The 55,998-nt window shown below is 59.0% G+C and carries 56 protein-coding genes (1 of these 56 only partly in view); 38 read left to right on the forward strand and 18 right to left on the reverse strand.

Translation table 11 applies throughout. The features are described 5' to 3' along the window. The 5 genes from AC13RM_RS24630 to AC13RM_RS24650 all read left to right on the forward strand — a co-directional run. Positions 1-793, forward strand: a 793-nt coding sequence (locus AC13RM_RS24630) for a polysaccharide deacetylase family protein (RefSeq protein ID WP_488555766.1), incomplete at its 5' end; no start/stop codon positions are given. Positions 794-838: 45 nt separating this feature from the next. Next, complete coding sequence (locus AC13RM_RS24635; RefSeq protein WP_374818630.1) at positions 839-1,171, forward strand: glycosyltransferase family protein; 333 nt, start codon at positions 839-841, stop codon at positions 1,169-1,171. Next, positions 1,161-2,210, forward strand: a complete 1,050-nt coding sequence (locus AC13RM_RS24640; RefSeq protein ID WP_374818627.1) for a CobW family GTP-binding protein — start codon at positions 1,161-1,163, stop codon at positions 2,208-2,210. The genes AC13RM_RS24635 and AC13RM_RS24640 overlap by 11 nt, the downstream gene beginning before the upstream one ends. Positions 2,211-2,225: 15 nt before the next feature. Beyond that, positions 2,226-3,443 (forward strand): ABC transporter substrate-binding protein, encoded by a 1,218-nt coding sequence (locus AC13RM_RS24645; RefSeq protein WP_374818624.1) that lies wholly within the window; start codon positions 2,226-2,228, stop codon positions 3,441-3,443. 17 nt (positions 3,444-3,460) lie between these two features. Further along, positions 3,461-4,825, forward strand: a complete 1,365-nt coding sequence (locus AC13RM_RS24650; protein WP_374818621.1) for an amidase — start codon at positions 3,461-3,463, stop codon at positions 4,823-4,825. A gap of 76 nt (positions 4,826-4,901) precedes the next feature. Here AC13RM_RS24650 and AC13RM_RS24655 read toward each other — a convergent pair whose 3' ends face one another. From AC13RM_RS24655 to AC13RM_RS24670, 4 genes are all read right to left on the reverse strand, one after another. Then, positions 4,902-6,227 (reverse strand): MFS transporter, encoded by a 1,326-nt coding sequence (locus AC13RM_RS24655; protein ID WP_374818618.1) that lies wholly within the window; start codon positions 6,225-6,227, stop codon positions 4,902-4,904. A gap of 334 nt (positions 6,228-6,561) precedes the next feature. Further along, positions 6,562-7,752 carry an aromatic amino acid transaminase gene (locus tag AC13RM_RS24660; RefSeq protein ID WP_488555767.1) on the reverse strand — a complete coding sequence of 397 codons (1,191 nt, stop codon included), beginning with the start codon at positions 7,750-7,752 and terminating at the stop codon, positions 6,562-6,564. Between the two features lie 16 nt (positions 7,753-7,768). Continuing rightward, positions 7,769-8,986, reverse strand: coding sequence for a dihydrolipoamide acetyltransferase family protein (locus AC13RM_RS24665; protein ID WP_374818612.1), 1,218 nt, complete (start codon positions 8,984-8,986; stop codon positions 7,769-7,771). 2 nt (positions 8,987-8,988) lie between these two features. Further along, the gene (locus AC13RM_RS24670) at positions 8,989-11,067 is read right to left on the reverse strand and encodes an alpha-ketoacid dehydrogenase subunit alpha/beta (RefSeq protein ID WP_440479175.1); all 2,079 of its coding nucleotides are present in this window, start codon (positions 11,065-11,067) and stop codon (positions 8,989-8,991) included. Between the two features lie 118 nt (positions 11,068-11,185). Between AC13RM_RS24670 and AC13RM_RS24675 the strand changes: the two genes are divergently transcribed. The 11 genes from AC13RM_RS24675 to AC13RM_RS24725 all read left to right on the forward strand — a co-directional run bounded on the left by AC13RM_RS24675 (position 11,186) and on the right by AC13RM_RS24725 (position 20,734). Next, positions 11,186-11,665: an Lrp/AsnC family transcriptional regulator gene (locus tag AC13RM_RS24675; RefSeq protein ID WP_285176551.1), complete on the forward strand. Its 480-nt coding sequence runs from the start codon at positions 11,186-11,188 to the stop codon at positions 11,663-11,665. Between the two features lie 95 nt (positions 11,666-11,760). Beyond that, complete coding sequence (gene paaX / locus AC13RM_RS24680) at positions 11,761-12,651, forward strand: phenylacetic acid degradation operon negative regulatory protein PaaX (protein ID WP_374818605.1); 891 nt, start codon at positions 11,761-11,763, stop codon at positions 12,649-12,651. A gap of 298 nt (positions 12,652-12,949) precedes the next feature. Then, positions 12,950-13,954: a 1,2-phenylacetyl-CoA epoxidase subunit PaaA gene (paaA, locus tag AC13RM_RS24685; protein WP_285176553.1), complete on the forward strand. Its 1,005-nt coding sequence runs from the start codon at positions 12,950-12,952 to the stop codon at positions 13,952-13,954. A 29-nt stretch (positions 13,955-13,983) separates the two neighbouring features. Beyond that, entirely contained in the window at positions 13,984-14,268 is a 285-nt protein-coding gene (gene paaB, locus AC13RM_RS24690; RefSeq protein WP_069061017.1) for a 1,2-phenylacetyl-CoA epoxidase subunit PaaB, read from the forward strand. Next, a complete protein-coding gene (gene paaC, locus AC13RM_RS24695; RefSeq protein ID WP_488555768.1) occupies positions 14,268-15,050 on the forward strand; it encodes a 1,2-phenylacetyl-CoA epoxidase subunit PaaC in 783 nt (260 codons plus the stop codon). The genes paaB and paaC overlap by 1 nt, the downstream gene beginning before the upstream one ends. A gap of 9 nt (positions 15,051-15,059) precedes the next feature. Next, a complete protein-coding gene (gene paaD / locus AC13RM_RS24700) occupies positions 15,060-15,584 on the forward strand; it encodes a 1,2-phenylacetyl-CoA epoxidase subunit PaaD (RefSeq protein WP_488555769.1) in 525 nt (174 codons plus the stop codon). A gap of 25 nt (positions 15,585-15,609) precedes the next feature. Further along, positions 15,610-16,686 carry a 1,2-phenylacetyl-CoA epoxidase subunit PaaE gene (gene paaE / locus AC13RM_RS24705; RefSeq protein ID WP_488555770.1) on the forward strand — a complete coding sequence of 359 codons (1,077 nt, stop codon included), beginning with the start codon at positions 15,610-15,612 and terminating at the stop codon, positions 16,684-16,686. A 28-nt stretch (positions 16,687-16,714) separates the two neighbouring features. Continuing rightward, positions 16,715-17,470, forward strand: a complete 756-nt coding sequence (locus AC13RM_RS24710) for a Phenylacetic acid catabolic protein (protein ID WP_488555771.1) — start codon at positions 16,715-16,717, stop codon at positions 17,468-17,470. A gap of 68 nt (positions 17,471-17,538) precedes the next feature. Next, positions 17,539-19,596 carry a phenylacetic acid degradation bifunctional protein PaaZ gene (paaZ, locus tag AC13RM_RS24715; protein WP_488555772.1) on the forward strand — a complete coding sequence of 686 codons (2,058 nt, stop codon included), beginning with the start codon at positions 17,539-17,541 and terminating at the stop codon, positions 19,594-19,596. A 4-nt stretch (positions 19,597-19,600) separates the two neighbouring features. Next, positions 19,601-20,119 (forward strand): acyl-CoA thioesterase, encoded by a 519-nt coding sequence (locus AC13RM_RS24720; RefSeq protein ID WP_488555773.1) that lies wholly within the window; start codon positions 19,601-19,603, stop codon positions 20,117-20,119. Beyond that, positions 20,120-20,734, forward strand: coding sequence for an acyltransferase (locus AC13RM_RS24725; protein ID WP_488555774.1), 615 nt, complete (start codon positions 20,120-20,122; stop codon positions 20,732-20,734). A gap of 9 nt (positions 20,735-20,743) precedes the next feature. On the opposite strand, the gene AC13RM_RS24730 is transcribed toward AC13RM_RS24725, so the two are convergent. The 4 genes from AC13RM_RS24730 to paaG form a co-directional block, all read right to left on the reverse strand. Then, positions 20,744-21,340 (reverse strand): TetR/AcrR family transcriptional regulator, encoded by a 597-nt coding sequence (locus tag AC13RM_RS24730; protein WP_488555775.1) that lies wholly within the window; start codon positions 21,338-21,340, stop codon positions 20,744-20,746. Positions 21,341-21,443: 103 nt separating this feature from the next. Next, the gene (gene paaK / locus AC13RM_RS24735; protein WP_113228556.1) at positions 21,444-22,754 is read right to left on the reverse strand and encodes a phenylacetate--CoA ligase PaaK; all 1,311 of its coding nucleotides are present in this window, start codon (positions 22,752-22,754) and stop codon (positions 21,444-21,446) included. A 105-nt stretch (positions 22,755-22,859) separates the two neighbouring features. Continuing rightward, positions 22,860-23,303 (reverse strand): hydroxyphenylacetyl-CoA thioesterase PaaI, encoded by a 444-nt coding sequence (gene paaI, locus AC13RM_RS24740; RefSeq protein WP_113228557.1) that lies wholly within the window; start codon positions 23,301-23,303, stop codon positions 22,860-22,862. Next, positions 23,300-24,088, reverse strand: coding sequence for a 2-(1,2-epoxy-1,2-dihydrophenyl)acetyl-CoA isomerase PaaG (gene paaG / locus AC13RM_RS24745; RefSeq protein ID WP_113228558.1), 789 nt, complete (start codon positions 24,086-24,088; stop codon positions 23,300-23,302). Before paaG ends, paaI begins: the two co-directional genes overlap by 4 nt. Positions 24,089-24,533: 445 nt before the next feature. Here paaG and AC13RM_RS24750 point away from each other — a divergent pair, with 445 nt between their 5' ends. Next, positions 24,534-25,193 carry an acyl-homoserine-lactone synthase gene (locus AC13RM_RS24750; protein ID WP_285176564.1) on the forward strand — a complete coding sequence of 220 codons (660 nt, stop codon included), beginning with the start codon at positions 24,534-24,536 and terminating at the stop codon, positions 25,191-25,193. On the opposite strand, the gene AC13RM_RS24755 is transcribed toward AC13RM_RS24750, so the two are convergent. Next, entirely contained in the window at positions 25,183-25,914 is a 732-nt protein-coding gene (locus AC13RM_RS24755; protein ID WP_285176565.1) for a helix-turn-helix transcriptional regulator, read from the reverse strand. The genes AC13RM_RS24750 and AC13RM_RS24755 overlap by 11 nt on opposite strands. A gap of 619 nt (positions 25,915-26,533) precedes the next feature. Here AC13RM_RS24755 and AC13RM_RS24760 point away from each other — a divergent pair. The 7 genes from AC13RM_RS24760 to AC13RM_RS24790 all read left to right on the forward strand — a co-directional run bounded on the left by AC13RM_RS24760 (position 26,534) and on the right by AC13RM_RS24790 (position 31,501). Beyond that, positions 26,534-26,977 (forward strand): hypothetical protein, encoded by a 444-nt coding sequence (locus AC13RM_RS24760; protein WP_113228560.1) that lies wholly within the window; start codon positions 26,534-26,536, stop codon positions 26,975-26,977. Further along, positions 26,974-27,402, forward strand: a complete 429-nt coding sequence (locus tag AC13RM_RS24765; protein ID WP_374818566.1) for a hypothetical protein — start codon at positions 26,974-26,976, stop codon at positions 27,400-27,402. Before AC13RM_RS24760 ends, AC13RM_RS24765 begins: the two co-directional genes overlap by 4 nt. Positions 27,403-27,418: 16 nt before the next feature. After that, positions 27,419-28,018 carry a TetR/AcrR family transcriptional regulator gene (locus AC13RM_RS24770; RefSeq protein ID WP_374818563.1) on the forward strand — a complete coding sequence of 200 codons (600 nt, stop codon included), beginning with the start codon at positions 27,419-27,421 and terminating at the stop codon, positions 28,016-28,018. 998 nt (positions 28,019-29,016) lie between these two features. Continuing rightward, positions 29,017-29,976 (forward strand): acyltransferase family protein, encoded by a 960-nt coding sequence (locus AC13RM_RS24775; RefSeq protein WP_374818560.1) that lies wholly within the window; start codon positions 29,017-29,019, stop codon positions 29,974-29,976. A gap of 90 nt (positions 29,977-30,066) precedes the next feature. Further along, positions 30,067-30,240 (forward strand): hypothetical protein, encoded by a 174-nt coding sequence (locus AC13RM_RS24780; protein ID WP_285176570.1) that lies wholly within the window; start codon positions 30,067-30,069, stop codon positions 30,238-30,240. Between the two features lie 429 nt (positions 30,241-30,669). Continuing rightward, positions 30,670-31,140: an MEKHLA domain-containing protein gene (locus AC13RM_RS24785; RefSeq protein ID WP_285176571.1), complete on the forward strand. Its 471-nt coding sequence runs from the start codon at positions 30,670-30,672 to the stop codon at positions 31,138-31,140. Positions 31,141-31,354: 214 nt separating this feature from the next. Further along, on the forward strand, positions 31,355-31,501 hold the full coding sequence (locus AC13RM_RS24790) for a DUF1127 domain-containing protein (protein ID WP_083258017.1): 147 nt from the start codon (positions 31,355-31,357) through the stop codon (positions 31,499-31,501). Between the two features lie 217 nt (positions 31,502-31,718). Here AC13RM_RS24790 and AC13RM_RS24795 read toward each other — a convergent pair whose 3' ends face one another. Continuing rightward, the gene (locus tag AC13RM_RS24795) at positions 31,719-32,111 is read right to left on the reverse strand and encodes a hypothetical protein (RefSeq protein WP_374818556.1); all 393 of its coding nucleotides are present in this window, start codon (positions 32,109-32,111) and stop codon (positions 31,719-31,721) included. Positions 32,112-32,457: 346 nt separating this feature from the next. Here AC13RM_RS24795 and AC13RM_RS24800 point away from each other — a divergent pair, with 346 nt between their 5' ends. Then, positions 32,458-32,970, forward strand: coding sequence for a hypothetical protein (locus AC13RM_RS24800; RefSeq protein ID WP_374818553.1), 513 nt, complete (start codon positions 32,458-32,460; stop codon positions 32,968-32,970). On the opposite strand, the gene AC13RM_RS24805 is transcribed toward AC13RM_RS24800, so the two are convergent. Next, the gene (locus tag AC13RM_RS24805) at positions 32,964-33,608 is read right to left on the reverse strand and encodes a response regulator (RefSeq protein ID WP_374818550.1); all 645 of its coding nucleotides are present in this window, start codon (positions 33,606-33,608) and stop codon (positions 32,964-32,966) included. The two genes, AC13RM_RS24800 and AC13RM_RS24805, sit on opposite strands and share 7 nt — an antisense overlap. Beyond that, complete coding sequence (locus AC13RM_RS24810; protein WP_374818961.1) at positions 33,605-35,038, reverse strand: sensor histidine kinase; 1,434 nt, start codon at positions 35,036-35,038, stop codon at positions 33,605-33,607. Before AC13RM_RS24810 ends, AC13RM_RS24805 begins: the two co-directional genes overlap by 4 nt. Positions 35,039-35,319: 281 nt before the next feature. Here AC13RM_RS24810 and AC13RM_RS24815 point away from each other — a divergent pair, with 281 nt between their 5' ends. Beyond that, entirely contained in the window at positions 35,320-35,979 is a 660-nt protein-coding gene (locus AC13RM_RS24815; RefSeq protein ID WP_488555776.1) for a hypothetical protein, read from the forward strand. Positions 35,980-36,377: 398 nt separating this feature from the next. Here AC13RM_RS24815 and AC13RM_RS24820 read toward each other — a convergent pair whose 3' ends face one another. The 4 genes from AC13RM_RS24820 to AC13RM_RS24835 form a co-directional block, all read right to left on the reverse strand. Continuing rightward, complete coding sequence (locus AC13RM_RS24820) at positions 36,378-36,776, reverse strand: DUF1236 domain-containing protein (RefSeq protein ID WP_113228568.1); 399 nt, start codon at positions 36,774-36,776, stop codon at positions 36,378-36,380. A 952-nt stretch (positions 36,777-37,728) separates the two neighbouring features. Then, positions 37,729-38,046, reverse strand: coding sequence for a chemotaxis protein CheW (locus tag AC13RM_RS24825; protein WP_440479185.1), 318 nt, complete (start codon positions 38,044-38,046; stop codon positions 37,729-37,731). 293 nt (positions 38,047-38,339) lie between these two features. Continuing rightward, entirely contained in the window at positions 38,340-39,161 is an 822-nt protein-coding gene (locus tag AC13RM_RS24830; protein ID WP_113228570.1) for a sterol desaturase family protein, read from the reverse strand. A gap of 156 nt (positions 39,162-39,317) precedes the next feature. After that, entirely contained in the window at positions 39,318-40,361 is a 1,044-nt protein-coding gene (locus AC13RM_RS24835) for a helix-turn-helix domain-containing protein (RefSeq protein ID WP_374818540.1), read from the reverse strand. Positions 40,362-41,158: 797 nt separating this feature from the next. Between AC13RM_RS24835 and AC13RM_RS24840 the strand changes: the two genes are divergently transcribed. Together AC13RM_RS24840 and AC13RM_RS24845 are read left to right on the forward strand one after the other, a co-directional pair. Beyond that, positions 41,159-41,929, forward strand: coding sequence for a hydratase (locus tag AC13RM_RS24840; RefSeq protein WP_374818537.1), 771 nt, complete (start codon positions 41,159-41,161; stop codon positions 41,927-41,929). Between the two features lie 186 nt (positions 41,930-42,115). Beyond that, positions 42,116-42,355, forward strand: a complete 240-nt coding sequence (locus AC13RM_RS24845; RefSeq protein WP_374818534.1) for a hypothetical protein — start codon at positions 42,116-42,118, stop codon at positions 42,353-42,355. A gap of 109 nt (positions 42,356-42,464) precedes the next feature. Here AC13RM_RS24845 and AC13RM_RS24850 read toward each other — a convergent pair whose 3' ends face one another. Continuing rightward, positions 42,465-43,190 (reverse strand): SDR family oxidoreductase, encoded by a 726-nt coding sequence (locus AC13RM_RS24850; RefSeq protein ID WP_374818531.1) that lies wholly within the window; start codon positions 43,188-43,190, stop codon positions 42,465-42,467. 406 nt (positions 43,191-43,596) lie between these two features. On the opposite strand from AC13RM_RS24850, the gene AC13RM_RS24855 reads away from it, so the two are divergent. From AC13RM_RS24855 to AC13RM_RS24870, 4 genes are all read left to right on the forward strand, one after another. After that, on the forward strand, positions 43,597-44,574 hold the full coding sequence (locus AC13RM_RS24855) for a tagatose kinase (RefSeq protein WP_374818528.1): 978 nt from the start codon (positions 43,597-43,599) through the stop codon (positions 44,572-44,574). Between the two features lie 183 nt (positions 44,575-44,757). After that, positions 44,758-45,483: an SDR family oxidoreductase gene (locus AC13RM_RS24860; RefSeq protein ID WP_374818525.1), complete on the forward strand. Its 726-nt coding sequence runs from the start codon at positions 44,758-44,760 to the stop codon at positions 45,481-45,483. A gap of 313 nt (positions 45,484-45,796) precedes the next feature. Further along, the gene (locus tag AC13RM_RS24865) at positions 45,797-47,137 is read left to right on the forward strand and encodes a class I SAM-dependent methyltransferase (RefSeq protein ID WP_374818522.1); all 1,341 of its coding nucleotides are present in this window, start codon (positions 45,797-45,799) and stop codon (positions 47,135-47,137) included. A 411-nt stretch (positions 47,138-47,548) separates the two neighbouring features. Next, positions 47,549-48,271: a L,D-transpeptidase gene (locus tag AC13RM_RS24870; protein WP_488555777.1), complete on the forward strand. Its 723-nt coding sequence runs from the start codon at positions 47,549-47,551 to the stop codon at positions 48,269-48,271. A 57-nt stretch (positions 48,272-48,328) separates the two neighbouring features. Here AC13RM_RS24870 and AC13RM_RS24875 read toward each other — a convergent pair whose 3' ends face one another. Beyond that, on the reverse strand, positions 48,329-49,225 hold the full coding sequence (locus tag AC13RM_RS24875) for a sugar phosphate isomerase/epimerase family protein (RefSeq protein WP_285173660.1): 897 nt from the start codon (positions 49,223-49,225) through the stop codon (positions 48,329-48,331). 177 nt (positions 49,226-49,402) lie between these two features. Here AC13RM_RS24875 and AC13RM_RS24880 point away from each other — a divergent pair, with 177 nt between their 5' ends. The 6 genes from AC13RM_RS24880 to AC13RM_RS24905 form a co-directional block, all read left to right on the forward strand. Beyond that, positions 49,403-50,473 (forward strand): LacI family DNA-binding transcriptional regulator, encoded by a 1,071-nt coding sequence (locus AC13RM_RS24880; protein ID WP_374818519.1) that lies wholly within the window; start codon positions 49,403-49,405, stop codon positions 50,471-50,473. Beyond that, complete coding sequence (locus tag AC13RM_RS24885; RefSeq protein ID WP_374818516.1) at positions 50,437-51,444, forward strand: substrate-binding domain-containing protein; 1,008 nt, start codon at positions 50,437-50,439, stop codon at positions 51,442-51,444. Before AC13RM_RS24880 ends, AC13RM_RS24885 begins: the two co-directional genes overlap by 37 nt. A 174-nt stretch (positions 51,445-51,618) precedes the next feature. Next, positions 51,619-53,112, forward strand: coding sequence for a sugar ABC transporter ATP-binding protein (locus AC13RM_RS24890; RefSeq protein ID WP_488555778.1), 1,494 nt, complete (start codon positions 51,619-51,621; stop codon positions 53,110-53,112). Further along, positions 53,105-54,139 (forward strand): ABC transporter permease, encoded by a 1,035-nt coding sequence (locus AC13RM_RS24895; protein ID WP_488555779.1) that lies wholly within the window; start codon positions 53,105-53,107, stop codon positions 54,137-54,139. Before AC13RM_RS24890 ends, AC13RM_RS24895 begins: the two co-directional genes overlap by 8 nt. Then, the gene (locus AC13RM_RS24900; RefSeq protein WP_488555780.1) at positions 54,132-55,190 is read left to right on the forward strand and encodes an ABC transporter permease; all 1,059 of its coding nucleotides are present in this window, start codon (positions 54,132-54,134) and stop codon (positions 55,188-55,190) included. Before AC13RM_RS24895 ends, AC13RM_RS24900 begins: the two co-directional genes overlap by 8 nt. Next, on the forward strand, positions 55,187-55,998 hold the 5' portion of the coding sequence (locus AC13RM_RS24905; RefSeq protein WP_488555781.1) for an FGGY-family carbohydrate kinase. Its footprint extends 568 nt past the window's final position; only the first 812 of its 1,380 coding nucleotides appear in the window; the start codon lies at positions 55,187-55,189; its stop codon lies off the right edge, out of view. The genes AC13RM_RS24900 and AC13RM_RS24905 overlap by 4 nt, the downstream gene beginning before the upstream one ends.

Below are 55,998 nucleotides of genomic sequence, written 5' to 3' on the forward strand. Positions count from 1 at the left end.
TGATATCTCGAGAGGCCTTTTTGCCGGCGAAGTCGGCAGCCCGCGACTGGTGAAGCTCTTCGAACGCTTCGGCATCAAGACGACATGGTTCATTCCCGGTCACTCGATCGAAACCTTTCCGGAGCAGATGCAGGCGGTGGCCGACGCCGGCCATGAAATCGGCATCCATGGCTACAGCCATGAAAATCCGATCGCCATGACGCGCGAGCAGGAGACGGAAATCCTCGACAAGTGCATCGAGCTGGTCACCAAGCTTTCCGGGAAGCGCCCGACCGGCTATGTCGCACCGTGGTGGGAATTCTCCAATGTGACGAACGAGCTGCTTCTGGAGCGCGGTATCAAGTACGATCACTCGCTGATGCACAACGACTTCACGCCCTATTATGTGCGTGTCGGCGATAGCTGGACGAAGATCGACTATTCGCGCAAGCCATCGGATTGGATGGTGCCGCTGAAGCGCGGGCAGGAGACCGATCTGATTGAAATCCCGGCATCCTGGTATCTCGACGATCTGCCGCCGATGATGTTCATCAAGAAATCTCCGAACAGCCACGGCTTCGTCAATCCGCATCACATCGAGCAGATGTGGCGCGATCAGTTCGATTGGGTCTATCGCGAGATGGACTACGCCGTCTTCCCGATTACCATCCATCCCGACGTCGCCGGCCGGCCGCAGGTGTTGATGATGCTGGAGCGGCTCTATGCGCATATGATCAAGCATCCGGGCGTCAAGTTCGTCACGATGAATGAGATCGCCGACGATTTCGCAGCCCGCTTTCCGCGCAAGAAATAGCCGGCGAGGCTGAATAACCGAGTGCATCTCAAGGAGGCGATTGTTATGTGTTCACTGTGCGGCGTGCTCGGTGGCAACGAGCACTGGACGGATGCCGTGGCACGGCCGGGCGTCTTCACCCGCAATCACTCAAGCTTCGACCGGCGGCGCGAGCGCGCTGAGCGCATGCGCGTCGCCAATGAGATGCTCTCGGGTTTCGGCCTTGTCCTCTCCGATTGGCAGGGCGCATCCTTCGTGCTGTCGACCAGAACGGGCAGGAGCGAGATCATCGAGGATCTCGGTCATCTCTGGCCGGCGGCCGAAAGGCTCGTCGGCCGGCCCTGCGATCCGCTCGACGATGCCTTCATCGCTAGGATGGAGGCACGGCATGGTGATTGAAACCAGCGGCTTTCTGCCGATCAATCTTTTGACGGGCTTTCTCGGCTCAGGCAAGACGACGCTGCTCAAACGCATCCTGGCGGATCCCGCCTTTGCCGATACCGCCGTGCTCATCAACGAATTCGGCGAGATCGGGTTGGACCACGATCTCGTCGAAAACGTCGAGGGCGAGATGGTACTACTGCGCTCCGGATGCGTCTGCTGCACGGTGCGCGGTGAACTTGCTACGGCACTCAAGGAGCTTTATTCCCGCCGCGAACGCGGGCTGCTGCCGCCGTTCCGGCGCGTCATTATTGAAAGCACGGGTCTTGCCGACCCATTCCCGGTCCTGTCGACGATCAAGGCCGATCCCGTGCTCCGGCATCATTTCTGTGCCGGCAATGTGATTGCGACGGTCGATGCGGTGAATGGGCTGCACCAGCTCGACACCTATATCGAATCCAACAGGCAGGCAGCGGTCGCGGACCGTTTGATCGTGACCAAGACCGATCTTGAAGCCGACGGCAAGGGAGATGCCCTTCAGGCTCGCCTTCGAGTGCTCAATCCTGATGCACCCATCCTGATCGGAACCGATCCGGATCTCGATCTCTCCTCGCTCGTCGCGGTCCAGAGTAATGTCTCGCCAAGCAGCCTGTCGCAGAGCGGCTTCTATTGCGAGGAGCCGGTGCAGCTTATCTCATCGGATGGCGCGCCGCATCAGGCCGCCATTTCCTCGATTTCGCTCATCATCGACAGGCCCGTCGATTGGACCGCTTTCGGGCTCTGGCTGACTATGCTGCTCAATCGGCATGGAGAACGCGTGTTGCGGGTAAAGGGCATCCTCAATCTCAGCGGCGAGGAGTGCCCCGTCGCCGTTCATGGGGTTCAGCATCTGGTTCATACGCCGGTGCACATGGATGGATGGCCCTCGGAAGATCGTAACTCTCGGCTGGTCTTCATTCTGGATGGGCTCGATGGCGCTCTATTGAAACGCTCCTTCGAAGCCTTCACACTGGCGCAGATGACTACAGAGTCTTACCCGATCGCAGCGGCTCGATGAGACACCGGTATCTCCATGAACAAGCATGAATCCGTCGCCAAAAGCATGTCCGCTCCCGCCTTACATCTGAAGGGCCGGCCGCGCCTGCGTGTTCTCGGTACCGCGATCTCGCTGCTGGAGGAATTGCGCCTGCGCGCGCAGGACGATCTCGGCATCGATGTCATCTTCGACAACAACGACTTCCTGACGACGCAATATAAGGCGGCCCGCGAGCCGGAAACCTACGATATCTACGACCAATGCTTCCACAATCTCGATATCGTCTGGCATTGGCGCGCGATCCAGCCTGTGGACACCCAGCGCATCGTCCTCTGGGATGAGGTCAACGATCTCACCAAGACCGGCCATATCGGCCCCAACCCGCGAATGGGGCTTGGCGATGTGCCGGCGAAAAAGCTCTTCGTGCAACCGAACCTCGCCTTGGGCGATACGCCGTCGCGCTTCATCTCGATGCTGCCGACGACTCATAATTTCGATAGTTTCGCCTACCGGACGGATCTGGCGCCGAATGGCGTGGGGATGCATTCCTGGGGCGCGCTGTTCGATGAGCGCTGGGCGGGCAGGGTGGCGTTGGTGGATGAGCCCGCGATCGGCATATTCGATGCGGCGCTCGCGGCTCAGGCGGCCGGGCTCATGTCGTTCGACGATATCGGCAACATGTCCATTCAGGAGATCGACCAGCTGATCGATCTCCTGGAGGAGCGCAAGAAGGCCGGCTTCTTCCGGGATTTCTGGAAAACCGCCGAGGATGCGGCACGGCTGATGATCGCCGGCGAGACCAGCGTCCAGAGCATGTGGTCGCCCGGCATCGGCATCCTGAATTCTAAGGGTTCCCCCGTCGAACAGGCCGTCCCGGCGGAGGGTTACCGCGCCTGGCACGGCGGCCTCTGTCTTTCGAAACATTTGAGCGGCCGCCTGCTCGATGTCGCCTATGACTATCTGAACTGGTGGATCTCGGGATGGCCGGGCGCCGTGGTCGCGCGGCAGGGCTATTACATTTCGACGCCGCAGCGCTCGCGGCAGTTCATGACCCAGGCCGAATGGGACTATTGGTATGAAGGGGCGGCCGCCATCGAGGATTTGCCCGGCCCGGATGGGCAGATGCGGATCAGGAAAGGATCGGGGCGTAGCGGCGGATCCTATTGGCAGCGTGCCAATTGCATTGCCGTCTGGAATACGACAATGGATGAGCACAATTATCTCGTGCGCCGCTGGATGCAGCTGGTCGGCTGAAGAGGAGAGCAGGGACTATGACACAGACACACCTCAGCAAATCGATCGCGCAGCTCTCGGTCCTGATCCAGTCCGGCAGTCTCGATCCGGTCGCGCTGGCCGAGGAGACCCTCGACGCGATCCGGACCTACAAGGATCAGGCGATCTTTACGCGGCTGTTGGAAATGCGCGCGAAAGAAGAGGCGGCCGCTTCGTCCAAGCGGCTGCGCGAAGGGCGTTCGCGCGGGCTGCTGGATGGTATTCCCATCGCATGGAAGGATCTCTTCACCATCGCCGGCCTGCCCACGACGGCCGGCTCGATTGTGCTTGCGGATGCGGCGCCCGCGCAGGACGATGCTGATGTCGTCAAGGCGTTGAAGGCTGCGGGCATGATCGCCGTCGGCAGGGTCAATATGAGCGAATTCGCCTTTTCCGGCCTTGGCCTCAATCCGCATTACGGCACGCCGCTCAATCCCCTGGCAACGGATGTCAGGCGCATTCCGGGCGGCTCGTCCTCGGGGTCTGCCGTCGCGGTCGCAGCAGGTCTCGTGCCGGTATCGATCGGCACGGATACGGGCGGCTCCGTGCGCATACCGTCTGCTTTCAACGGCCTTGTCGGCTATAAGGCGAGCCATGGCCGCTACGGCATGGGCGGTGTCTTTCCGCTGTCGACGAGCCTCGATTCGCTCGGGCCTTTGTGCCGCAGCGTCCAGGATGCGATCTGGGTCGATGCCGCGATGCGTGGGCGCTTTGTCCCCGAGATAGAGCGCGCCGAAGCCGCCGGGCTTTCCATCGTGGTGCCGACAAATATCGTCATGGATGATGCGCAGGATGGTGTTCTTGCAGCTTTCGAGGCGACGCTGGCAAGATTGAGTGCCGCTGGCGTTAGAATCCGGCGAGCTGCCTTTCCGGCTTTCGAAAGGCTCTTTGAGCTGATGGCGGAATATGGGCCGTTGGTTACTGCCGAGGCCTTCGTGCTGCATCACCGGCGTCTGGCAGGACCGGAAGCCGATTCCATGGACCGGCGTGTGGTGGCGCGGACGCGCCTCGGAGAGAAGACGACGCTGGTCGGTTACCTGGAAACGCTCAAAGTGCGTGAGCAACTGATCAAGGAAGTTGCCGGCACGCTTGGGCCGAACGAGTTCATCGCCTATCCGACGGTTGCCCATGTTGCGCCGGCGCTTGGCCCCCTGGAAGCGGATGACGAGCTGTTCGTAAAGATCAATGGCAGAACGCTGCGCAATACGGCAATCGGCAATTTCCTCGATTGGTGCGGCGTCTCCCTGCCTTGCGGCGCCGGTGAAGCAGGCATGCCGGTCGGCTTCTTGCTGTCGGCGCCGAAGAACCAGGACGAGCGGTTGCTGGGTGCGGCGCTGGCGCTTGAAGAGATCGTCAGTGGCTAACGTTGCGCGGTGGATTTGCCGCATCGTATCGATCCTCGCTCCGCGATAGTGGGCGAGGATCGAAAGTTCTCTTCCTTCAATGCGAACGGCTGCCACTGGCGGCCGGCTCGGCGTCGGCGATCCAGCGGCGGTGCGGGCCGAGTGCGATCAGCAGCACGACAGACAGGAAGCAGCAACCGGCGAGGATATAGAAGCCGATATCGCCATTGCCTGTGGCTGCGTCGACATAGGCCTTGATCTGCGGCGAGGCGAAGCTGCCGAGATTGCCGAGCGAGACAATGAAGGCAATGCCGCTGGCGGCACCGACGCCTCCGAGATAGCGGGTCGGCAGGCTCCAGAAGACCGGCTGCGAAGAGGCAAGGCCCGGAACCGCGATGCAGGCGGCAATGACCATCACCCACGGATTCATCGTCAGGCCGATCGTTCCTAGCGCGATGGTACCGGCCGTCAGCATGGCGATGCAGACGATGCGATGGTTGTCATGCTTGTCGGCATAGACGGTGAAGAAGCGGGTTGCGAAAAGCGCGCAAAGCCAGGGTAGGCCGAGCAGCACACCGACCCAGGTATTGACGCCGCCGCCGAGCGCCTGTGCCAGCCGCGCCGGCAGGTAAAAGGTGATCGGGCCGACACCGATCTGGATGAACAGATAGATGCCGACGAAGGCGAGGACGCGCCAGTCTTTCAGCACGCTGAAGACAGAGTGCTTCACTTCGGAAAGCTTGCTGCGCTCTTCCGCTTCAATGACGGCACTCAGCGCATTTTTCTCCTCTAACGTCAGCCATTTCGCTTCGGTTGGGCGGCTCGTCAGGAAGAAGAGGGCTAGGATGCCGACGACGGTCGCCGCAAGGCCTTCGACCGCGAACATCCATTGCCAGTTGGTAAGGCCAAGGACGTCGTGATGAGTGAGCAACCAGCCGGAAAGTGGTGCGCCGATCACCAGCGATAGGGGGACACCGAGATAGAAGAGGCCGGTAGCGCGCGCCCTATGCTTGGCCGGGAACCAGTAAGTCAGGTAAAGCAAGACGCCCGGATAGAAGCCGGCTTCGCAGACGCCGAGCAGGAAACGAACGATGTAGTAGCTCATCGGTGTATGGGCAAAGACCATGCAGGCCGAGACGATGCCCCACGTGATCATGATGCGGCTGAGCCACAGGCGGGCGCCGACGCGCTGCATGATGAGGTTGCTCGGCACTTCGAAGGTGGCATAGCCCAGATAGAGAATGCCGGCGCCGAAGGCATAGGCAGCATCTGAAATACCGGTATCGGCCTGATAAGCCACCTTGGCGAAGCCGACATTGGAGCGATCGAGAAAATTCAGGATCAGCATCAAGCCCAGGAAGGGCAGAAGACGAATCGTCGCCTTGCGCACGGCGCTTTGCAGCGCCGGATTGTCGTTTGTCATAGTCACTCCTCCCAAAGGCAGATGCCTCGCGGCGAGACCATCGCGGCCAAGACTGCCTTCATGCTCGAACCGGATCTCGATCTGGCTATTGACGTGACAGCCCAAGCTGGCCATCAGTTTGCATATACGCAGATTATATTTATGTATGAAAAGGTCAATAGGTGCGAAGCCGCACGCGCTTGATCCACTTGTGGGACCGCGCATGGCGTTCAGGCAGTAGTGGATCAGAGTGCTTTTGCCGCGTTGGATGCGCAGCAAAACCTACGGCCAGCGAGCCGATTAGCGCGTCCTGATGAGGCCCTTGCGTGAAACGCCGGACGAGTTGGGCGCATATTCAGGCAAGATATGGACCGATGCGCTCCGCGACGGATGCGACATCCGTGAGCCGCATCCCGGCCACGTTGATCCTGCCGGAATCCGGCATGTAGATGCCGTGTTCGGCCCGAAGCTGCCGGACATTTTCCGGAGAGATCGGCAGAAGGGAGAACATACCTTCCTGCGAAGCGATATTGGCGAGATCAGGATGGAATTGTGCAAAGGCTTTGGCGGCGGCTTGGCGGATTTCGACTATGCGGTTGCGCATCTTGCTGAGTTCATCGATCCAGGCCCGGCGCCGCGATGGGTCCTGCAGGATCGCGGCAACAATAGCAGCCCCATGCGCTGGCGGCATGGAATAGCTGGCGCGGGCATAGCTCGCCAGATTGCCGATGCCCTTGTTCAGCGGCGCCTGTTGATCGCCGAAGAGATAGACCGCGCCGGTGCGCTCCCGATAGAGCGAGAAGGATTTGGAGCAGGAGACGGCAACCATAGCCTCGCCGACCGCTTCGATCACATCAATCATGCCGGTTGCATCTTCGACCCGGCCGTGACCGAGGCCTTGATAGGCATTGTCGAAGAGCGGCAGTAATCCCTTGTCGGCGACGATCTCAGCGATGTCTCGCCAATTCTGCGATGACAATCCTGCGCCTGTCGGATTATGGCAGCTCGTTTGCAGCAGCACGGCATCGCCGGGTGCCGCGCTCCGTAGGGTCGTCAGCATCTCATCGATGAGAACGGTCTGCTTGCCGATATCGAAGAAACGATAGGTTGCGATCTGAAGGCCGACGCTGGCAAAGATTGCCTGGTGATTGACCCAAGTGGGCGTGCCGATCCAGATTTTCCGTCTCTTGTCGAGAGCAAGCAGTTCCGCGGCCAGGCGCAGAGCGCCGGTGCCGCCCGGTGTCTGAATTCCCGCCAGATACTTGCCACTATGGCGCTCGCCGAAGACTTCGGACGGTAATGCTCTAAGGAAAACAGGATCGCCTTCCGGACCGATATAGGATTTGGATTGCTGCGTTTCCCAGAGATGATGCTCGGCCGCCTTGACGGCTTTCATGACAGGGGTACGCCCAGTCTCGTCGCGATAGACACCGACGCCGAGGTCGATCTTTCCGGATCGCGGATCGGCCGCGAACTTGGCGATCAGTTCAAGCAGAGGATCGGGCTTCTGTTCCGTAAGGCTATCGAAAAACGCAGTCGTGTTCATTGCTCCTCCCTCGCTCTCATTGAGGCCAGTTCTGCAGAACCCGCACGAATTCCGTCAGCCAGGCATTCGTTTGATGCCCATCCAGGGAGCGATGGTCAATCGTCAGGGACACGTAGGCCATCGGGCGGATCTGGATCGTATCGACGCCGTCGATCTCCCGCACCACAACGCGCTTCTCGAGCTTGCCGATGCCGAGGATGGCGGATTGCGGCTGGTTGATGATGATGGGGGATGCGACCAGCGAGCCGGAAACGCCATGATTGGAGATCGTGAAGGTTCCGCCTTTCATATCGTCGGCCTTGAGCGCATTGGATCGCGCCCGGTCCGTCAGATTCTGGAGCCTTGCGGCGATCGCCTCAAGCTGGAGATCCTGCGCCTGCCGAACGATCGGCGCGACCAGGCCCTTGTCGCCCAATGCGATGCCGATCCCGATATTGATATCTTCGAAGATTTCGAGACTGTCATCATGCCATTGGCTGTTGACTTCGGGGACGAGTTTCATGGCCGCAACCGATGCCGCCACGAAATAGGCAGTATAGGATAGGTTCACGCCTTCGGCCTTCAGTCGGGCCTTGTTGTTTTCGCGATGGCGCATGATTGCCGTGAAATCCGCCTCGAAGATAGCCGTCACCTGCGGTGCCGCCGCCAATGATTGGGCCATGTGCCTCGCGATCGAAAGCCGCATGGCCGAATGGGGAACGATCCGAGATTTGCCGTCAGCCGCGACTGCCGGCGGGGTCTGTGCAACCTCAGCCCGTTGCGACACGGGAGCAGGCGAATGTGGCTTGGCGATTTCCCGCGCATGATCCATATCGGCGCGTGTGACTCGCCCATCCCTGCCGCTGCCTTTGAGACTGGCCGGGTCGATCCCATATTCCTCGGCGGCCTTGCGAACGGCGGGTGAATAATAAGCGGCGGCGGGGCCTGTGGCAGGTGAGGCCGGCTGTATCTGCAACGGGGCCTCCGTCGCTTGCGCTGCAACACCGTTCGCGTTTTCGATGCTCATACGTCCGAGGATCGCGCCGGGCGTAGCGTCATCGCCATCCTCCATCGCAATTTCGCTCAGAATGCCGTCGCATGGCGCCGCTATCTCCTGGGTGACCTTGTCGGTTTCCAGTTCGACAAGTGCGTCGCCTTCCTTAATGTGATCGCCGATCCGCTTCAGCCAGTTGCGGACGACGGCTTTCGTGCCCTCCTGCTCGATCGGAGCCGTGATCTCGATGATACCACTCATCCCTAAAACTCCAGGATTTCGGCAATGCGCTTGGCGATCCGCTCGGTCGAGGGTACGGCCCAATCGAGAAGAGCGGGATTATGCGGGCTCGGAATATCGGGCATGGTCAGACGCGAGATCGGCGCATCGAGATCCGTGAATGCCTTGTCTGCAATGACGGCGGCGATCTCAGCGCCGAAGCCTGCGGCTTCTAAGTCTTCGTGAACGATAAGGCAGCGATGCGTCTTGGCGACCGAAGCAAGGACGGCTTCCTGATCCCAGGGCATCAACGTGCGGAGATCGATAATATCGGCAGAGATGTCTTCGGCCGCCTCCTCGCAACGCTGCACCATGGCGCCCCAAGTGACGATGGTAATATCGCTGCCAGTCTGCGTCAGCTTTGCCTTACCGAAGGGCAGCGCGAAGTTGTCGCCGGGATAGGGACGCCGCGCCCAGGCATCATCGAGCATGGCCCGATGCTCGAAGAAGATGACCGGGTCGTTGCCGCGGATCGAGGTTCGCAGCAGGCCGACGGCATCCTCTGCATTCGATGGAACCGCGACCTTCCAGCCCGGCTGGTGGACGAAGGCCACTTCGTTGGTCTGGCTGTGCCAGGGGTCGCCGCATTTGAAAAAACCGCCGGGCATGCGGACCACGATGGGGGCAGCAAAACGGTTGTTGGTGCGCCAGCGGATGGTGCCGCAGTCGTTCAGCTGTTCGGTGGCCGGCTCGGCATATTTCCTGAACTGGATTTCGGGAATGGGGACGAGACCGGCGAGCGCCATGCCGACGGCGCGGCCGATGATGCCCTCTTCGGACAGCGACGTATCGAAAACCCGCTCGCTGCCGAATTTTTCCTGCATGCCGAGGGTGACGGCATGAACCCCGCCCTTGGGGCCGATATCCTCGCCGAACATGACGACGCGCTCGTTGATCGACATCTCGTGTTCCAGCGCTCTGCGGATGGCCGTGACCATGTTGATGCGTGGGCCGAATGTCTCTGGTTCGCTCGTCGTCGCCGGCGCCGCATAACCTATGGGATGCTGCCCGCCCATCGTCTGCATGTTGCCGTCGAAGAACACATGGCGGGTCACGGTGGAGGGATCTGCGACCGGTCGGTCCTCAGCAGTGGCGCGCGCGCTTTCGGCCGTCTCGCGCGCTTCGCTTTCGCAGGCATCCCATTCCTGCATCGTCATCACGGCGGGAACGAGGAAATCTTTCAGGCGCGGCAGGGGATCGCGCTCCCATTCGCGCTTCACGGTTTCCTCGCTCTTGTAGGTCTGCGTGTCCTGGAAGCTGTGACCCTCAAGGCGCGGCACCGTCAGCCGCAGGAGAGCGGGCTTGCGCTCCTCGCGAACGAAGGAGACGGCTTCCTGCACGAGCCGGGCTGCTTCCGCCGGGTCGCAGCCGTCGCCATCGAAGATTGCGAGATTTTTCCAGCTTGCCAGATTGGCTGCGATATTCCCTCCCGGCGTCTGCGCCGTCGAAGGCACCGAAATGCCAAAGCCGTTGTCCTCGATATAGAACAGCATTGGCAATTGTTGCGTCGTGGCAGCGGTCAAGGCAGACCAGAAGCCATTCGAGGCAATGGAGCCATCGCCTCCGAGCGCGACACCGATGTCCCGCGCATACTCCTGCCGACCCAACGTCGTCGTATAATATTTCATCGCCTGCGCCCAGCCGGCCGTGGGGGTATATTGCGCACCAACGCCGCCACACATGGGCAGGGCCGAGGCGCCGGAATGGTTCGGATAGTTGAAGACGACACCAATGTCGCGCCCGTCGGAATAGCCTCCGGCGCGGCCCATGGCCGAGCCGAGCGCATCGGCCGGATCGACGCCAAGCGAAAGCAGAAGTGGCCGCGAGCGATAATAGCCACACGTCGCGTCGTGGAGGCCTGTCAGCTGCATTCCAAGGAGGATCTGCGCCATGTCGTGGCCGCGTGCGGAAAACTGATAGAGAACCTTCTTTTCCGGAACGAGACGCTTTTCCTCCATCTCGTCGAGTGCCCGGGAGAGGTGAACGAGATAGGCAACCCGGCGCCAATCGATGTGATCGTCGGGCGAGTTCCGCTCGTGGTTTTTGAAGGCTAGCTGGGCCATATGATCCTCCTACAGATGGCTCAACCATTTTAATTCAAGCGTCAGCACTATTCCTTTCAATTTTGCAGCTTTTGACGTAAAATCTGAAAGAAATATTTCATGAATCACGGATTTATGAATGGAAGATTTCGATTTTGATCACGTCGACAGGGCGATTCTGCGCGTGCTGCAGGAAGAGGGCGATATCAGTCAGGCGGCACTGTCAGAAAAAGTGGGCGCATCGCCTGCGTCCTGCTGGCGAAGGATCAAGGCGCTGGAGAGCGCCGGCGTGCTGGGCCGGACAGTTCGCCTTGTCGATCCCGACAAGATCGGCAAGGGCCTCAATGTCTTCTGTCAGGTCAAGATGAAGACCCACGATCCCGCGACCCGCCGCGATTTCGAGCAGTTCATCGCCAGCTATCGCGAGGTGCTGGAATGCTACTCCATGTCGGGGGAGTGGGATTACCTCATCCGTGCCGTCGTCGCCGATGTCAGGGAATATGAAGGGCTTTTGATGCGGGGTATTCTCACCCATGAAGCTGTGCTGAGCTCATCGTCGCACTTCTCACTGAAATGCGTCAAATACACCACGGCGTTGCCGACGAACGTGTCGCGATAGGCGGCGAGCGCATCCGTGGCTCTGCCTGCGCTTGAATGCCGATAGTATCTCACGCTAATAGACCCTAACGATTGCAGATGCGGAGCAGGGTTGGAGTGTCGGCTGATAACGTCAAACTCGGCCACGATTTGAGCGAAGCGGTCGCGACGCTCCTTATTGACCTGCCGATAAAAGCGGCGAGTTTTATCGTGACGATCTACGGCGATGTCATCGAGCCGCGGGGCGGCGTCGTCTGGATCGGCAACCTCATCGAGACGTGCAAAAGCGTCGGGATCACCGAGACGCTGGTACGGACCGCAGTGTCGCGACTGGTGGCAGCCGGTCAGCTTATGGGCGAGCGCGAAGGGCGCCGCAGCTTCTATCGGCTGACCGATGCCGCACAAGCCGAATTCGTCGAGGCCGCCAGCCTGTTCTACGGACCGCAACCCGAGGTCCGCTGGCAATTTGTCCTCATCAACGGACCTGCGCCGGAAGAGATCATGCAGGGCCTTGAGCGGGAGGGTTTTGCCAGGCTGAACCCGCGTCTCGCAGTGGGAACGCATCCCGCACCGCCACTGCCGGGCCGCGTCGTCGTCTTCGACGCGCAGTTGGCGACTGAAAACGGCGCGTTGCGGGAGTTTGCCGAAGAGGCTTGGAACCTGCCACGCTTCGCGGAGGCCTATCGCGAATTCATTGCCCGGTTCGGTTCATTTTTCGAACGCGTCGGAAATTGTGCCGCGCTATCGCCGTTCGATTGCCTGATTGCGCGGCTTCTGCTCGTGCATCAATATCGCCTGATCATGCTGCGTGAGCCGCATCTTCCCAAGTCTGCGCTCCTGGATAATTGGCCGGGCGAGGAGGCACGGCGGTTGTTCGCCGATCTCTATCTGCTTTTGTCGAAAAAAGCCGATGCTTACGTTGGCCGCCATTTCATCAATGAGGCAGGCCAGCTTCCAGAGACGACGCCGGCAAGCCAGGCTCGGCTCGATCACCTCAAGGCCCGCTGAAGGATCAATCCGCTCAGGTACATAGTATGGAGGTTCGGCTCGCCACGTGCTTTCACGGCATTGAATGTCACAGAAAATTCTAAAAATTCATTTGTGTTGTGACATATCGCATGCTAATAAATGACCGATCGGTCGGTTAATGTGTTTGCCGGTGGATCGCTGTTTCGTGGAGGAGAGCGAGAAAGAGGCTTATACTAGCGGTGCCGTGAAGCTTCAGCTTGGCTGAAGTCTTCAGGGCGACTGCAGGCTTGCGATCATTCTCGATCGCGCGGGAGGCGCGAAGACGGAGGAAAGATCAATGTATGCACAGATAGTGAAAACCGACGGCGCCCGCATCCGCTCCCTCGACGAGATGGATCCTCAGGAGCGCGCCTTTCAAGAGCGCGTCGATGCTGGCCAAAAGATCGAGCCGAAGGAATGGATGCCGGAGGGTTATCGCAAGACGTTGATCCGCCAGATCAGCCAGCATGCCCATTCGGAAATCGTCGGTCAGCTTCCGGAGGGCAACTGGATTACCCGCGCGCCGACACTGGAGCGCAAGGCGATCCTGCTTGCCAAGGTGCAGGACGAAGCCGGCCACGGCCTCTATCTCTACTGTGCCGCCGAGACGCTCGGCATCAGCCGCGACGAGATGTATGAGCAGCTGCATTCCGGCAAGGCCAAATATTCGTCGATCTTCAACTATCCGACGCTGACCTGGGCCGATATCGGCGCGATCGGCTGGCTCGTCGATGGCGCCGCCATCATGAACCAGGTTCCCCTGCAGCGCTGTTCCTACGGCCCCTACGCGCGGGCGATGGTGCGCATCTGCAAGGAAGAGAGCTTCCATCAGCGCCAGGGCTTCGACATCCTGATGAAAATGGTGAAGGGCACACCGGCACAGAAGGCCATGGTGCAGGATGCGCTGAACCGCTGGTGGTGGCCGTCGCTGATGATGTTCGGCCCTTCGGACGATGCCTCCGTGCACTCCGCCCAGTCCATGGCCTGGAAGATCAAGCAGAATTCCAATGACGAGCTGCGGCAGAAATTCGTCGACCAGACCGTGCCGCAGGCCGAATATCTCGGCCTGACCGTTCCTGATCCCGATCTGAAGTGGAACGAGGAGAAGGGCGGCTACGATTTCGGCGAGCCGGACTGGAAGGAATTTTTCAACGTCATCGCCGGCAACGGCCCCTGCAATGCGGAGCGGCTGAATGCCCGCAAGCAGGCGTGGGACGATGGCGCGTGGTTCCGCGACGGCCTGACGGTGCATGCCGAGAAAGCGGCCGAGCGCCGCGCCGCCGCAAGGGTTGCCGCCGAATAGGCGTGCAGGATGATCAGGGAGTGAGAAACATGTCCAGTGAATGGCCGCTTTGGGAAGTTTTCATCCGTGGTCAGCATGGCCTCAACCATCGCCATGTCGGCAGCCTGCATGCGCCTGATGCGGAGATGGCGATCAACAATGCACGCGATGTCTATACGCGACGCAACGAAGGGGTGAGCATCTGGGTGGTACGGTCTTCCGAGATCACCGCCAGCGCGCCCTCGGAAAAGGGTCCGCTCTTCGATCCCTCTAATTCGAAGGTGTATCGTCACCCGACCTTCTTCGATATTCCCGATGAAGTGGGGCACATGTGATGGCGACCCCTACTCTTGAGCCGGCGGTCGATCAGGCCGCTCTTGTCGAATTCCTCCTGCGCATCGGTGATAACTCGCTGATCCTCGGCCACCGCGTTTCCGAATGGTGCGGCCGCGGACCGGCGCTGGAAGAGGATATCGCGCTTGCCAACACGGCGCTCGATCTCATCGGGCAGACACAGCTCTGGCTCGCTCTGGCGGGCGAGGTGGAAGGCAAGGGCCGCTCTGCGGATGATCTCGCCTATCTGCGCGATGGCTACGAGTTCCGCAATATCCTGCTGGTCGAACGCCCTAATGGCGACTTCGGCAAGACGCTGATGCGGCAATTCCTCTTCGACGCCTGGCACTATCTGCTGCTGAAATCGTTGAAAGGTTCGGCCGATCCGCGCATTGCCGAGATCGCGGAAAAGGCTTTCAAGGAAGTCTCCTATCATCTCGACCGCAGCCGTGATCTCGTCATCCGGCTTGGCGATGGCACGGCGGAAAGCCACCGTCGTATGCAGGAGGCGCTCGACGATCTCTGGGCCTTTACCGGTGAAATGTTTGTCGACGATGCAGTTGATGCGATGTTGACGCAAGCCGGAGTGACCCCGTCGCTGCAGAGCCTCAAGGTTGGCTGGGACGAGATCGTCTCCGATACACTTACCGAAGCGACGCTGAAACGTCCGGCAGATGGCTACATGCACAAGGGCGGCCGGCGCGGCGTTCACACCGAGCATCTCGGCTATCTTCTGGCCGAGATGCAGTTCCTGCAGCGCGCTTATCCGGGCGCGGCCTGGTAGGAGGCGCAAATGGCGACCGCACTGCATCCTTCGGTCGATGAAATCTGGCACTGGCTGTCGCAGGTGTCGGACCCCGAGATACCGGTGATCTCGCTGACCGATCTTGGCATCATCCGCGATGTCCGCTGGCGAGACGATACGCTTGTCGTCACGGTGACGCCGACCTATTCGGGCTGTCCCGCCACCACGGTAATCAATCTCGATATCGAGCGGGCATTGACCGAAAAGGGTATCGACCGGGTACGCCTCGAGCGCCAGCTGTCGCCCGCCTGGACGACCGACTGGATCAGTCCAGAAGGCCGTGAAAAGCTGCGCGCCTACGGCATCGCCCCGCCGATCGATGGCACGGCTGCAGACGGCATCTTGATGAAGCGGATCGAGCGGCTTACCGGCCGTTCCAATCTTGCTATCGCCTGTCCGCGCTGCGGATCGACAACTACGGAAAAGATCAGCCAGTTCGGCTCGACGCCGTGCAAGGCGAGCTATCGCTGCACCGAGTGTCTTGAACCCTTCGATTACTTCAAATGTATTTGACCACCAAAGGACGAGATCCGCATCCATGGCACGTTTTCATCCGCTGACTGTCACCGATGTGCGCCGCGAGACGCGCGATGCAGTCGTCGTCACGCTTGCGCCTGCGGAGGAGGATCGGGCCGTCTTTGATTTCACGCAGGGCCAGTATCTGACGTTTCGCCGCAAGTTCGACGACGAGGAATTGCGCCGCTCCTATTCGATCTGCACGGGCAAGGATGAGGGCGTGCTGAAGGTCGGCGTCAAGCGCGTCGATGGCGGCTGCTTCTCGACCTGGATCAACGAAAACCTGAAGGCCGGCGACACGTTGGAAGCCATGCCGCCGATGGGAGCCTTCTTCACCGCCATCGAGCCGGATATCGCCAAGCACTATCTCGGTTTTGCCGGTGGCAGCGGCATCACGCCGATTCTTTCGATCATCAAGACCGTGCTGGCGCGAGAGCCGCGCTCGGTCTTCACACTGGTCTATGGCAACAGGCATATCAGCTCGATCATGTTTCGCGAGGAGCTGGAGGATCTGAAGAACCTCTATCTCGGTCGTCTGTCGATATTGCATATTCTCGAAAGCGAAGCGCAGGAGATCGATCTTTTCACGGGGCGGATCGATGCGGAGAAGTGCAAAGCGCTCTTCAAGAGCTGGATCGATGTGAAATCGGTCGCGACAGCCTTCATCTGCGGTCCCGAGCCGATGATGCTGGCGATCGCGGCGGTTTTGCGCGAACACGGCATGGGCGACGACCAGATCAAGTTCGAGCTCTTCGCCTCCGCGCAGCCGGGCCGCGCGCGGCGCAAGGTGGAGAGTGGTGCCGCCGCCGATCATAAAACCAGCTGCGAGGCAACGGTCACGCTCGATGGCGCGACGCGCATCTTCAAGTTTCCTAAGCATGGCCAGTGCCTGCTCGATGCCGCGCTCGAAAATGCAATGGATGTGCCTTACGCCTGCAAGGCCGGCGTTTGCTCCACCTGCCGGGCCAAGGTTCTCGAAGGCGAGGTCGAGATGGAGGCCAATCACGCGCTCGAGGATTACGAGGTGCGCCAGGGCTATGTGCTGACCTGTCAGTGCTACCCGCTCACCGACCGTATCGTTGTCAGCTACGACCAGTAGGTGCGTCCGCATCGAAGGGAGGAACGAGATGTCCGAGACGATGCCGATCGAGCAATATCTGCAGGAGGGTGGGATGCTCTCCTCGCCGGACAACGCGCCTCCGCGCTATCGCGGCGAACTCTTGCGTCTGATGGCGAGCTTCGTCGATAGCGAATTGGCCGGCTCCGCCGGCTTTGCCGATATCATCAACGATGCTCCGGGCATTCAGGAGCGCATTTCCGCGGCGCGCATCGTGCTGGAAAAGACCGATCATGCCGGCCAGGTCCTGAAGATCATGGAGACCTTCGGCGTCGATGGCGGCCGCTATGCCGTCCACCATCCCTGGGCGGCGCGACTTTCCCGCGATGCCGATATCGGCGCTGTTAGGCAGGGCGGCGATATGCGTCTTTCCGTCTTTCACTATCCGCTTCAGGGCTGGGTGGATGCCGTCGTCATGAACATGCTGATGGGTGCTGCCAGCGTCGTGCAGCTGAAGGAGCTGGCGCACGTTTCCTATCAGCCGCTTGCCGAAACCTTTCGTGCCATCCTGCCGCGCGAGACGCGGCATGCCGAACTCGGCGCCGCCGGTCTTGCCCGCATCGTGGCCGATGATGAGGGGCGGGCCAAGGCGCGGGCTTCAGTTGCCTACTGGTATCCCCGCGTTGCCGCGAGCTTCGGTCACGCCGGCTCGACACGCTTCGAAACATTGTCGCGTTTCGGCCTGCGTCATCAGCCCAACGAAACTTTGCTTGCCGAATGGCGGGCTGATGTCGATGGGCAGCTCGCTGCGCTTGGATTGAATTGATCAGTTCCGGGAAGATGCATGACGGTTTTCCGCTCGGATCGCCGGAAAGACTAAGGAAGGAAATTCGGATGAACATCATGGCAAACCAGCCACGTCGGCTTGAAAGCTATGTCGGAGGCACCTGGGTCGCCGGCGCCAAGGAAGGCGTGCCGCTGCTCGATGCATCGACCGGCGTGCCTGTCGCGTCCATCGATTCCTCCGGTATCGATTTCAAGCAGATCTTGGCCTATGGCCGCGACAAGGGCGGCCCGGCGCTGCGGCGCATGTCCTTCCATGAGCGTGCCGCAATGCTGAAGGCGCTTGGGCAGGCGCTGCTCGAGAGGAAGGAAGAATTCTACGCGCGCTCGACGGCGACAGGTGCCACGCGGGCGGACAGCTGGGTCGATATCGAAGGTGGCATCGGAACCCTGCTGTCCTATGCCTCCAAGGGCCGGCGCGAATTGCCGAATGCGCGTGTGCTGCTCGATGGCGATGCGGAGCAGCTCTCTAAGGACCAGAGTTTTTCGGCACAACATATCCTAAGCCCGCTGCAGGGCGTCGCCGTTCACATCAATGCTTTCAACTTCCCCTGCTGGGGCATGCTGGAAAAAATCGCGCCGGCCTTGCTTGCCGGCGTTCCCGCCATCGTCAAGCCGGCAAGCCAGACGGCCTACCTCACCGAACTCATGGTTCGCCGCATCATCGAAACCGGCCTGCTGCCGGAAGGTGCGCTGCAGCTCGTCTGCGGCTCGGTCGGCGATCTCCTTGATCATGTTGAAGGTCAGGATGTGGTGACCTTCACCGGCTCCGCCGCAACCGGCCAGCGTCTCAAGACGCACAAGGCGATCATCGAAAATTCCGTGCGTTTCACCATGGAGGCCGATAGCCTCAATGCGGCGGTCCTCGGGCTCGATGCGGCACCCGGCACGGAAGAGTTCGACCTCTTCGTCAAGGAGGTCGCGCGCGAGATGACGGTCAAGGCCGGACAGAAATGCACCGCCATCCGCCGCGTCATTGCACCCCGCTCCTATAGCGAAGCGCTCATTGCGGCCTTGAACGATCGTCTCGGTAAGACGGCAATCGGCAATCCGGCCGATGAGACGGTTCGCATGGGGCCGCTTGCAAGCCTCGACCAGCGCGAGGAGGTGCGGGCGCGCATCCGGGATCTTGCTGCCGACGCCGAGATCGTCGGCGGCGATCCCGATAATCCGCACGTGATGTCCGGCGATGCGAGCGCCGGCGCCTTTCTCAATCCGGTCCTGCTCTATTGCGACAAGCCGGGCTCTGCGCGTGCCATTCACGATGTCGAGGCCTTCGGCCCGGTCAGCACCGTTATGCCCTTTGACACGGCGGAAGAGGCGGTCGATCTGGCACGCCGCGGCAAGGGCAGCCTCGTTGCCTCCGTCTTCACCAACGATCCGCATTTCGCTGAGGACGTCGTTCTCGGTCTCGCACCATTCCATGGTCGCGTGATGATCGGCAACCGCTTGAGTGCCAAGAGCTCCACGGGGCACGGCTCACCGCTGCCGGGCCTCGTTCACGGTGGTCCCGGCCGCGCCGGCGGCGGCGAGGAGCTCGGTGGCATTCGCGGCGTCAAGCATTACATGCAGCGCACTGCCGTGCAGGGCACTCCACGTCTGCTCTCGGCCGTGACGGGACGCTGGATGGATGGGGCGGACGCCCACGCCGACAGCGAGCATCCGTTCCGCAAATCGCTGGCCGAGCTCAAGATCGGTGATCAGCTCGTCACCGGCAAGCGCACGGTCACGCTGGAGGATATCGAGCACTTCGCCCATTTCACCGGCGATACCTTCTATGCCCATATGGATCAGGAGGCGGCCAAGGCCAATCCGTTCTTCGAGGGACGTGTGGCGCACGGCTATCTTATCGTCTCTTTCGCCGCCGGCCTCTTCGTCGATCCGGCTCCCGGCCCGGTTCTTGCAAATTATGGGGTCGACAATCTCCGCTTCCTGACACCGGTCAATCCGGGTGATACGCTCCAGGTGCAGTTGACCTGCAAGGAGATCAATCCCCGCATCAATGCCGAGCACGGCGAGGTGCGCTGGGATTGCAAGGTAACGAACCAGCTGGATGCCGTCGTCGCGCAATATGACGTTCTGACGATGGTGGCGAAAAGGAGAGAGTGAGCGCATGACGACGACCGAGCAAGATCCGCATCGCCTGGAAATGACTGTGCTGATGACGCCTGACATGGCGAATTTCAGCGGCAAGGTGCATGGCGGCGCCCTTTTGAACCTGCTCGATCGCGTCGCCTTCTCCTGTGCCTCGCGCTATTCCAAGCAATATGCCGTGACGCTGTCGGTCGATCAGGTGCTGTTCAAGGAGCCGATCAATGTCGGCGAACTCGTCACCTTTCGCGCCTCGATCAACGATACCGGCCGTACCTCCATGGAAGTCGGCATACGGGTCGAGGCGGAAAATATCCGCTCCGGCGTGCGCCGCCACACCAATTCCTGTTATTTCACCATGGTCGCCGTCGATGAAGCCGGCCGCCCGGTCCGCGTGCCGGAACTGGTGCCGGTCACGCCGGTTGATATCCGACGGCACAAGGCCGCCCAGCTTCGCCGCACCTTGCGTCGCGAGTTCGCGCAACGGATGGAGGCGGTGGCCGAAACCGGTCGCGATGTGGAAGGTTTGGGAGCCGACTGAATGGCGCAGATCTATTCCTATGACGGCGTGATCCCGGTCATCGATCCCTCAGCCTTCGTGCATCCGGCCGCAACCGTCATCGGCGACGTTATCATTGGCCCCGCCTGCTATGTCGGGCCGGGCGCCGTGCTGCGCGGCGATTTTGGGCGTATCGTGATCGAGCATGGCTCGAACGTGCAGGAGACCTGCGTCGTGCACAGCTTCCCGAACCTGGAGGTCGTGATCGGCGAGGCAGGGCATATCGGCCATGGCGCTGTGCTGCATGGCTGCCGCATCGGCGCCAATGCCATGGTCGGCATGAATGCCGTCATCATGGATGAAGCCGTTATCGGCGAGAATGCGATCGTCGCCGCCATGGCTTTCGTCAAGGCCGGTGCCGAAATCCCAGCAAACAGTCTTGCCGTGGGCGCGCCGGCTCGCGTGGTTCGCGAGTTGACGCCGGAAGAGATCGCCTGGAAGCGCCAGGGAACCGCCATCTATCAGCGCCTGGCACTGGAGGCGAAAGAGAAGCTGGTGGCCGTCGAGCCGCTGACGGCACCTGAGCCGGATCGCCGCCGCATCCGCGCGCCGGAATATGATCCGCTTATTCTCGAACGGATGAGGCGCGACGACTGACGCGTGACATCAACGGACGGCCTTGACCCCTTCAAGGATGAGGGTGGTGGCGATATCGGCATATTCGTCGCGGGTGATCGGGCCGTTGGGACGGAACCACATATAGACCCAGTTCATCATGCCGAAGAGCGACATGGTGACCGGCATCAGCAACGGCCTGTTCTTGTTGAGGTCCGGGTTGAGATCCTGGATCACACTGGAGAAGCGCTTGACGATGCGTCGCTCGATCGTTCTGATCTCCGAAAGCTGTTCCGGCGAGAGTGCATGCGTGCCGTTAAGTTGAACCTGATGTTCGTTGTCCGCGCCTTCATAGTTCTTTAGCACGGCTTTCACGAGCAAGCGCAGCCGTTCCTGTGGCGTTATATCGGTGCGATCGGCTGCTTCGATCGCGTCTTCCAGCTCCGTCAGATGCGTTTGCACGATGTCGAATATCAGCGCATCTTTGCCGGGATAGTAATGATAGAGCAGGGCCTTCGAGACATTGCTGTGCGAGGCGATCATCGACATGGAGGCTTTCTCCATGCCGACCTCGGCAAAGACCGCCGCAGCGCTTGCCAGGATGCCACGCTGCTTTTCCTCGAAATCAACTGCGCGCGTGCGTGCCATGTGATCCTGCTCTGCTCATTGCCGATTGACGTTACCCATGCCCGATGGTCGAAGCTTCCTATACACGATCAAATCCTTGTCAGGCTATCCGGTACGACAGCAATCACTCTCTCGGGCGATTGTCGACCACACGCTTTGCCTTGCCCTCCGAGCGGACAACGCCGCCCGGCGGATGCACGGTGATCTTCGTCGAGACACCGACCACGCTCTTGATGTGATGGGTGAGTTCCTTTGCCGAAAGACCGCGCGCGGCTTCGTCTGCCGCCTCCAGCGTGCATTCGACATGAACGGTCATGTCGTCCATGCGACCGGAGCGCGTGAGCTCGATCTGGAAGTGCGGCGCAAGCCCGCGGCATTTGAGGATCTGCTCCTCGATCTGTGTTGGGAAGACGTTGACCCCACGCAGGATCATCATGTCGTCACAGCGTCCCGTTACTTTTTCCATGCGGCGCATTGAGCGTGCCGTGCCTGGCAGCAGCCGCGTCAGGTCGCGGGTGCGGTAGCGGATGATCGGCAGCCCTTCCTTGGTCAGCGCCGTGAATACCAGCTCGCCGAGTTCGCCATCCGGCAAGATCGTACCGGTGACGGGATCGATGATCTCCGGATAGAAATGGTCTTCCCAAATATGCAGCCCATCCTTGCTCTCGATGCATTCGCTGGCAACGCCAGGACCTATGACCTCAGAGAGGCCATAGATGTCGACGGCGTGCATATCGAAGGCGTGCTCGATTTCGTCGCGCATGGCATTGGTCCATGGTTCGGCGCCGAAGATGCCGATCGCAAGCGAGCTTTCTCTGGGGTCGAGGCCCTGGCGGCGGAATTCGTCGAGGATCGACAGCATGTAGGAGGGGGTGACCATGATGACGCGCGGCTTGAAATCCTGGATCAGGGTGACCTGCCGTTCCGTCATGCCGCCGGAGACGGGGACTACCGTACAGCCGAGCCTTTCCGCGCCGTAATGTGCACCAAGGCCACCGGTGAAGAGACCATAGCCATAGGCAATATGCACTAGATCGCCGGCGCGGCCGCCAGCGGCGCGGATCGAACGGGCGACGACGCTCGCCCAGGTATCGACGTCCTTGGCGGTATAGCCGACGACGGTCGGCTTGCCCGTCGTGCCGGAGGAAGCGTGGATACGGGCAAGCTTTTCGCGCGGCACTGCGAACATGCCGAAAGGATAGGTGTCGCGAAGATCCTTCTTGGTGGTGAAGGGGAATTTGGCGAGGTCGGACAGCGTCTTCAGATCGGAGGGATGCACGCCGGCTTCATCGAAGCGTTTGTTATAGAAGGGCGAATTCTCATAGGCATGGATGAGCGACCACTTCATGCGCTCGAGCTGCAGCGCGGAAATCTCGTCGCGCGAGGCCATCTCGATCGCCTCCAGTTCGCCGGCTCGCGGGGAAAGGTTCTCCATGAATGTCTCCTCCAGAAATGCTTATCCTCTTGTTTCTTTTCGCATTCCGGACGGAAAATCGCTTCGCACTTTTCCTGGAAATGCTAGGCGCAGCCGGCATGAATCTTATTCCGGCAGAAGCGTGCCCTTGATCGTTCGCGAGTGGCCGCGGAATTCTGCAATCTGCTCGCCCTGCTGATTGGTGATCGCAATGTCGTAAATCCCGCCGCGGCCGCGGCGGGAGACCTCTCGCGCCGTCGCCGTCAGCAGGTCGCCCTTGAAGGCCGGCGCGATATAGGTCACCGAACAGTGCTGGGCGACGGTGCGTCGGTTATAGCTATTGCAAGCGAAGGCGAATGCCGAGTCGGCAAGCGTGAAGATGTACCCGCCATGACAGGTGCCATGACCATTCGTCATCGCTTCGGTGATCGCCATCGAGAGCGTAGCCTCACCCGGTGCCACTGCAAGCAGCTCCATGCCGAGATGGCGGCTGGCATTGTCTTCGTCCCACATGGCGCTTGCGCAGGCTTCGGCGCGCGCCTCTGGGGAAAGCGTGTCGGCCATGCTCATCTGCCCTTGAACTCCGGCTTACGCTTTTCGAGGAAAGCCGTGACGCCCTCGGCATAGTCGGCGCTGCGGCCTGCTTCGCGCTGAAGGTCGCGTTCAAGATCGAGCTGATCGTCGAGCGAATTTGTCGCTGCCGCCTGGATGGCGCGCTTCGTCAGGCCGAGGCCTTTTGTTGGGCCGGCGGCGAGCCTGATGGCAAGCGCCTTAGCCTCATCCATCAGCTTGTCATCGTCTACCACACGCCAGATCAAGCCCCAACTGGCTGCCGTTTCCGCATCCAAAGGCTCGGCCGTCAGCGCCAGTGCCTTGGCGCGGGCTTCGCCGATCAGCCGCGGCAGGTTCCAGGTGCCGCCGGAATCCGGCACGAGGCCGATTTTCGCGAAGGCCTGGATGAAGCGGGCGGAACGGGCGGCGAGAGTGATATCGCAGGCGAATGCGATATTGGCGCCGGCGCCGGCAGCAACGCCATTGACCGCGCAGATCACCGGCTTTTCCAGGCTGCGAATGAGGCGCAGCAGGGGATTGTAGAAAGTCTCGATCGTATGGCCGAGATCCGGAGTGCCTTTGCGCGGATCGCGGTCGCCGAGATCCTGGCCGGCCGAGAAGCCACGGCCGGCTCCTGTCAGGAGAACCGCACGGACATCCCCATCCTGATGTGCACGCTCGAAGCCGGCACGCAGCGCAAGATGCATTTCCTCGTTGAAGGAATTGAGTTTGTCGGGTCGATTGAGCGTGAGGCTCAAGACACCATCGGCAAGCGCCGACAGAATGGTGTCGGATTCGGACATGTTTCCTCCCCGCCGCCCTTCCGATGGCGACCACAAAACTCTCGCATAAACCGACCGGTCAGTCAATTATAATTGCAATGATTGAGAGGAGGAACATGGCCGTCACCGTCACACATGAGGGCGCAATCACTGTCATCGTCCTATCTTGATCCGGAAGAGATCAGCGAAGGATTTTTGCGGCCGGAGCGCCATGCGAGGCTCTGCGTTGGGCGGCAGAAGATGGCACTTCCGATTGCTTGAGAGGCGTTAGCGCGCCGAATGTCCGCAAGCCCCTACATGCCGACCCCTGCATGCCGACAAGAGAGGCCGCGGGAGGGGGTGAATCTTCTGCCTTACTCCGTGTTCTTCGATTTTAAGGAGTGCCCGCGGCCGCGCAATCTGGCGGAATCGATATATTGAAGCCTGGCTCCAAGGTGTTTTGTTAAGGCAAAATTTGGAGAGACTGATGCTACAGATACTGACACGACGAGACCGCAATACGGCGTCCTCGTATTTCACCCAGATGTTCCACGCCCGCGCGCTCGTTTTCCGTGATCGAATGGGTTGGGATGTCAACGTTGAAGGTGGTTTGGAGATCGACCGCTTCGACGACGAGCACGACCCCATCTACTTGGCCGTGAAGGAAGAGGACGATGAGCTTACGGGCTCGCTGCGGCTGTTGCCGACAACGAGCGAGACGATGCTTTCGAGCGAGTTCCAGCATTTTTTCAACGAGGATCTCGATATCTGCAGTCCTTCGATCTGGGAGTGCACCCGGTTTTGCGTGCATCCTCCGCTGCAGGCCGGACATCCGTCGTCGCAGACCGCCGCCGTCGAGCTACTTTCCGGTCTTTGCCGCCTGAGCTTGAAATCGGGCATAGAGCACATCATGGGCGTCTATGATGCATCGATGATCGGGGTTTACCGAAAGATCGGATGGTCGCCTACGCCGCTTGCCCGCTCGCGGCCGGAGATCGGCAACCTCTATGTCGGCCTCTGGGAGGTCAACGAGGAGTCCGATCAGCGGCTTGAGCAACGGCTGAGGACCATGCGAGGCAAGGATGACAGGACCCCTACCTTGCAATTTGCATCTTCGTCGCCGGGCAATATTCAGTTCAGCTTTTGATGAGCTCGAGCGAGATTGCTTTCGCAATGGCCTGATTTGTGGTGCTGACATGAAGTTTGCGGCGGCCGGAGCTGAGATACAGGCGCACGGCGCTTTCGGAAATTCCAAGGATGGATGTGATCTGCTTCGGAAGCAGGCCGTGCGCCAGCAGTTCGAGGCACTCGGTCTCCCGCTTAGAAAGCCTGCGTCCGATGCTTTGCTCTCGCAGGCCGGACACGATCAATGACTGCTCATGCAGATAATAGGCGATGACCTGGAGATCGCCTATTATGCTGTTTCGCAAATGCTCCCAGTCGCCGCTCTTCAGATTCGAGGTCACTGTAAAAAGCGATCGCTCGCCGTGAGGCCCTCGAACGACCAGCGTCAAGCCGTAGCGCCCGACATCAAAGGCTTCGGCTTCGCGGAAAAAGGAGATGCTTTGCGGCGACTTCAGATCGAGGGTCGACCAGTCGAAGGGCAGAAATCCGTTGCGTCCAGCTTGAACAACGGGGTCGATGGAGAAATAATCGTGCGCTATATATGTGTCTACCCATTCCGGCGGGTAGGTCAGCAGGAGAAGCGGGTTTTGCTGCGGCAGTGCGGCGATTTGCGTCACATGAAAGGCGGCGTTTGCCAGGCCATATAAAGAACAGAACTTGAATAAGAACTGGCGCAATTCATCGATATCATTTGCCTGAGCTATCTCGGACAAGCAATGAGATTGGCGTGATCCTGTCAACATAGTCTCACCATTGAAGCCGAAGTGAAAGCGGTGCTTGGGCCATGCGCAGCGCGTATGGGATGTCTTTCAAAGTTTGAAGGTCATCCTGGCGCTCCGGCCGCACCCTCAGCTATTCAGAAGCCAACTTTTCGAGGGCGTGATTGGACTCTTAAAATTGTCGAAAACATAGCCGCTGCCAATCATATGAGGGTTGTGTTGACGTATCTTTGGATACACGCGGAAGATACAGGCCCAACCTCCTCGCCATGTGTCCATACGCGCCATATAGCGTTCCGCTATGCGCCCGCTGCTTCCTTCGAGACCATGCCGATGCTGGCATGTCGGGCGAAATCCGCATCCAAATAGATGACCGATCCGGCGGGCAATCGAAACCTCCGCTACGTCTGGCGAATTCACATGTGGCGCGATCATGCCGGCTTTAAGGCCGGGCAGAGTGCAAGCTCCATATCAGGCTCCAAGAATATTCTTCCTTTACAAATGACCGACGGTCAGTCATATGTACGGACTGTAACTTTCGAGTTTTAAAGGGCATGCGAATGGCCGTCCGTATTGAGAATTTGGGAGGCTCCATGCTGAGCGACGTCTGCTTCCGACGTGTCACATCGAGGGGTGTCCAGTCATGATCCGTCACGATCTCAGCCAGTGGCCGCTCGTGCTTTCAGCCGCTCGCGGCGCGATGTCGCTCGATGAGCAGTTCGTCTTCTTTTCGGACTGGAACGCCTGGCTGGATCGCGGCGAATCCTTTTCGGCATTGCGTGTCTTCACCGATGCCGAGGCGCTCAGGCGGCCCGAGGGCGGTGCAAAGGATGCAAAGGTTTGGCTTCAGGCCAATGGCGAGAGGATCAGGCAGTTCGTCATTGGCATGGCGACCGTTGTACCGTCGGAGGCTCTCGAGGAGATGGGCCGCATAAATGCCGAAAAGCTGTTCGGAATTCCCATGCAGATGTTCGATGATGTCAATGAGGCGGCGATGTGGCTTGCCTCCCTTTCGGCAGCGCAAGGAAGACCGCTGGATGTCGGTGGAGCGCTGCGAGGCCTGGCAGCTTTGCGCCGGCTGTCATGAGCGAGCATATATCGATGTTGCCTGAGGGTGATGAGACTCATTGGCCGCTCGCGATACTGGTCGCGGAAACGCCGCTTGATGTCGACGGCGTGCGCGCAGGCCTCGATACGATCGAGTGCTGGCTGAGACGCGAACAGCCTTTTGCTCTCCTCCTGGTCGCCGCTTGCGGATTCGCGTTTCAAAGAGATGTGGCTGTGCTGCCCATGCTGGCGCAGCGGCTGGATCTTGTTCGCGAGACGCTTCGCCGGCTCCTTCTCGGGGTCGCGGTCGTCGCCCCCACATCGACGGTCGATGACGCTCGGCGAAGTCTTGCTCGTCTTCCGCTCGATATGCCGTTAGAAGTCTTTGAAAAGGGCTCGCTCGCGGTGAGATGGTTGTGCGCATCCACTCTCTCGCCAGCGGGTATCATCATCGACAGCCTATGAACAACGAGGAGAACTCGTGACCGTTACAGATCGTCCGCGTCCGCGCACCAAGCCGCCGGAAATTCGCCGCGAGGAATTGATGGATGCCGCGCAGCAACTGTTTCTGGAGAAGGGGTTTGCCGCGACCAGTGTTGCGGAGATCGTCGATGCCGCAGACGTCGCCAAGGGTACTTTCTACCTTTATTTTCAGACCAAGGACGATGTCCTTAAAGCCCTGCAAACGCGGTTCGTCGAGCTCTTTTGCGAAAGGATCGATGCCGTCGCGAGAGCGTCCGCCTCTGACAGTTGGGTGCGGCGGCTGGATGCTGTGATGGAAGCCTGCGTTCTCGGCTATCTCGACGAGGTCGCGCTTCACGATCTGGTATTTCATCAGTTTCAGCCGACGAAGCGGGACATGAAACGTGCCAATCCTCTTGTCAGTCGCCTCACATCCTTCCTTGTCCAAGGTCACGCCGCTGGCGCGTTCGCCTTCGTCGATGCCAGGCTCACGGCTGTCATGCTGTTCAATTCCATGCACAGCGCCGTCGATGACTGTCTGACCGATGGATCGGAGATCGATCGGCGGAGGCTGGTGGCAGCCGTTACCGATTTCTGCCGACGCGCCGTCAGCCCCTAAGCCAAAAGAAATGGTGAAGAGGGGACATCGGACGAATGGAAGCATAGCCCTTTGCGGAGGAAACACAGAGCGTATGATGTCTGCCTCGGTCAGTATCTGGAGAGAATAGGCGACGATGTATGCCGCTAATTAAGATCCACGCCAAATTTCCCTATCTAAAGTCTGATCGCCTGATGCGAGACAATGATCACCGAGGCGGTCAACCTGTCCCCCGGTATCCACAGGCTAAGAGGGAAACGGAGACGGAACCACACGGTCTGAGCGATGATTTCAATAGAGCATTGGTGACCTCGGGGCAGCGGATGACGATCGCGGCGGTCAGCAAGCGCTGCCTGAATCCTGCAGTTCAGCAGGCCGGAGACGAAGAGTATGGCAGCCGTCCCGCCTGCTGCTTTGTCAAGTTCAAACAACTCCCTGCCTCCGCAGCTCGCCGGATGAGAAAAAGCGGCTCCCCTGATTATTCGTGTACCAACATGAGATGGGCTTTCGTGAATTTAAGTAGAAGTCATTTATACAGGTAAGGAATCTCCAAATTGCGTAGCCGTCTATGGCTTCTCGTAAGGAGAGAAATAAATGTGCGACCTAACTAATAATTGAATAAATCGATTTTTTTGATCTATATTTAAATTTATCGGCGAATAAACCTAGTGCTGTGTACGAAAAGAAGCATTTAGATTAAAATCGTACTTATTATATTGGCAAAACATCGACGTTATATTATTCTCCCGCTCACTCGAAGGAGGCGGAGCGAGCGAGCGGAGGGCGCTTTAAACGATCTATTGCTCCTCTCGAGATCATTTTATGGTCGTGGCATCGTCAGCAACGATGCGCCATTAAACGCAATTTCATCCTCAATGAAGTCTGACTGTCTTGTACCGGAGTAGACGCGCGCGGGTTGGCTCGATTGAGCCAAACGCGGACTTTCTGGTTGCGTCTTATCGAAAGACGCTTGCCTCGTAAGAAAAATAGCTGCGGAAAATTTGGAGAGGTTTTCCAAAATGCGCTACTATTCGCTGGACGCGATACGCGGTCTTGCTGCGATCGCTGTTGTGCATTTTCATATGGGATTGATCTGGCACGTCGCACCGTTTGGTTATCTGGCGGTGGATTTCTTTTTCGCTTTGTCCGGCTTTGTCACCGAAACTGTCTATGGTCCAAGGTTCATAGCCGGCATGACAACGCCGGGTTTCTTTGCCGCTCGACTGAGGCGGCTCTATCCGGTTTTCCTCGTCGGCATTCTCCTCGGTGCGTTCGTGATAGCGGCCAAGGTGTTTGCGGGTATCGACAGCCCGCCAGCCTGGGTCGTTCCGCTCAATCTGGCGGTTCTGCCGGCACCCGTCGCCGGGGACTATTTCCCTGTAAATGTTCCGTGCTGGACGCTCTTTCTCGAATTCACCGCTTACTTTCTTTATGCTGCGTTTCGACGTTATCTGACGGCGCCGATATTGCTGATAGTGACGGTGGTTTCGGGCATCACGTTGCTGTCGTGGGGCGCCGATTTGAACGTCGGCAGCACGTGGGACACCATCCATATCGGCATCGCACGGCTTGGCTTTGCCTTTCCCTTCGGGGTGTTGCTAGCGCGACTTGGTGTGAGGCCCTGTTGGCGGACGTGGCTCGCTTTATTGCCGCCTCTCTGGCTTATGGTGATTTTCTATCACTCGCGAGTTGACACGGACGTTGCGCTGCTGACCCTGCCGATGTTGCTTGTCTGGTCCATCGCGCTCGAAGTGCCAGAGAAATTGCGCGCGTTATCGCGTTGGCTCGGTGACATCTCTTATCCACTCTACATCGTACACTATCCGTTGCTTTCTGTTTTTCAGTTCCTGTGTCGAGAGATAGGCGCCGCAGGGCCAGTTGCGCAGATGGTTGGTACGGTGGGTCTTCTCGCCGCCGCCCACATTGTGGCGTTTTGGAATGACCGCTACCGCACTTTCGCAGAGAGAAGTATGGGCTGATGAAGGCGAGATGAAGCCGGGATCGCTTGATAACCTGTGTTGCACAGCCAATCACGACGCGCGGATGCGCCAAAATAAATGGGGAGGGCAATGATTTGGAATTTCGAAGTCATTGTGGCCATTATCGGCAGCCTCGGAGCTGCCGGTATTGTCCTATGGCAATTGGCGGATGCAAGCCGCCGTAGAAAGGAGAGAGGGGAGCGCAACGATAGCACCGACCCGATCGTGGAAGAGGTGCGGCAAACCCGGAACAAAGACGACTAGGACATCGCCTCAAGCTTCCATCACAGCCTTCCAACCAAGCGAATGCGTGAAATTACCTCGCCGCATGCGGATATGATCCGAATTAAAAATTGATGTGCTCCGGGTCTTTGGGCGACGATGATCCTCGGGGCGCATTATATCATTGATACGGTTGCCGATCTTATTTCTGTCATCGACGAGATCGAACGTCGGTTGTCAATCGGTGAGGGGCCGTAATTTGGTCGGTGTTTGGAGCTGCCGGAGCTTAGTCGAGGTAATCTCGTCCTTGAACACGCCGTCAGTAACTTGCGCGCTTACCCCGAGACCTTGGCTTCGCGGTATGGTTGATGATGGATACTCGCGTCTTCGCGCTTGCCCTGCTTTTGATCTCCTGCGCAATTTGATAGGTATCGCTCGCGTCGATGCCCCAGAACGGTAGGAAGGGAAGAGATGACTGATAGGCCTGAAAGCAACGCCGTCGATTTATCGGTTGACCAAGCCTTTTTCGAACTTCTGACCGGCAGTTTTCAACGCATTGTCGGCTCGTCCTTGATCGTTGAGGGCGCGGGGCCGGATTGGCTCTATCGCGATGCGCCTTTCGTGGTCCTTGCCCATAATACGGATGCCGATCCGCGTTTCGTCTACGCCAACAAGGCTGCGCAGAATTGTTTCGAATATCCGTGGGACGAGTTCATAACGCTGCCCTCGCGGCTTTCGGCCGAGCTTCCCAATCGGGCAGAGCGCCAGCGGCTGCTGGACGCGGTGACGCGCAACGGTTTCATCTCCGACTATCGCGGCCTGAGGATTGCGAAATCCGGTCGGCGTTTCTGGATCGAGGCCGGCATCGTCTGGCAGCTCGTGGACCCAGACGGCAATTTGCGCGGACAGGCTGCAACGTTTTCCAAATGGCAGGATGCATAGACCGTACGATAGAGACGATGGTTCAGCAGCTAGGCGCACTTCATCGGGACCGTAACGGTCGCGGAAGGGCGATGGTAAGAACCAGTATGTGTTCATCCCGCCAATCTAACGGCATGAGCCGTGCAAAAGCGGCATGGCTATCGTGCAGGCATGTGCGTTTTATTTAGGCGGATAAATGCCTATCTCCTGTGCGTCAGCAAAGGAGACCGTAAAAATGAGAGTATTTGAGAAGATTAAGCGCTTTAGCGAACAGCGCAGAGCGATACGCGAACTTTCCGCCCTCGACGATCATGTTCTTCGTGATCTCGGCATCGCCCGCTCGCATATCCCTTACGCCGTCAGTGGCGCCCGCGGCAACTAAGCTTTCTTTTCGAGCGCATACCCCTGAGGCATGCGCCGCCGCAAGAGGCAGTGGCGAGCAGCCGATTTCCCGACCGGCTGGCACTTCCTCTTGACATGTCAATGGTAGATCATACCAGCCGGCAAGTTCGCGTAAGCGCTCGTCACAGGCGGCCCGGAACGCAACTGATGGCCAAGGTTTTTCGCTTTTATCATTCGCGAATGCTATGGCGAAGATTTCAGGCGGCTCGTTCGCATCTGCCTTTCATGTTCTGTTTTGCGCAATATTCGAGCTCGATCTCGAGCAGCCTTGTTGCCTTGGCAAGAGCATCTTCGGCCTCTGCGAATAGCTGTGGGTTGTGCCCCATTCTGGCCTCGCCGTAGTTTCTGGCACGCAGTAAAACAAGGTCAGCCAAATCGATGCATTCCGGCGTTGGTCGGACGAGGTTCAGGCAATATCGCAAATTGACCGCGACCTCGAGAGCGAACTCGGCTGCTGAGAAATCCAATATCGCCCCCGGCGGCGCGGAACGGGCTAGAAATATCCTCCAGTGTTGGGTCATCGCAGTGCCCCCTTTTCGGATCGATTGCGCGGGCATCGATATATTGAGTGCCAATTTTTTCAGAGACACTATTGGGTTCCCAATCATGGCATTTTGCATGGCCAAGGCGCCAGCGTGTCCGCAGTCATATCGACCAGACGAAGTCGTTTTCAATAACGCAATCATGCAATTGGGCTTCGGTCCAGCTCCTTCTTGGACGTTGGTCTGACGATATCTCGGCGGAAGGTCTTGGCTTCGATTGCTGAAGTCCAACCACAGGTCTCTTCGTTCGATAAGACTTGACCCTTCGCGGTGTTGCAGCGATTTGATACGGGATCAGAGATATTTGCCAGTCGGCGATAAATGGCGGCGCTTTCGGGCCAGGGAGCGACGACCATTCGTCGCCGAAGCCAACCGGAGCCTCAGGAGGCCGTAGGTGTCATTGCGTCGAAAGCTCATTGCTGCTTTGCCATGCCTGTTGTTGACCATGGTCAGCACAGCACTCCCCTACACCATCAAAATTCACGGCGCTTCCGCGATATTTGCGCAGCAAATAGTGGAGGCCAAAGGGGGTAATGGCAACGGCGGCGGAAACGGCAATGGGGGCGGAAACGGTAACGGGGGAGGTAATGGCAATGGAAACGGCGGTGGCAACAATGGCAATGGAGGCGGGAACGGCAACGGTAACAACGGGAACGGTAATGGTAACAACGGAAACGGCAATGCCAATGGCCGATCATCCGCAACCAAGAGCGCTACTCAAAGCCAGGTCGATTCCGACCAATCCTCCGATGATGGCGACGGATCGATTACCGTTCAACACAAGGATGGCATGAGCGAAAATATACAGAGCGGACGTTATGTGATGAAGGATTCAAAGGGCCGCACCATCGTCAATCGCAATGCGACGCTTGCCGACGAGCAGCGGCTCAAATCATTGCTTCACTGACGCCGCCTTTCGAGTTCATCCCGGAACGCCATAGCAGCTTCCGTTCTGTTGCTCACTTCCAGCTTGGCGAAGATCTGGGTCATGTGATGCTTGATGGTCTTTTCATGCAGATCAAGCTTCAGCCCGATATGTTTGTTGCTCAATCCGGCAGAAGCCAGCTCGAGGACCTCTCGCTCGCGATCCGTCAATGCACTGAAGGGATTGATCTGGGCAGCAGATCCGTTGTCCGAGATCAGACGCGCCGATAATGTCGGCGCGACGTAGCTGTCACCCGCAGCAATGCTGCGAAGGATATCGGCGAGCGTCCGTGATCCAACGCCTTTGAGAACATAGCCTTTCGCACCGCTCTTGAGCGCCGCCATAACATCGTCGCTTGCCTCGGAGACGGTCAGCATCACGATCTTCTGATCGGGTATCTGCTCGAGGATGAGAGAAATGGCATCCAGCCCTCCTCCCGGCATGGAAATGTCGAGAAGCAGGATGTCCGGGCGATGTTCCGCTGCTATGCGCAGGGCATCCTCCTTGCTGCTGCCCTCACCGACGATGCTGAACCCATCCATTTCGGTCAGGCTGCGGATAACGCCCTCCCTGAAGAGAGGGTGGTCGTCTACGACCGCCAAACTGATTGCAGCTGTCATGCCTGCTCCATTTCCTCGATGTTCAGGGACATGCGAACGATGGTTCCCTGGTTCGACGACAAAAGTTGAAAAATACCGCCGAGACTTTCGACCCTATCCCTGAGGCCGGCAAGGCCAAGCTTTTGCGGGCCGACTTCTTTCGGATCAAATCCCGGTCCCTCATCGGCAACCTCGATCACGATCTGGCCGTCTTTGAAGGTCTGCGCGACCTTTTGCCCGATTCCGCCGGCGTGGCGATAGCCGTTGTTCAAGGCTTCCTGCACAAAGCGATAGACACATATTTTTGCGGAGGTCGAAAGGTCTGTCGGTGTTGTCCCGACTCTCAGCGCGACGGTGACGCCGGTGCGCTGTTCGTGGGCTCGAATTGCCCGTTTCAAAAGATCGGTCAGATTGTCCGTCTCGATGTGAGGAAGCATCAGGCCACTGCAGACGCTCCTGATTTCGGTCATGGCGTCGTCAAGGCTGGATTTGATTGTCTGAAGTGATGCCTCGCGCTCCTTTACCGAGGCGGTGGGGCTGATGAGGGTCTGGCTGTCCAGTCGCAAGGAGGCATAAGCGACCAATTGGGCCGGGCCGTCATGCAGGTCGGCGCCGATCCGGCGCAAATAGCTCTCGTTTAGCGCGGCCGCACGCTGGGTCGCGCGTTGAACGCGGGCTCGCAACGCCTCATTCTGTTGAAGAAGCGTCGACAGTTCGCCGATGCGGCCGTTGAGCGCCTTGCGTTGATTGTCGATGGTTCGGCTGCCACGCAGGACGATGATCGACAGAAGAGCGAAGAATGTCAGAGTGAACAAGGCAACGACAAGCCAGCTCAGCAGGCGGGCCTGAGTAAGGCTCCATTCGAAATCGTTGGCTATCTCGTAGAATTCGGAGACGGCGACGACTTTGCCCGACCAGGGCTGCAGTACGGGATTGTAGATTTCCAGGAGCGGTTTGCCGCTATTGCGTTCGGCGACGCTTTCCACATCGTCGATCTGGTTGAATTTGGCAACCATTCGGCCTGAAAAAGCCGTCTTCAAACTATCTGACAGCGGAAACCGCTTTCCTGAAAGATCCTTGTTGTTGGAATAGAGGATCGTCCCGTCGTTACGCCACAATCGGAACGAAAACAGCCGTGTGCCAAGCGCGCCTTGCCCGAGTGTTTCGTCAAGAGCGCGGGTGACCGTATCATCGAGAACCTGGGTGGTTTGCATATCCGGCAGAAGCGGGGCGATGACGCTATCCACATAGAGGGCCGTCGTTGCCGCGGAATTGCGCGTCACTGCATTTTCGATGAGGCCGGCAACGAAAGAGCCGACAACAAGCATCGCACAGAGCGCGACGAGGCCGCCGGCAAGCAGGAACTGTCTGGCCAAAGATTGGGAATTCCAGCGTTCGATAAGACTTGCTGGAGAGAGTTTGTATTTATGGTTCGCTCGCGGCACTGGCATAATCGGCACGGATCTCCCAACCCTCTATAGCTATCCCAGCAGGATGGAGTGTCAACCGTTGGGGCGTCGACACCTGCCGCGTTGTCCCGAGCGGGGTATTGCCGTCTGGCGTGTGCAATTTAAGCGACCATAGAATTGGATCAATCAGACTATGGTCCTAACCCTCAAGGCATAGGTCGGACCGGGATAGAAAGCTGGGATTTCGGCAATATTCTAGTGCGCATGATTTGCTGGATATGGCCGCTGCCACAGGTGCCGGGCATGTTACGAAGGAAGTGCGCATGAAAGTCCATTCCATTATCGGTGCAACAAGCCTCGGCCTGGTGCTTGCCCTCGCTCCTATGGGAGGGGCAGCTATTGGCTTCACGCAGGCGGCATTCGCCAAGGGCGGAAACGGCGGCGGCAATGGCAATGGGAATAGCGGCGGTCATGGTGAAGGAAACTCCGGTCATGAAAAGTCCGGAAGCGACGATGCAAACAGCACTTCAACGAATGCGGCGACAGCACAGGGGACTTCATCTTCATTGCTGGGGCATCATGCGGACAAACACTCCAGAGCCCATAGTGCAAGCTCGAAGACGCACGTCTCGAAGCCCGGCGAGGGCAGGCTTAGCTCGCTCAGGAGAGACTATCACGCCTACTTGAACTCGAAAGATCCCAAGATGGCGGCGCTCTCTGCCTATGTGAAGGCATATGCGGAATTCGAAATGCAATATGGAACGACGGCCGTGCCGACGGATCCGGCCCTTAGCGACAACGCCCTGCGTTCGGCGCTGGCGCAGCTGTCGAACAAGCCGGTGACGGACCAGACGCTTACCGAAGCAAAGAGCATTCTTGGTGTTGGAACAAATACGGGAAAAATCGCCGAAGTCCGCGATGCTCTGGAAAAGAAATCCGAAATCGTAGCGCCATCCGAGAGCGATGCGGCGACTGTCAATTGAAGACACTGACTAGCATTGCCTTGAGGTGAACAAGCCGATTCCCGGGCGCTTATGCGATACGAGGTTTCTGCGATCATCGTTCACAAGTTTTGGGTTCACGAGTTTGGCGTCGATGCACGCCTTTCCCCAGCCGGTCCGCCCACCGGCTCTATCGCCGGGTCGGGCCTTCCGCCCCAGACGCTGCTCGATCCGGCGATAGGCAAGTTGCTGCGTAGGCGACCAAGCATAGAATATGATGCGCAATAGGGTACGACAACTGCCTGCGGAAGCCATTGCAAAAATCTCGAAGCTTTGGGGAGTGTTGCCGACCGACCGCCTTCTCGTTTCGAATGGAATGGATACGGCCATGGCGTACAGGGGATGGGTGGAGAGCGGCTTGCCGCTCCCCACGATGGTTGCTACTTCAGAATCTGGATAACCTTGCGTGAGGAAGGCTCAACGATCACGCGTTCGTGGTTAACGACCGCATAGGCATATCGCGGATTCTGCGGAACTGTGCGAACAACGACCGTATCCGGCAGCGGCTTGCCGACGATCACTCTCTCCTGCACAACCGTGCCCTCTTCAGGCAAGGGCTGTTCGCGGACATAGGTGACCACCTTCTGAGGCGGCGGATCGATGGCGGTACCGACAATGGCGCCAGCCACGCCGCCCACGGCGGCCCCGACCGGACCACCGACAACGGCTCCGGTAACCGCACCACCTGCAGCGCCGGTGACGGTCGACGATTGGGCAAAGGCACATCCGGCGGTCAGGCCAAGCGCGAGTGCCGCAACACTAAGTACTTTCGTTTTCATCAGAATCTCCTTTCACCTTCTCTTCGTCCGTCATTGACGGAGCTGTCGGTAAAACAGAGCTTCGGCGCAGTCGGTTCCTTTCCTTGGGCTTCAGTCGAGTGACATTTGGGCGAGGGTCGCACGATGCGTTGGACCAAAGCCTTACGCAAACGGCCCAGATCGAAAATATGGAGAATTCACCGCGCTCAGGGCTGATTCCGGTGATGAAACAAGGGGTTGGTTTGCCTTAATGCAGCTCTCGCGTTCGCAGCCGTCAAAACCGGCCACCGGATGCAGACGGATACAGGAAGCCAATCCAACGAAAGCTTCCCATTGCCTCGCCTCAACGGCGAAACGATCTCAAACCGTCAATGTTCGGCGCGGCTCGAAGAAGCCACCGATACGTTTCGCTCCGTGGTCCACGTGCTCGGCAGGTTTGCACATATGATCCCGACCAGCAGGATTACGGAGACCAGACCAACCAATGTCTCCCATGACTGCGGGCGAAACGGCAGCGGCCAGCGCGATCGGGACATGTTTGGATCATACAGCATTCATCAGCTCCATATCCAAAGGAGAGCCGTCTGCATCGACGTGGCAGTTCCGGTTGAGATCAAGGCTATGATCGCTTTGTTTTTCTGTCGCGCGTTCATCTATCAAGTTTATGTCCGTCGAATCCCGAAAGTCTAGTACCTTGATCGACAATATCTGGTAACGGTGCTCCCGGCGATTGCAGGTTTGCCAATTTAAGTGAAGTATGGAGAAAATATTTCCCGAGATTGGCTGTTATAGATGTTGCATGAGGGCGTGCATGCTTCGGTCGTGCGCCGTGCTGAAAATCCGTTCCGAAATTCGGGCGCAGCCGGTCATAACGTACAGAAAGCGAGGCAGGTAGCTGCTGCGAAGAGTGACTTTCTTCATGGCTTGTGGAAGCGCGTTCCCGACCGCCGTCTTCGGCACCAGAAAAGCGATGCTATATAGCTAAGCGCTCGCGGCAGAAAATGTCGAGCTCCGAAAGGCGGATGGTTTCGCTCACCGCCGACGTGCTGCCGACGAATTCGTCGATCAGGAACGCCACGTAACCGCCAGTCATCTTGATGATGGCGATTTCACAGCTTCTTGAGGGCTTGTTGCCCATCTTCGTCGCCAGATCGTAGACCGGCACCAATTCGCCACGATATGAGGTATGACCGAGCGCGCGGCGCGTATCGTCACTATTGCGAAGCGGGCGCCAATTATCTGCCCGAGCGACAATCGTGCCGTCGATGAACGTGCATAAGGTGTCGTGCACGCGGACCGCCGTCGCTGCACGGCGCCAAAGAAATGCTGATAGAGGCATTGAGCACTTTGTCCCCTCTAGGACTCCCCGTTCAAAAGTGCAATCGTCTGAGGCGAAACCCATTCTAGGATGCCTCGGCACTGTCATGGTGCCGCCGAACCTTGTTCAGCCAGACACGTCGATGATAGAGCCGTCGTCTTGATGACCGCTTTTAGGTTTGTCTAAAATTCTAACGAACGTATGTTTTTCGGCCGAGCATCGGGCTGAAAGGATGATGAAAATCCGGGAATTGAAACAACCGGCGTTTAGCTGTGCCTGCCGCGTCGAAAGGGCCGGACGAGAAATTCGGTCAAGTTTTGCGGTTCCCGGATATTGGGCAGGCCGACATCGGGCCATTCCGTGGCCTTCGGATAATAGGCGGTCCCGAACAGAATGTCCCAGATCGCCGAGCCGCTGCCGAAATTCTTGTTGAAGTGCTGTCGCTCGACCGAATGGTGAACGCGGTGAAAGCGGTTGTCGGGAAAGACGTAACGAACCCAGCCCAAGTTCAGCCGCGTCGAGCTATGCTCGAAATAGCCTTGCCAGCGTACGAAGAACACCCAGATCCAGGGAACATAGTCCTGTTTGAAATCGAAGAGCAGAGAGACGGGAATGATCAGGAACGGAATCCTGAAGATCTCCTCGCTGAAATGGTGGTTGCTATTGAAGGCACTCATTTCCTCGAGCGAATGATGCTCGGCATGGAAGCGCCAGAAGAAGCTGTTGCTATGCTGTAGCCTGTGGAACCAATAGTAGAAGAACTCGCTGACCTGCAGAACGAGAAAGGAAGCAGCTATGGCGCCCAGCAGATGCAGCGGCCACGCATTCGAAAGCTTCGAGAGGAACGTCAGGTCGATCGCAAACAGCGGCTTTATGCCGATGCCTTCCCAAAACCAGTAAAAGAGTGTCAGGCTTGTCTTGGTTATAAGAATGTTCGTCACGCAGAAGATGGCACCGCGAAGTCTCGATACATAAGTATAGCGAGACTTCGGAAAGGCGATCTCTGCGGCGAGCAACAGGAACGCGACCGGAAGAATGCGATCGGTATACTCCTCCATGAAATCAAGCAATTGAAGCAAATTTTCCATTGTCAATTTGCTGTCCACGGAACGAGGGAGGAGGCGGTACCCCTCCCTTATCCGGGAACGGCGGTTGCTTCAACGTGATGATTAAAAACTGGTTAAAGGCATGCCGATCGGGTTGGAGAGACGTTAAACCCGTTCCCGATCGTGCTCGATCGCGATTCAGTCAGCCTTGGGCGCGGCTGTGGACTTGTCGGACGTACGCGACCTCTCGCGCCATTCGAGCGGCGTCGTATCGGTGACGCGCCGGAACTCGCGATTGAAGTTCGACTTGGTCTGAAAGCCGACATCGAACATGATTTCCGTCACCGGCTTCCCGGTTTCGGCCAGCAGCGTGCAAGCCTCAGCGATCCGGTACTCGTTGACATATTGCGAGACGTTCTTGCCGGACGCGCGGTTGATGGCTGCGGAAATCTGCCGGGCGGGAATCGCAAGCTTGCGCGCCAGCCGGTCGAGATTGAGATCGACATCGCGATAGGCGTGCCTTTCCTTCATCAGTGTCTGTACGGCATCGAGCGTCTGGGTGTCCTGTAGGATTTCAGGCGGCTGGACAGCTCCTCCCGTGTCGATAGGCGCGTGGCTGCGGCTGGCTGCAGCGGCGGCGATGGCCAGGATGGCCAGTCCCACGAGATTTCCGAAGGTGATGACCTTCAATGCATATTCACCGCCGGCCCAGGCAAAGTCCAGCCAGATGAAGGTATCAACCATCGCCGATAAAAGAAGAGCGCCGGCGGCAAAGAGGACAGCCCGATAGGTCGGGCCGGCATTTTCGAATGGCGCGAGGCGAAGCGCGTCCGTGCCCGAGCGCATGAGAAGCAGGATCGCCGCGGCATAGCCGACGTCTGTCAGTACGATGGCGATATCGATCGGGTCGCGCCACATCGCGATCAGCACGATAATGAGCCCGGCCGGCAGCGCATGCAGACAGACCTGCTGAAGTGGGGAAAGCGAGCTTTTGCGCACCAGTCTGGAGACGCCGAGGTAGGCAAGGGGCGGCACCATCGCGGCTGCCACCGGCATGACATACATGGCGGGCTGAACGGCATAGCCCCACCGCAGACCGGAAAGCGTGGACTGAAACGCACTGAGAAGGATCAGTGCCTGGAAAGGCAAATTGGGTGGTGCCTCATCGTCGCGAGCTTTGACGGCTGCAAAGAGAGCGACGAGCAAAATGGCGACGACAAATGGAAATGGAATGAAGAGCATTGATCGGTTCGTGAAGGATTGGCAGCGCTTTTCCAGCCGATCATGCCGAAAGATAACCCGCACGGCGACCTCAATCATGTTTGAGGTCATCAAAATCCTGGGGAGGGGCGCCGGTCGGAACGAAGGCGGTCAATTTCGGTCGATCCCTTTACCCTATCCTGTTCGCTTCAAACCTCCGTGACTTCCTTTCGCAGATGCCGTGCGCAGAGGAGCGAAACAACATAGGTGCGTTCAAAAATGGACGCAGACAGGCGGATCGATTCTCCTTAGCGTTGGCATCAATCGTGCATTCGGCGCCTTGGTCGATAATGGCTGGTCCCCGTAGCACGATCCGGCAGAATCCGCCTGCGCATGCCCGGTCGCGGCGCAGATGGATTGCCCTTAAGGCCGCGCGCAAGAAATCCTGAGCGGACCCTGGCATCATAGCCAGCAGGATGATCTGAAACGCTGCGGCTGATGGGCCATCCAATGCGGCTATGTCGGCATTGAAGCCATAGCGACTGCAGCTCTATTTCCTCGGGCCGCGTACCCGTTATGCTGTTCGACTTTATGGCGTCGGAGTCCTTGCGTCAGTCTCTCGACCTATACGGGATTCCTCTTCGAGCGCAGCTTCGCCGCCTGACGATCTCAGCCAAAGCGGCGGCGGCAAGGTACGGACGACGAGCCCGCATATCATTCAACGAGAAAAAGCAATCACTATGAGATTTTAATTTCTTCGCGCATTGCGCCGAATGGAACGGCTATGCATGTCGAGCCATTTTTGCGTGACAGCCAGTTGTCGAGATTGGAGCGCGAAGATGTATTTCGAATTGAAGGATACCACGGCTGATCTTCTGGCCAAGTGTCGCCGTCACGAAGAGCTTTGCGATCTTCCGCTCGATTTGATCGCCTCGGAAGATGAGGCCTATGACATCCAGGCCGCGGCGCAGGATGCACTCGGCTTTGAGCGCAAGGGCTATGCGATTGTCGGCACGAACGATCTGTCGTGCCGGATGCTCGGTCTCAAGGGGCCGATCTATTCCGAAATCCCGTCCGCCGCCCTGCAAAAGAGGGCGCAAAACTTCCGTCTGCCGCCGGGAACCATTGGAATACAAAGTGAGTTCGTTTTCACGATGCTGAGGCCATTTCCGGACGAAGGCGAGCAAATCTCCGTCGATAGCGTGGTAGAGGCGATCATGAGCTGCCGTCCTGCAATCGGGGTCGTCGGCCGCTGGACGCGGCTAGCGTTTGCCGGCGCAAACGCTGCGATTGCGGATTTCGGCCTGCATGTCGCGACGCTCTGCGGCGACCATGCCGCAAATGTGGACATCGGCGCTCTTTCGAGAATCGAGGTTACGGCGTTTCTGTTTCGGCAGACCATGGTGTCCGGCAGCTCGTCGGCGGTCATGGGCAATCCGCTGAACGCGGTTGCGTGGCTTGCCGCGGCGCTTGCTGCAAAGGGCAGGCGGCTCGAGCCCAGCGATATCGTGGCGACCGGCTCCTGCACTGCGGTCCTCCAGGTCCGCGCCGGCCAACATCTGGCCGTCGACTTCGGGCCGCTCGGCCAGGTCGAATGCGTCTTCAATTAAAATGAATCAACAGCCGAAAGGACAGATAATGCGGCCGCAGCGAAAGCCATTCGTGGTCGAAATCAAGAAAAACAGGCGCACCCGCTCAAAATCCTCTCTTGAGCAAGCAAAGCGTGAGAGCATGAGCGCGCAGAAAGGTGCTGTGGCGAGCGCGGGCCTGATCCCTCAGCGTGGAGATCGGGGCTGATGGTCAGTCGGAACATTCCTCACGAATATTTCCTGCTATCCGCTACAAGGGAGGAAGGTCCTGTTGTCGGCTATGTCAATGGCAAACCGATTTCTGCTGCCGTCGTGGACAGAAACGGCAGCCGCTATCGGTTCGTCGGCGTTGCCATGCGGGATCGCCAGGGCAGGCTCGATGTCCTGGCGCTCAGGCAGGGAGAATGGATCGCCGCGCCAGACCTGATCTATGAGGCGGCAGCCTAGTGCCGAGCCCGGCAGGCATCCCATAGCATCAGCTGCTGGTCGAATATTTCAGCCCTTCGGCGACTTCCGTCTGGTGGTCGATCTCGATCAGAATGCGGTGGATACCATCTCAGGCGATCATGTAGCCGCCATCGATCGGCATGGAGATGCCGTTCACCATGGCCGCCGCGTCGGAAAGCAAGAACAGGATCACCTCCGCAACCTCTGCCGGTTCGACAAAGCGACCCGCCGGAATGCGATCGCGCATGGGTGCGGCCTTTTCGGGATCGCTCCATGCCTTGACCGCCATCGGTGTCAGCGTCACCGTCGGATGCACGCCGTTGACGCGAATGCCCTTGGGTGCCAGTTCCCTGGCCATCACGCGCGTCAGGCCGTCCAGGCCGCCCTTCGATGCACAATAGGACGCATGATCCGGTATGCCGATAAAGGCGGCAATGGAGGAGACATTGACGATTGCGCCGGGAAGGCCTTTGCCGATCAATGAGCGAGCGAATTCCTGGGCCACGATCATCGGCGCGCGGGTGTTGACCGCATGCAGGTGGTCGAAGGCTTCGACCGTGGTCTCAAGGAACGGCTGCAGCTCGGTCGTGCCTGCGCAGTTGACAAGATAATCTGCCGGAAGCGCAGCGATTGCTGCCTCCCGTGTTCTATCGGCGTCGGCAAGATCGACCTGAATGGCTTCGCAGCCCAGCTGATCATGCAAGGAAGCGATGTCCGCTGCGCTTCTGGTCAGTGCCACGACATGCGCACCGCGTTTTACCAGCATTTCCGCCGTCACTCGGCCGATGCCCTTGCCAGCGCCGGTGACGATCACTCTCTTGCCTTCGAAACTCATCGGAACTTCCTCTTTCGATCTCCTGCCTGTTTCCCAATCGAAGAGGCGAATGCGGCGGGGGTCAATATGAAAATGCAGCGTTCTATCCGAAGCGAACCGAATTTCTCCGCGAGCGAAGGCATCCGCAAACAGCACAAGCCGCTGAATTTCACGGTGTCTGTTTCGGCGATCCATAATTGCCGCGTCGAAGGGTCGCGCTCGCAAGCCGCTGGAATCGTGCTTGAATTCATCGCGAACGCTGAAAGTGTGACGAAGAGAAGAATGCTTCTGGTCGAACGTTCAACGCAGCATATATGTTTCGCCAGCGTCTCTTTTTGCTGGAAAACAATCAGTCTTGCGGTGAGGGTGGAGCGCAGCGACAGGCCGCCGCAGGCTGAGAACAACAGGGATCGAAAGCAGGATTGCAATGAGTTCAGCACTGGCACCCGACCAGCTTGGTCCAACGGTCTGCGTCGGGGAAATCCTCGTGGAAATCGTTGCCACGACGGTCGGCAACGGTTTCATGGATGCACAGCCGCTCGTCGGACCGTTTGCCAGCGGCGCGCCGGCGATCTTCATTTCCCAGTGCGGGCGGCTTGGCGGCAGCGCGGCGATGATCGGCGCTGTCGGCGCCGATGATTTCGGCCGGGTCAATCTCGAAAGGCTCAAGGGCGACGGCGTCGATATCTCGGCAATATCCATCGACCCGGACTATCCGACCGGCAGCGCCTTCGTTCGCTACCGCAAGGACGGTTCCCGCGACTTCGTTTATAATATCGCGACATCCGCGGCTGCTCGCTTTGGCTGGAGCGAAGGTGTCCGCAATCTCATCGGCCGTGCCGGACACCTGCATGTGATGGGCTCGGCGCTATCCGTTCCGAGCGCGTGTGAGGTGATCGACAGGGCAGTCGATATCGTCAAGGCCCGCGGCGGCACGCTTTCCGTCGATCCGAACATTCGCAAGGAACTCAAGCTCGACGAGGCGACCGACTGGCGGTTTGCCCGGCTCGTGGCCAAGGCAGATTTGCTGCTGCCCTCTGGGGAGGAGCTTGAACGTGCGGCCGGCGTCGAGGGCGAAACCAATGCGATCCGCCGCCTGTTTGAAATCGGAGTCAAGGAAATCGTACTGAAACGCGGAGCCGATGGCGCGACTTATTACAGCAGGGAAGGCGAGCGCATCGATGCGCCGGCCTTCATCGTCAGGGAAATCGATCCGACCGGCGCCGGAGATTGCTTCGGCGGTGCCTATCTCACCTGTCGTCGTCTGGGCATGTCGGCGGCAGACGCCCTGACCTATGCGGCTGCGGCAGGCGCGCGCAATGTCACCGTTGTCGGCCCGATGGAGGGGGCCGGCACCCGAGAGCAACTCGACGCGTTCATCGCAGCCACGGAAAGACGTTCCTGATGCGGTTCCGTTTGAGCAAAGAGGCGGTGCTTGGAGGTACAGGCCGTTCGATGACGATCGCTCCATAAGCGCGATGGACTGATCGCACTGCGGATGTCGGAGACTATCTCGAGTTTTGCCAATGATTGCCCGGTCTGCAGTGCGGGAAAATGATAGCTGTTTTGATCCAAGGAGGAGAAGACGATGGACGAATTGACGGGGAAAATCGCCGCGGTGACCGGTGCGGCATCGGGGATCGGGCTCGCCTCGAGCGAGGCCATGATTGCGGCGGGAGCGAAGGTCGTCTTGATCGATCGCGATGAGAGCGCATTGGCATCGGTATGCGAGCGCCTGGGCGAACTTGCCATTCCGCTTGTCGTCGATCTGCTCGATGCAGAGCAGTGCGCCGGGCTGCTGGAGGGCATCCTTGCCAAGGTCGATCATCTCGACATCTTTCATGCGAATGCCGGCACCTATATTGGCGGTGACCTGGTGGAAGCCAATCTCGATGCCATAGACAGGATGCTCAACCTCAACGTCAATGTCGTCATCAAGAATGTCCGCACCGTCGCTCCGCACATGATTGAGCGCGGGACGGGTGACATCATCGTCACGAGTTCGGTCGCCGGGCATTCGGCAATCCCTTGGGAGCCTGTCTATTCGCCCTCGAAATGGGCAATGACCAGCTTCGTCCAGGCCATGCGGCGCCAGCTTCTGAAGAGCGGTGTTCGGGTCGGCTCTGTCTCTCCGGGCCCGGTCATCAGCGCCTTGCTCGCCGATTGGCCCGAGGAAAATCTGCGCAAGGCCAAGGAAGCCGGCGCCTTGATCGAGCCCAAGGAAGTCGCCGATGCCATCATGTTCATGCTGACACGTCCGCGCAACGTGACGATCCGCGACGTCGTGGTTCTGCCGAGCGCCTTCGATATCTGAGGAGCGAGGCATACGGTATCAGGGATTCCGGTGATGGGGAGCGCGCTTGGCGATGTGGATGCCCGGGAGGCTCTTATTTGTCGCCGGAAGATGTCTCACAATCACGGAGCCGGCCTACTATATCTGGTCGAGCCTTGATCCTGCGAATGGCAGGCACCCCCGTAGCCGCGTTTGAGCTTACTCAACCTTGATGTCGCAAATGATCTGGATATTTTACCAGATTAAGTAGTACGCTTTCGATACCGGTACGGGATTCTTCGTGACCCTCGGGCCACGAGATTCCCGTCAAGGAAACGATAAACAGGTAGTTGTCATGTTCCTAGAAGCAGCTCTTTCTCGCTTGATCAAAATCGGAACGCTCACGGTCACTTTTCCGGATGGTTCCACACGCAGTTTCGGTACGGGGGCGGAACCGCGTGCAGCGATGAAAATCAATACCACCCGTGCAAAACGCCGTCTGCTCCTCAATCCGGCTTTGGCGCTGGGCGAGGCCTATATGGACGGCGAAGTCGAACCGGCATCCGGCGACCTATTCCAAATGGTGGATCTGCTCGCCCTCAACATGATGGAAGGCGGAAGCCATCCCTTCGAGAAGCTGATGGAAAAGGTTCGCTGGCTGCGCCGAAATCTCGACCAATTGAACTTTGCCGGTCGCTCGAAGCGCAATGTCGCGCATCATTACGATCTCGACGCACGGCTCTATTCGCTGATGCTGGATGAGGACCGGCAATATTCCTGCGCCTATTTTCCCGTCGGTGACGAAACGCTCGAGGAAGCTCAGCTCAAGAAGAAGCGGCATATCGCATCGAAACTCATGCTCGATCGCCCGGGCCTCGAGGTTCTGGACATCGGCTGCGGATGGGGCGGCATGGCGCTCTATCTCGCCAGGGAATTCGGTGCTCGGGTGACGGGTCTTACGCTTTCCGAGGAGCAATTGCTGGCTGCACGAGCCCGCGCGAAGGATGCCGGGCTGGAGCATATGGTCACGTTCGAACTGCTGGATTATCGCTCCTGGACGCGTCCGGTCGACCGCGTCGTCTCGGTCGGCATGTTCGAGCACGTGGGCATCAACCATTACAAGACTTTCTTCGACAAGATCCGCTCCGTGCTCAAGGAGGATGGCGTCGCGCTGATCCACGCAATCGGTCGGGCCGATGGTCCAGGCAGCACGAATCCGTGGATTGCGAAATATATCTTCCCCGGCGGCTATTCGCCGGCGGTCTCCGAAGTCCTGTCCGTGGTTGAGAAATCCGGCCTCTGGACGACCGACATCGAGATCTTGCGGCTGCATTATGCCAAGACGCTTGAGCAGTGGCGCGACCGCTTCATGAAGAACAGAAGCACCTTGGCCAAGCTCTATGACGAGCGGTTCTGTCGGATGTTTGAATTCTACCTCGTCGGATCCGAACTTGCCTTCCGTCGCATGGGTCACATGAACTGGCAATTGCAGCTGACGAAGAACGTTTCCGCCCTACCATTGGCCCGTGACTACATGGTCGATATCGAGCGGGCGCGGGCTGTGATTGCCGAGCAGGGAAAGGCGGGGCCGATCGAAGCCGCGAGCGCGCGGGCAAGGCGAGATCTGACCTTGCATGACGAGCGCAAATCCCGCCAGCAAAATCAATCTGGAGCCGAGTCTTCGTGCAACCTTTAGAAACCGCTTGCAGCCCGGTATGAGGATCTGGCTGGACATGGGATACAATGTCTTGCCCGGCCATTCCTTCAGTAGCTAGCCGGTACATATCGCAGCGTTGCGGCGAGCAGACGCTGCGCCTGCAATCAGGGCGTTTGCACGCCGGCATGGCTGCAAACGCCCGATACACTCGCGAAAATGCAACATCCCTGTGGCTTATGGCCCACACTCGTCGATCGAGTTGCATGGTCATGGTATTGGCGAACTTGTCATCACAGGTCCCGAGTGGCTATGAGGTCATCACCACTTGATGATGAGACATGTCGCATCTTTTGACCTCATCGGTTGAAGGGGCGATATCAATTTGCGGGGTTTGTTAGGATAGGAATGCAATCAACCAAGACTGAAAAGACTCTTTCCCGGCGGGCTTTCATGCTGGGGTCGATCTCCGCGACTGCGGCGCTTGCGGGCTGTGCGACAACAGCTCCTGTTCCGACTCCGATTGCAGCTCCAGCTCGTGTGCCGCCCGTCGTTCCCGTGGCGTCAGAACCTCAGAGCATTATTACACCGGATCCCGAGCTCGAAGCGCGCTATGGATCTGTGGTTGATGGCGGCCATGTCATTCCGGCCGTTCCCTATCGAAAGCTGGACCCGAAGTTTTATCGTCAGCGCGTTCCCGATCCGACCGGCGAGGCGCCCGGTACAGTCGTCGTGGATACGGCATCGAGATTTCTCTATGTCGTTGAGCGCGGCGGCACGGCCATGCGCTATGGTGTCGGCATCGGCCGCGACGGCTTTGCGTGGCAGGGCGAAGGGATCATTCATTGGCGCCAGCATTGGCCGCGCTGGAAGCCGCCGGGAGACATGATTGCCCGCAAGCCGGAACTCGCGAAATATTCAGTTGCCAATGGCGGCATGGACCCGGGTATCAAGAACCCGCTGGGTGCCCGCGCGCTCTATATCTTCCAGAATGGCAAGGACACGCTCTACCGTCTGCATGGCTCGCCGGAATGGCGCTCGATCGGCAAGGCAGCGTCGTCTGGCTGCGTTCGACTAATCAATCAGGACGTCATCGACCTCTACGAACGCATTCCATACCACGCGCGTATCGTCGTTCATCAGACGCCGCTTCAAAGCAAGGCGATTTCTGCCTGAGCGAAATCGGCTCCCTTGGGAAGGGGAGCCGATGCTTCGGCGCAATGGAGTGCCGTATTACGGAAGACGGCTGCGCTGCTGACTTTGACGCTGGGCCTCCTGAGCAGCCTTGAGCTGCGCCTTCGTATACATCAGCGCATGTTCGGCGAGGTCGCGGCCATCATCCCAGAGGTTGCGCCAGATGCCGAGAATGCCTTCGAGCGGCTGGCCGACGACGCGCGAGGAGAAGGATTCGAATGTAATGGGTCCCTTATAGCCGGAACGGACGAGAGCCCTGAAGACGCCGGTAAGATCGATCGTGCCCGAGCCCATATAGCCGCGGTGGGAATCGCCGGTGTGGAAATATCCAAGGTAGTCGCCGGTTTCGAGAATGGCGGCCTGAATATCGGATTCCTCGATATTCATGTGATAGACATCGAGATGCACCTTCACGTTCGGCATGCCGATGCGTTTGCACATCTCCACGGCCTGGGCGGCCGTGTTCAGCACGTTGGATTCATAGCGGTTGACCACCTCCAGCACTAGCGTGATGTTGCTTTTCGCTGCCGTTTCGGCCACCTGGCGCAGGATGTCGACCGATTGCGCGACGCCGGCAGCCGTCGTCGGCTCGGTATATTTGCCGAAAGCCGAATGCAGGATGCCGCCGATATAGTCGCCGCCACAATCGCGGCAGACGGCGATCGCCTGTTCCAGCTTTTCCTTACCGCGCCGACCCTTCTCCTTGTCCCCGCTTGAGATGTCGGTTTCAAAATCGAGACCGAGCGAGAAGTTGATGCCGATGCCGCTCTTCTCCAGCTGCCGGCGGGTGAATTCCGGATCGATCAGGCTTGGATCGAGCGCCGGAGCCTCGATGAAATCGTAACCCACCTCGGCGCTTTTTGCGATTGCGCGGGCGCATTCGTCGCGGCTCCAGCCGGCCTCCCATACCAGCGCGTGAACTCCTAGTTTGTTCATGCTCGTCCTCCCGATTTCGTGGATGCAAAAAATATTTGCTGCAATGCGAAAGACATGAATCGTTTTATACTTGGAAACGCTCACGTTGACACTGCATCTATGCTGGTATAGCTTACAATAAAACGTTTCACCAGAATTTTCGTAGTATCAATCTAAGATTGTTGAAGGGAGGGCAGAATGTCGAAGTCACGAACCCCTTCCATCAAGATGGTGGCCGACAGGGCAGGCGTCTCGGTGGCAACAGTCTCGAATGTCCTCAATGGCAAGCCCACGGTCTCTCCGGATTTCGCCAGGCGCGTGAACGACGCGGTGCGTGAGCTTGGCTATGTCGTCGATCTCGGCGCATCGCGGCTGCGCTCGCGCAAGGCGCAGCTTGCCGGCGTCGTCGTGCCGGATCTGACCAATCCGATGTTTGCCTCTTTCGTTTCCACGCTGGAGCATCTGGCGCGTCTCGACGATTATGATCTGGTGGTCGTCTCCGCGCGCAACAATGTCGAGGAGGAGGCCGACCGGCTGCGCAAGATCCGCTCATGGCGGCCGGCCGGCCTGATTGTCATCCCCTGTGATGGCGCTTTTGCCGAACGCTTGCCGAACGGCTTCTTCGCACCGGTCGTGCTGGCCGACCGTATACCGGATGCGGCAGGCTTCGATTTGATCGCGGTCGACAATGGCCCGGCCGCTGGCGCGATCGCCGCCCATCTCGACAAGCAAGGTTATGGTGATTGCCTGGTTCTTGGCAGCAGCCTTTCGATCACCAATGTTTGCGAACGCTGGGAAGGCGTGCGAGCTGCGGCCGACCGTATGCATGTCGAAATGCTGGAAATTGGCATAGACGATGCCAATGGCGCGCAGCGCCTAGAGGAGCGGCTGCGTCAACGTCCTTTGCCTGGCGCGTTGTTTTCGCTCGACCATGGCACGACGCTTTTGACCTACCGCACCATGGCGGAGATCGGGCTTTCCGTGCCCGGCGATCTCGCCTTTGCAAGCTTCGACGATATGGAATGGATGCAGCTGGTCGCACCCGGCATTACGGCGGTGCGTCAGCCCATCGAGGAAATGGCCGAACAGGCCTGGGCGCTGCTGTTGCGGCGCATGACCGGCTCTGCCGGAAAGCCGGTTACGCGGCGCCTGCGCTGCGCCGTCGAGATCCGCGGTTCGACGCCGCGGAGCCCGCTTGAGGAGGCGGGTAACACGAAACTGGGAGGAGAAAAATGGACGTTACAAGACGAACCCTACTCGCCGGAATAGGTGGAACTGTCGTCGCCGGCACTCTGGGCGGCACGATCGGCGTCGCACAGGCGGCCGAGCCGCAAGTCGGCGTCGTGGTCAAGATCGGCGGCATTCCATGGTTCAATGCCATGGAAGTCGGCATCAAGAAGGCAGCGCCGGAATACAAGGCCAACGCCTGGATGGTCGGGCCGACGCAGGCCGATGCTGCCCAGCAGGTGCGTGCGATCGAAGATCTGATCGCCCGCAAGGTCGCTGTCATCGGCATCGTGCCGAACGACTCCGCTGCCCTCGATCCCGTTCTCGGCCGTGCGCGAGCCGCAGGCATTAAGGTGCTGGCCCATGAAGGGCCGAACCAGAAGGAAGCTGATTGGGACTTCGAGCTGACGACCATCGAAGGCTATGGCCAGGCCCATATGGACCTGCTGGCGAAGCAGATGGGTGAAGAAGGCAAATATATCGTCTATGTCGGATCGCTGACGGTTCCCCTGCATAATGCCTGGGCCGATGCCGCGATCGCCTATCAGAAGCAGAAGTACCCGAAGATGGAAATGCTCGGCGATCGCTTCGGCGTGGCCGAGAGCCTGGATGACAGCATCAAGACCACGCAGGATCAGCTTCGCGCTCATCCGGATCTCAAGGGTATCTTGACGTTCGGCTCGCAAGGTCCGATCGGTGCGGCGCGCGTTCTCGACGACCGCGAAAAGGCGAAGTCGATTGTGCTGGTCGGTGGCTTCTCGCCGGGGCAGGGCGTCAAATACGTCAAGTCCGGCACCATCCGCGGCGGCTTCATCTGGAACCCGATGACGGCGGGCGAAATCTTCGTCCAGCTCGCCTCCCTGCTGGCGGCCGGCAAGGAACCGACCGACAATATGGAGCTGACCGGCGTTGGCAAGGTGCGTGTCTATCCAGATAAGAAGCTCATCCAGGCCCAGAAGCTCGAGTCGCTTGATAAGGAGAATATCGACCGGCTCGTCGCGCTTGGTCTCTAAAGCATTTCCAGGAAAAGTGCGCAGCGGTTTTCCGTCCGGAAATGCGTAAGGAACCAAGAGGATAGAGCTTTTCCGCAATTCAAAAAAAGCGGAAAAGTTCTGGCTGTTCCTCCCGAGGGCCGGCGGCAGGCTCTAAGCCGCCGCCGGCCGATTCATGGCGATTGGAGTGGATCGATGAGCGATGAAATTCCATTTCTGCGTTTGATTGGACTGTCCAAACGGTTCGGCGGAGTGCGGGCATTGGAAGAGATCGACTGGGATGTGCAATCCGGCGAGATTCATTGCCTTGTCGGCGAAAACGGCTGCGGCAAGTCGACCCTCATCAAGACCGTGGCCGGCGTGCATCCGCCGTCGGCTGGGATGATCGAGATCGAGGGCGAGTCGGTTCTTCCGCTTGATCCCGCACGCGCCAAGGCTCTGGGGATTCAGGTGATTTTCCAGGACCTATCCCTGTTTCCCAACCTGTCCGTTGTCGAAAATGTCGCCATTGAAAGCCATCTCGACCGGCTGGTAAAGCCGGTCAACTGGAAGCAAATGCGGGAGAAGGCAAGCGCTGTCCTTGCAAGGCTCGGCTTTGCGCTCAACCTCGATCTCGTAGTTTCTGATCTTTCGGTGGCCGAGCGCCAGATCGTCGCGATCGCACGCGGCCTGGCAGCCGAGGCGCGACTGATCTTCATGGACGAACCGACAGCGTCGCTGACACGGGCCGAGGTCGACCGCCTCTTGGGGATCGTCGGACGGCTCAAGGCAGACGGTATCGCCGTCGTCTTCGTTTCCCACCGGCTCGACGAAGTCGTCGAGATCGCCGAGCGCGTCACCGTCATGCGCGATGGCCGCAAGGTCGGCACCTGGCCTGCCGATCAGATGAACGAAAAGAAGATCGCTCATCTGATGACGGGGCTCGATATCGATCACGCGATCGTTGCCCGCAACATGGGTGAGGAAGCGCCTATTCTGGAAGTTCATGGTTTGTCGCGCCGCGGTGAGTTCGCCGATATCGATTTTACTCTCCGTCGTGGCGAGGTGCTTGGGATTTCCGGATTGCTGGGATCGGGCCGAACCGAGCTTGCGCTGACGCTGTTCGGCATGCATCGGGCCGAAAGCGGCAGCATTCGCCTTGAGGACAAGGAGCTTGTGCTCCGCTCCAATCGCGATGCCGTACGCGCCGGCATCGCTTATGTCTCCGAGGATCGCTTGAGCCTCGGCGTCATTCTGCAGCAGTCGATCGGCGACAACATCATGCTCGCGATCATGCGGGGCATGGCAAACCGGCTGGGGCTCATTCCCGATAAGTCACGCAGGCAGCTCGCCGAGGATTGGATCAAGCGGCTCGCCATCAAGGTTCCCTCGGCCGATCGCGCCGTGCAGACCCTTTCGGGCGGCAATCAGCAGCGTGTCGTGTTGGCGAAGTGGCTTGCGACGCGGCCGAAGGTGCTGATCCTCGATTCCCCGACCGTTGGCGTCGACATCAAGAACAAGCAGGGCATCTACGATGTGGTGGCCGAACTGGCGCGCCAAGGCGTCGCCATCATCCTCATCTCCGACGAAATCTCCGAACTCTTTGCGACTTGCGATCGCATCCTGCACATGCGTGCCGGCCGCATCGTCGGCGAAGCGGTGCCGGGCGACGTCAGCGAGGCCAACATGAAGGAGCGCATCTATGCGTGAGCACAGTCAAACGGCCGGACCATCTTTTGTCGCGCAATTGAAGCGGCGTTCCGAAGCGTGGCTCCTGGCTGTCATTGCCGCAGTCGTGATCGTCTTTTCCATGACGGCGCACGATTTCCTGACGCTCGCCAATATTATCGATCTGCTCGAAACCTATTCCGTACAGGCGATCATGGCGATGGGCCTCTTCGTCGTGCTGGTTTCGGGCGGCATCGACATATCCTTCGCGGCAACCGCCTCCGTGGCGCAATATTGCGCGGCGCTGCTGGCAACGCAGTTCGGCTTCTCCGCGTCCGTCGTCATTGGCTTTGGCCTGGCGATCGGCGTCAGTCTCGGCTGCCTGAATGCACTTCTGGTTCATTATGTGCGCATCACCTCGATCATAGCCACGATCGCCATGATGAGCGTCAGTTTCTCGCTGCTGATGTATTTCTCCGGCGGCAAGTCGATCTATACATTGCCGGATTGGTGGACGAACCGCATCGTCTTCTGGCGCATGGAAACGGCATCCGGCGACATCGTTCGCGTGACGTTGCCCATCGTCGCCATGGTGGTGGTGACGCTGTTCACCTGGGCATGGATGACGCGGTCTTCCGTCGGGCGGCAGCTTTATGCGATGGGCGGCAATGCGGAGGCAGCGCGACGGATTGGCATGAATATCGGCCGGCTGCAATTCGTCGCCTATGGCTATCTCGGGCTGATGGCGGCGATTGCCGGCCTGCTGCAGGCGCACCGGGTCGGCGAAAGCGTGCCCAATGCCATGTACAACACGGAGCTTGCCGTACTGTCAGCCGCTGTCCTCGGCGGTGCCAGCCTGACCGGCGGCGTCGGCACCGTGCCCGGCGTGCTGCTCGGCATCGTGCTTCTGGCCGTGCTGCAGAATGGGCTCAACCTGCTCGGCGTCTCCTCCTATTTCTTCCAGATCGTCATCGGCATCACCATCCTGGTTTCGACCTCGATCACCGTCATCAGTTCGCGGCCGAGCCGTCGCCATCGCATCATTGCGGGAGCGTCGTCCAATGGCTGAACCTTCGCTTCTTTATAACCTCAACAGCAGCCTCACAGACCTGATGACGCGCATGCGGTCGGGCATTCCCGGCGCCCATACCGGGCTTGTCGTCCTTCTGGTCTTTCTGGTTGCCGGCTTCTCCCTGTTCATTCCGAATTTTGCCTCGCTCGGCACGCTGCAATCCTTCATGTACCAGCTGCCGCTGCTGGGCCTTCTGTCCCTGGCGATGATGGCGCCGTTGATCACGGGCGGCCTCAATCTGGCGATCATCGCGACGACCAACCAATGCGCGCTGCTGATGGCCTTCCTCATGCAGAGCCTGATCACGCCCGATAGCGGCACGGGAACGGCGCTCGCCGTGATCATACTGGCGCTTCTTGCCGGCATTGTGCTCTGCCTGCTCATCGGCCTTATCACCGGCGCGCTCGTTGCCTATACCGGCGTTCACCCGATCCTCATCACGCTCGGCACGAAATCGCTGATCGACGGCATCAGCATCTATCTGACCCGCGGCATGGCGCTCTCAGGCATACCGGACGGCTTCAGCCGCATCGGGACGACGACGATAGTGGGGGTGCCGCTGATCTTCCTGCTGCTGATCGTGGTTGCTGTCATCGTCAGCCTCATCTTGCGGCGTACCGCCTTCGGCGTCGCCTGCGCCATGATCGGCTCCAATATCGAAGCGGCCCGCTATTCCGCCATTGATACGCGCCGCGTGCTGGTCGGCGTTTATGTCATGTCGAGCCTGATCTGCTTCTTCGCGGCGCTGGTCATGCTGGCGACCTTCAACTCGGCAAGCGCGGATTATGCGCAATCCTATCTGCTGGTGACGATACTTGCGGCCGTGCTTGGCGGCGTCGATCCCTTCGGTGGCTTCGGTACGGCCGGCGGGTTGATGCTGGCGCTGGCGATCCTGCAGGTCATCTCCTCCGGCTTCAACCAGTTCGGTCTCAGCAATTACCTGACCGTCGCGATATGGGGCGGCATTCTCATCTTCGTCGCTGCGGTTCAGACGGCGCGGCCCTACCTGATGTGGCTGCTGCCGACACGTTTCTTCGGTCCCAAATGAGCATCGTTGCGGTTTTCGACATCGGCAAGACGAATGTGAAGCTGTCGGCGGCAACTGATGACGGCCGCGTACTGGAAACGCTGTCGACGCCGAATACCGTGAAGGATGGTCCGCCCTACCGCCATCACGATCTCGACAATCTGGAGGACTGGCTCGTCGATAGCCTGACGGAGCTGGCACGCAGGCACGATATAGGCGCGATCATTACCTGCGCGCATGGGTCCGGCGGTGTGCTGGTCGACGGACAAGGTGCTGCAATGCCGATGATCGACTATGAGCAGTTGATCCCCGCGGATGTCGATGCGCGATACAGGTCAATTGCCGGCTCCTATCGCGAGAGGGCAAGTGCCATCATGCTGGGTGCGGCGCATCTGGCACGGCAGATGTTGTGGCAGGAAATGTACTGGCCGGAGACCTTTGCGGCGGCCAGCGCCTATCTCGCCACGCCGCAATATTGGGCGTTCCGCCTGTCCGGCGTGCTGGCGAGCGAAGTGACGAGCCTTGCGGCGCAGTCTCATCTGTGGGCATCGGCCGACGGCCGGCCGGCATCGCTCGTTGCAAACCGCGGATGGCAGCGTCTCATGCCGCCGATGCGGCGAGCGTGGGAAACGCTTGGTCCGTTGAAGCCCGAGCTCGCCAGACGCAGCGGACTGAAGGCGACGACGCGCATCCTGTGCGGCGTGCACGATTCCTCGGCCAATCTATACCGCTATCAGGCGGCCGATCTTTCCGATTTCACCGTTGTTTCCACAGGCACCTGGATCGTTGCATTGACCGATGGCGGCGGTGTCGATTTCAGCGTCGAGCG

The organism is Martinezella sp. CNPSo 3732 (genome assembly GCF_057784515.1).

What these genes read in the sequence shown, in the direction of transcription:
- AC13RM_RS24650 (WP_374818621.1), top strand. Translation starts at nt 3,461, where the DNA reads ATGACACAGACACACCTCAGCAAATCGATCGCGCAGCTCTCGGTCCTG.
- AC13RM_RS24820 (WP_113228568.1), bottom strand. Translation starts at nt 36,776, where the DNA reads ATGAAAACGAAAGTACTTAGTGTTGCGGCACTCGCGCTTGGCCTGACC.
- AC13RM_RS24675 (WP_285176551.1), top strand. Translation starts at nt 11,186, where the DNA reads ATGGAAGATTTCGATTTTGATCACGTCGACAGGGCGATTCTGCGCGTG.
- AC13RM_RS24765 (WP_374818566.1), top strand. Translation starts at nt 26,974, where the DNA reads ATGAGCGAGCATATATCGATGTTGCCTGAGGGTGATGAGACTCATTGG.
- AC13RM_RS24655 (WP_374818618.1), bottom strand. Translation starts at nt 6,227, where the DNA reads ATGACAAACGACAATCCGGCGCTGCAAAGCGCCGTGCGCAAGGCGACG.
- AC13RM_RS24875 (WP_285173660.1), bottom strand. Translation starts at nt 49,225, where the DNA reads ATGAACAAACTAGGAGTTCACGCGCTGGTATGGGAGGCCGGCTGGAGC.
- AC13RM_RS24790 (WP_083258017.1), top strand. Translation starts at nt 31,355, where the DNA reads ATGAGAGTATTTGAGAAGATTAAGCGCTTTAGCGAACAGCGCAGAGCG.
- AC13RM_RS24855 (WP_374818528.1), top strand. Translation starts at nt 43,597, where the DNA reads ATGAGTTCAGCACTGGCACCCGACCAGCTTGGTCCAACGGTCTGCGTC.
- AC13RM_RS24830 (WP_113228570.1), bottom strand. Translation starts at nt 39,161, where the DNA reads ATGGAAAATTTGCTTCAATTGCTTGATTTCATGGAGGAGTATACCGAT.
- AC13RM_RS24890 (WP_488555778.1), top strand. Translation starts at nt 51,619, where the DNA reads ATGAGCGATGAAATTCCATTTCTGCGTTTGATTGGACTGTCCAAACGG.
- paaA (WP_285176553.1), top strand. Translation starts at nt 12,950, where the DNA reads ATGTATGCACAGATAGTGAAAACCGACGGCGCCCGCATCCGCTCCCTC.
- AC13RM_RS24810 (WP_374818961.1), bottom strand. Translation starts at nt 35,038, where the DNA reads ATGCCAGTGCCGCGAGCGAACCATAAATACAAACTCTCTCCAGCAAGT.
- paaZ (WP_488555772.1), top strand. Translation starts at nt 17,539, where the DNA reads ATGAACATCATGGCAAACCAGCCACGTCGGCTTGAAAGCTATGTCGGA.
- AC13RM_RS24860 (WP_374818525.1), top strand. Translation starts at nt 44,758, where the DNA reads ATGGACGAATTGACGGGGAAAATCGCCGCGGTGACCGGTGCGGCATCG.
- AC13RM_RS24850 (WP_374818531.1), bottom strand. Translation starts at nt 43,190, where the DNA reads ATGAGTTTCGAAGGCAAGAGAGTGATCGTCACCGGCGCTGGCAAGGGC.
- AC13RM_RS24760 (WP_113228560.1), top strand. Translation starts at nt 26,534, where the DNA reads ATGATCCGTCACGATCTCAGCCAGTGGCCGCTCGTGCTTTCAGCCGCT.
- AC13RM_RS24720 (WP_488555773.1), top strand. Translation starts at nt 19,601, where the DNA reads ATGACGACGACCGAGCAAGATCCGCATCGCCTGGAAATGACTGTGCTG.
- paaD (WP_488555769.1), top strand. Translation starts at nt 15,060, where the DNA reads ATGGCGACCGCACTGCATCCTTCGGTCGATGAAATCTGGCACTGGCTG.
- AC13RM_RS24635 (WP_374818630.1), top strand. Translation starts at nt 839, where the DNA reads ATGTGTTCACTGTGCGGCGTGCTCGGTGGCAACGAGCACTGGACGGAT.
- AC13RM_RS24815 (WP_488555776.1), top strand. Translation starts at nt 35,320, where the DNA reads ATGAAAGTCCATTCCATTATCGGTGCAACAAGCCTCGGCCTGGTGCTT.
- AC13RM_RS24900 (WP_488555780.1), top strand. Translation starts at nt 54,132, where the DNA reads ATGGCTGAACCTTCGCTTCTTTATAACCTCAACAGCAGCCTCACAGAC.
- AC13RM_RS24640 (WP_374818627.1), top strand. Translation starts at nt 1,161, where the DNA reads ATGGTGATTGAAACCAGCGGCTTTCTGCCGATCAATCTTTTGACGGGC.
- AC13RM_RS24665 (WP_374818612.1), bottom strand. Translation starts at nt 8,986, where the DNA reads ATGAGTGGTATCATCGAGATCACGGCTCCGATCGAGCAGGAGGGCACG.
- AC13RM_RS24725 (WP_488555774.1), top strand. Translation starts at nt 20,120, where the DNA reads ATGGCGCAGATCTATTCCTATGACGGCGTGATCCCGGTCATCGATCCC.
- AC13RM_RS24845 (WP_374818534.1), top strand. Translation starts at nt 42,116, where the DNA reads ATGGTCAGTCGGAACATTCCTCACGAATATTTCCTGCTATCCGCTACA.
- AC13RM_RS24775 (WP_374818560.1), top strand. Translation starts at nt 29,017, where the DNA reads ATGCGCTACTATTCGCTGGACGCGATACGCGGTCTTGCTGCGATCGCT.
- AC13RM_RS24755 (WP_285176565.1), bottom strand. Translation starts at nt 25,914, where the DNA reads ATGTTGACAGGATCACGCCAATCTCATTGCTTGTCCGAGATAGCTCAG.
- AC13RM_RS24710 (WP_488555771.1), top strand. Translation starts at nt 16,715, where the DNA reads ATGTCCGAGACGATGCCGATCGAGCAATATCTGCAGGAGGGTGGGATG.
- AC13RM_RS24805 (WP_374818550.1), bottom strand. Translation starts at nt 33,608, where the DNA reads ATGACAGCTGCAATCAGTTTGGCGGTCGTAGACGACCACCCTCTCTTC.
- AC13RM_RS24780 (WP_285176570.1), top strand. Translation starts at nt 30,067, where the DNA reads ATGATTTGGAATTTCGAAGTCATTGTGGCCATTATCGGCAGCCTCGGA.
- AC13RM_RS24645 (WP_374818624.1), top strand. Translation starts at nt 2,226, where the DNA reads ATGAACAAGCATGAATCCGTCGCCAAAAGCATGTCCGCTCCCGCCTTA.
- AC13RM_RS24885 (WP_374818516.1), top strand. Translation starts at nt 50,437, where the DNA reads ATGGACGTTACAAGACGAACCCTACTCGCCGGAATAGGTGGAACTGTC.
- AC13RM_RS24730 (WP_488555775.1), bottom strand. Translation starts at nt 21,340, where the DNA reads ATGGCACGCACGCGCGCAGTTGATTTCGAGGAAAAGCAGCGTGGCATC.
- AC13RM_RS24670 (WP_440479175.1), bottom strand. Translation starts at nt 11,067, where the DNA reads ATGGCCCAGCTAGCCTTCAAAAACCACGAGCGGAACTCGCCCGACGAT.
- AC13RM_RS24750 (WP_285176564.1), top strand. Translation starts at nt 24,534, where the DNA reads ATGCTACAGATACTGACACGACGAGACCGCAATACGGCGTCCTCGTAT.
- paaB (WP_069061017.1), top strand. Translation starts at nt 13,984, where the DNA reads ATGTCCAGTGAATGGCCGCTTTGGGAAGTTTTCATCCGTGGTCAGCAT.
- paaC (WP_488555768.1), top strand. Translation starts at nt 14,268, where the DNA reads ATGGCGACCCCTACTCTTGAGCCGGCGGTCGATCAGGCCGCTCTTGTC.
- paaK (WP_113228556.1), bottom strand. Translation starts at nt 22,754, where the DNA reads ATGGAGAACCTTTCCCCGCGAGCCGGCGAACTGGAGGCGATCGAGATG.
- paaI (WP_113228557.1), bottom strand. Translation starts at nt 23,303, where the DNA reads ATGAGCATGGCCGACACGCTTTCCCCAGAGGCGCGCGCCGAAGCCTGC.
- AC13RM_RS24880 (WP_374818519.1), top strand. Translation starts at nt 49,403, where the DNA reads ATGTCGAAGTCACGAACCCCTTCCATCAAGATGGTGGCCGACAGGGCA.
- AC13RM_RS24870 (WP_488555777.1), top strand. Translation starts at nt 47,549, where the DNA reads ATGCTGGGGTCGATCTCCGCGACTGCGGCGCTTGCGGGCTGTGCGACA.
- paaG (WP_113228558.1), bottom strand. Translation starts at nt 24,088, where the DNA reads ATGTCCGAATCCGACACCATTCTGTCGGCGCTTGCCGATGGTGTCTTG.
- AC13RM_RS24865 (WP_374818522.1), top strand. Translation starts at nt 45,797, where the DNA reads ATGTTCCTAGAAGCAGCTCTTTCTCGCTTGATCAAAATCGGAACGCTC.
- paaE (WP_488555770.1), top strand. Translation starts at nt 15,610, where the DNA reads ATGGCACGTTTTCATCCGCTGACTGTCACCGATGTGCGCCGCGAGACG.
- AC13RM_RS24840 (WP_374818537.1), top strand. Translation starts at nt 41,159, where the DNA reads ATGTATTTCGAATTGAAGGATACCACGGCTGATCTTCTGGCCAAGTGT.
- AC13RM_RS24785 (WP_285176571.1), top strand. Translation starts at nt 30,670, where the DNA reads ATGACTGATAGGCCTGAAAGCAACGCCGTCGATTTATCGGTTGACCAA.
- AC13RM_RS24660 (WP_488555767.1), bottom strand. Translation starts at nt 7,752, where the DNA reads ATGAACACGACTGCGTTTTTCGATAGCCTTACGGAACAGAAGCCCGAT.
- AC13RM_RS24835 (WP_374818540.1), bottom strand. Translation starts at nt 40,361, where the DNA reads ATGCTCTTCATTCCATTTCCATTTGTCGTCGCCATTTTGCTCGTCGCT.
- AC13RM_RS24895 (WP_488555779.1), top strand. Translation starts at nt 53,105, where the DNA reads ATGCGTGAGCACAGTCAAACGGCCGGACCATCTTTTGTCGCGCAATTG.